The organism is Nocardia sp. NPDC004415 (assembly GCF_053602435.1).
Window position 1 is genome coordinate 1 of record NZ_JBSGDP010000045.1, and the last position, 48,690, is coordinate 48,690.

Sequence of the window (48,690 nt, forward strand, 5' to 3'; positions counted from 1 at the left end):
GCCCGGTCCCATTCCGAACCCGGAAGCTAAGGCCACCTGCGCCGATGGTACTGCACTCGACAGGGTGTGGGAGAGTAGGACACCGCCGGAACATCTTTCGCGATAGGGGACCCAGATCTGGGTCCCCTATCGGCGTTTCCGGGTCTCGAACGGGGCCCGATCTGCCACGCGGACGATGCCCCGTCCTCCGCCCGTGGTTGAATTCTTCAGGCGGGGCACCACGACATCTCCCCGGAGGCGGGGAATCTAGAAAGGGATCGCCGTGTCGGAACACAACGACGGACGGAAGCCTTTCCGCCGGGACGGAGACGCCCGCGGTTTCGGCCGGCGCGGCGAACCGACCGATCGCCCCCGAGGCGGCCACGGAGACAACCGCGGCGCCGGGCGTGGCGAAGGCGGCGGCTTCCGCCGCAACGACGACAATCGCGGCGGCTCCGACCGCGGTGGGTACCAGGGACGCGGCGGCTCGAACGACCGTGGTGGTTTCCGCCGCAGCGATGAGGACCGTCCCCGCGGTGGCGGCTACCAGCGGCGCGACGAAGGCGACCGCGGTGGATACCAGAAGCGCGATGACGAGCGCGGTGGATCCCGCCGTGGCGGCGACGATTCACGCGGCGGCTACCAGGGCCGCGGTGGCTCGGGTGGCGGCTTCCGTCGCGACGACGACCGCTCGCGCGGCAGCTCCGATCGCGGTGGTTTCCGACGCGACGATTCGCGCGGCGGTTCCGACCGTGGCGGTTTCCGGCGCAACGAAGGCGACGATCGTTCGCGCGGGGGCTACCAGCGTCGTGACGAAGGCGACCGTGGCGGGTACCAGAAACGCGACAGTGACCGCGGCGGCTACCAGAAGCGTGACGACGAGCGCGGCGGTTTCCGCCGTGACAGCGGCGACCGCGGCGGCTACCAGGGCCGGGGCGGCTCCGGTGACCGCGGTGGCTTCCGTCGTGACGACGACCGCTCGCGCGGCAGCTCCGATCGCGGCAACTCGGGTCAGGGCGGGTTCCGCCGCGGCGGTGATGATTCGCGCGGTGGTTCGGACCGTGGTGGTTTCCGTCGCAACGAGGGCGATGATCGTTCGCGTGGCGGCTACCAGCGGCGCGACGAAGGCGACCGCGGTGGCTACCAGCGACGCGATGACGAGCGCGGCTACCAGAAGCGCGACAGTGACCGCGGTGGGTACCAGAAGCGCGATGACGAGCGCGGCGGTTTCCGCCGTGACGATTCGCGCGGCGGCTACCAGGGTCGCGGTGGTTCAGGTGATCGCGGTGGCTCGGGTGGCGGGTTCCGTCGTGACGACGACCGCTCGCGTGGCAGCTCCGATCGCGGCAGTTCGGGTCAGGGCGGGTTCCGCCGCGGCGGTGATGATTCGCGCGGTGGTTCGGACCGTGGTGGTTTCCGCCGCAACGAGGGCGACGATCGTTCGCGCGGTGGCTACCAGCGGCGCGACGAAGGCGACCGTGGCGGGTACCGGAATCGCGATGACGAGCGCGGTGGCTACAACAAGCGCGACAGTGACCGCGGTGGGTACCAGAAGCGGGGCGACGATGATCGTTCGCGCGGTGGTTCCGATCGTGGTGGATTCAAGCGCGGCGAGAAGTCCGGCGGGTACCAGCGGCGTGACGAGAACGCGCGCGGCGGGTTCAAGCGTGGCGGTGACGCGGGCCGGACCGAGTACGTCGGTGAGGACGGCGCCCCGCTGAACGGCACCTACCGGGAGAAGCGGCGCGAACGCGAAGGCGATGTGCTCGGCGTGATGTCGAGCGCCGCCGACGAAGACCAGCCCATCACCGGCGAGGCGCCTGCCGCCACCGGCGGGGCCGATGACTCGACCGCGTCCACTGTGCAGTCCGATACCGGCTCCGCGTCGCAGAGCGCGGGCGCAGTGGAGTCGGAGGAAGCTCGCGTCCACCCGGGCTCCGATCGGTCGGACGACGACCGGTCCGCGGCGGCCGATGCCGCTGGACGCTCGGCCGATGATCGCGCTGCCGAGGCCGATGCGGTCGACACCCACGCCGACCACGCGGCCGGCGATACCGCGGACGACCGCGCTGACCGCGTGGCCGATGACAACGCCGGTCGAACTGCGGGTGACCGCATCGCCGGTGACAGCACCGACGACGCGACGGGCGACCACGGCGATCGCGCGGATGACCGACGCAACGCTGCGGTCGGCGACCGTGCCGAGCGGTCGCAGGACGATCGTTCGGACGATTCCCGGAACGCGGCCGCCGACGATGCCGCCGATGAGGACGATCGTGGCACTCGCGGACGCTCGGCGGATGACCGCCGCGGCGGCTCCGACCGTGAATACGATTCCCGCTCCGCCGGTTACGAGCGCGAGGACCGCCGTCGCGGTGGCGAAGGCGCCCGCACCGCGGGTGGCAGGCCGACCGACCGGCGCAACGCGCGCCCGGACGAGCCGGATCTGCCCGAGGACGTGCAGGCCTCGGATCTGGATCCGGCCGTGCGCCGCGATCTGCTGAGCCTGGACAAGAACAACGCCGAGACCGTCGCCCGGCACATGGTGATGGCCGTCGAGCTGCTCGAGGACGACCCGCGCCTGGCGCTGGCCCACGCGCGGGCGGCGCGGCAGCGCGCGGGCCGGATCGCGGTGGTGCGCGAGACCGCCGGTGTGGTGGCCTATCACGCCGAGGAGTGGGCCGAGGCGCTCTCGGAGCTGCGGACCGCGCGACGCATGTCGGGTGGGTCCGGGCTGCTGGCCGTGATGGCCGACTGCGAGCGTGGTCTGGGCCGTCCGGAGCGGGCGATCGAGCTCGGTCGCAGCGAGGAAGCCCAGCGGCTCAGCGGTGACGAGGCCACCGAGCTGCGCATCGTGGTCGCCGGCGCGCGCATGGATCTGGGTCAGTTCGACCAGGCCGTGGTCACCTTGCAGACCCCGGATCTGGACCCCGCTCGCACCGGCTCCGCCGCGGCCCGGTTGTTCTACGCCTACGCCGACGCCCTGGTGGCCGCCGGTCGCACCGAGGACGGCCTGCAGTGGTTCCTCAATGCCGCCGCGGCGGACGAGGACGGCGAGACCGATGCCGAGGAGCGCGCCGCGGAACTCACCGGCGGCGCCTGACCGCACACACGGTCACCGGCCGCAGTTCGGCACCCGGACCATCCGGGCTCCGAACTGCGGCCGGTGCCATATTGCGGGTGGCGCACGAGGCCCGGAACTGCGGCCGGTGCCGCATTCCAGGTGGCGAACGTGTGGTTTCCTTCCGGGGTCTGCACGGCGTGGGCATCGTCTGTGGTGGCGCGGGGGTGAAGTGGGTCACCCCGGGCGACCGAACCTCGCACACCCGGCACCGATCCTCGCGGCATGCTCGATCATGAAGAGGGCGAGGGCGATTCGACGGCGGCGCGAGCCGGAACCTGTCGGTGGCCTCGCCTAGGGTCGCAGACGTACTCGGCCCGGCAGCGACGACGGAGTGAGGGTGTGTGAACCGGCTACGCGATCGATATGACGCTCTGCTGCTCGATCTGGACGGCACGCTGTACCGCGGGCCCGAGGTGATCGACGGTGCGCCCGAAGCGCTCGTCCCGGACGGGAATTCGGCCCAGCGGCTGATCTATGTCACCAACAACGCCTCCCGCTGTCCCGGCCAGGTGGCCGGCCACCTGGTGGAACTGGGCTATCCGGCCACGGCCGACGATGTGGTGACCAGCGCCCAGGCCGCGGCGGGCATGCTGGCACAACGGCTCGAACAGGGTGCCCAGGTGCTCGTGGTGGGCACCGAGGACCTGGCCGCGGAGATCAAGGCGGTGGGACTGATCCCGGTGCGCCGTTGCGGTGACACGCCGCCCGCCGCCGTCGTCCAGGGGCATTCGCCCACGACGGCGTGGCCCGATCTGGCCGAAGCCGCCTACGCGCTGCGCGACGGCGCGCTCTGGATCGCCACCAACGCCGACCGCACCCTGCCCAACGAGCGCGGTCTGGCCCCGGGCAACGGTGCGATGGTCGCCGCCCTGCGCGCCGCCACCGACCGGGAACCGCTGGTCGCGGGCAAACCGTTCGCGCCGCTCATGCGCGACGCGCTGGCCCGCTCGAACGCGCGCGAGCCGCTGGTGGTGGGCGACCGGCTCGACACCGATATCGAAGGCGCCAACGAACTCGGGCTCGACTCGCTGCTGGTGCTCACCGGCGTCAGCACCCTCGACGACGTGTGTACCGCGCCACCGGCCCGGATCCCGGGCTATATCGCCGGATCGCTGGACGCCCTCAATACCGAGCCGCTCCCGGAGCCGGTCGCGCCCGCCGAGGTCGCGGAGCTGTTGCGACAGCACCCCGGCCGGGCCGTACGGGTGCGCGCGGCCGATCCGGAAATCCGATAGCGTTGACCCCACGATGAGTACTCCGAGTTCACCGCCGACCGGCGCGTCGCAGCCACCCCGACCCGGCATCCCCGTGCCGGGCAGTCACCTGGCGGGCCAGGAACCGGCCGACCCGAACCGGATCAGATCCGAGGTCGACGCGCTGCTCGCCGAACTCGGACCCCGGCCCACGTCGGGCCCCGCGGAGAACGTCGAGACCGGGGCCGACATCACCCGCCGCGCGCGCATCCTCGAACAGGCGCACGAGGTGCTGGTGGACGCCCTGGCGACAGTGGACAAGATCTGAGGTGGCCAGGCGAGCGCGTGTGGACGCCGAACTGGTTCGCCGCGGATTGGCGCGATCGCGGGAACACGCGGTCGAACTGATCGGCGCGGGCCGCGTCCTGATAGCCGGAACCGTCGCCGTGAAACCGGCGACGGCCGTGGAGGCCAACACCCCGCTGATCGTGCGGGAGGAACCCGACGAGGTGTCGTGGGCCTCGCGCGGCGCGCACAAACTGCTCGGCGCGCTCGAGGCGTTCGAGCCGCAGGGGGTGAGTGCCGCCGGGAGGCGGTGCCTGGACGCGGGCGCGTCGACCGGCGGGTTCACCGATGTGCTGCTCGAGCGCGGCGCGCGGGAGGTGGCGGCCGTCGACGTGGGCTACGGCCAGCTGATCTGGCGGTTGCAGAACGACGACCGGGTGCAGGTGTACGACCGCACCAACGTCCGCAACATCACCCCCGAGAGCATCGGTGGCACAGTCGATTTGGTGGTGGGCGACCTGTCGTTCATCTCGCTGGGCCTGGTGCTGCCCGCGCTGGCGGCCTGCGCGGCCGACGGCGCCGATCTGCTGCCGATGGTGAAACCGCAGTTCGAGGTCGGCAAGGAACGGGTCGGCGCGGGTGGGGTGGTGCGTGATCCGGCGCTGCGCGCCGAGGTCGTGACCGATGTCGCCGCCGCGGCCGCCGCGCTGGGGCTGCGGACCGAGGGCGTGGTCGCGAGCCCGCTGCCGGGGCCGTCGGGCAATGTGGAGTATTTCCTGTGGCTGCGTAAGGTCGGCCCGTTCGACCACGACGCCGAGCAGGTGGCCGCGCTGGTCGCGAAGGCTGTCGAGGAGGGTCCGCAGTGAGCACGCACGCCGGCGACCGGGAGATCCTGCTCGTCGCCCATCCGGGCCGCGCGGAGATCATCGAGACCGCACACCGGGTGGCCAAGATCTTCGCCGCGGCCGGGATCTGCCTGCGGGTACTGGCCGACGAGGCCGACAGCACCCGCTTCGAGGACGAACCCGCCGGTTATCCGGTGCGGGTGGTGCCGCACAGCCCGTCGGCGGCCCTGGGCTGCGAGATGGTGCTTGCCCTCGGCGGTGACGGCACGTTCCTGCGCGCCGCCGAACTCGGCAGGCCCAGCGGGGTGCCGGTGCTCGGAATCAATCTGGGACGCATCGGATTCCTCACCGAGGCCGAGGCCGAGCATCTCGACGAGGCGCTCGCGCAGGTGGTCGACCGGGACTATCGCATCGAGGACCGGATGACCATCGACGTCACCGTCCGGGTCGAGGACGTGGTGGCCGAACGCGGCTGGGCGCTCAACGAGGCCAGCATCGAGAACGCCCAGCGCATGGGCGTGCTCGAGGTGGTGCTCGAGGTGGACGGCAGACCGGTGTCGTCGTTCGGCTGCGACGGCGTGCTCGTCTCGACACCCACCGGATCCACCGCCTACGCGTTCTCGGCGGGCGGGCCGGTGGTGTGGCCGGAGCTCGAGGCGATGCTGGTGATTCCCAGCAACGCGCACGCGCTGTTCGCGCGACCGCTGGTGATCAGCCCGGAATCGCATATCGCGGTGGAGGCCGTGGCGACCGGGCACGACGCGATCGTGTTCCTCGACGGCAGGCGCACGCTGGGCCTGCCGCGTGGCGGACGGGTCGAAGTGGTGCGTGGCGCCCGGCCGGTGCGCTGGGTGCGGCTGGATTCCGCGCCCTTCGCCGACCGGATGGTGCGCAAGTTCCAGCTGCCGGTGACGGGCTGGCGGGGCAGAAAGGACACCGATGCTGACCGAGATCAGAATTGACGGACTCGGCGTCATCTCGACGGCCACCGCGCAGTTCCACGCGGGACTGACCGTGCTCACCGGTGAGACGGGCGCGGGCAAGACGATGGTGGTCACCAGCCTGCACCTGCTCAGCGGTGCGCGCGCGGATGCGGGCCGGGTGCGCCTGGGCGCGGCCAAAGCGGTGGTCGAGGGCCGGTTCGTGGTCGACGACGTCAACGAGGCGGCCCGCGCCGCGGTGCACGAGGTGCTGGAATCGGCGGCCGCCGAGGCCGACGAGGACGGCAGCGTGATCGCGGTGCGCACCGTCAACAGCGACGGGCGCTCGCGCGCGCACCTGGGCGGTCGTGGCGTGCCCGCGGCGGTGCTCGGGGAGTTCACCTCGCGGCTGCTGACCGTGCACGGCCAGAACGACCAGTTGCGCCTGCAGCGTCCCGAACAGCAGCTGGCCGCGCTGGACCAGTTCGCCGGTGACGGTGTCGCCGGGCTGCTGCGCAAGTACCAGGTGCACCGCCGGACCTGGCTGGACGCGCGCGCCGAACTGCTCGAACGCACCGCGCGCAGCCGCGAACTGGCGCTCGAGGCCGACCGGCTCAAGCATTCGCTCGCCGAGATCGACGGCATCGCGCCCGAACCCGGCGAGGATGAACGTCTCGTCGCCGAGATCCGCAGGCTCAGCGACCTGGACTCGCTGCGGGAAGCGGCGGTCGCCGCGCACGAGGCATTGTCCGGGCCGGGAGACGAACCCGTCGACGGCGGGGGAGTCCTGGACCTGCTCGGTGGCGCCAGGGCCCGGCTGGATTCGGCCGACGACCCCGCGCTGACCGCGCTCGCGCCCCGGCTGGGCGAGGCAATCGCCGTGGTCGTCGACGTGACCACCGAGATCAGCGGCTATCTGTCGGAGCTGCCGTCGGATCCTGGCGCGCTGGACTCGATGCTCACCCGCCAGGCCGAACTGAAATCGCTGACCCGCAAGTACGCGCCCGACATCGACGGCGTGCTCGCCTGGGCCGACGAATCGCGCGCGCGTCTGGACTCGCTCGACGTGTCCGAGGACGCGCTCGCCAAGCTGGCCGGTGAGGTGGAGACCGCCGCGGGCAAGGTGCGCGAGACCGCCCGCAAGCTCAGTGCCGCGCGCGCGAAGGCGGCGGGCAAGCTGGCCACGGCGGTGAGTACCGAGCTGGGTGGGCTGGCGATGGGCAAGGCGCGTCTGGAGGTGCAGGTCCGGCCGATGCCCGCGGGGGCGCAGGATTCCGCGCCGCTCGAGGTCGACGGTGTCGCGCTGCACGCGGGCGCGACCGGCGTCGACGAGGTGGAGTTCCGGCTCTCGGCGCATTCGGGCGCGCAGTCGCTGCCGCTGAGCAAGAGCGCCTCCGGCGGTGAGCTCTCGCGGGTGATGCTGGCGCTGGAGGTGGTGCTGGCCGGGTCCGATCACGGGGCGACGATGGTCTTCGACGAGGTCGACGCCGGTGTCGGTGGCCGGGCGGCGGTGGAGATCGGCAAGCGGCTGGCGCGGCTGGCCCGCACCCATCAGGTGATCGTGGTGACCCACCTGCCGCAGGTGGCGGCCTTCGCCGACACCCATCTCGTCGTCAACAAGTCCGACGACGGAAAAGGCAAGGTGGACAGCGGCGTTCGTACGCTCACCGACGAGGAACGCGTGGTCGAACTGGCCCGGATGCTGGCGGGTCTCGACGACACCGAGACCGGCCGCGCGCACGCGGAGGAACTGCTCGAGACCGCCAGGGCGGAGCGGACTCCGGCCTGAACCGAGGCCGCCCGCGCCTGGGTGCGGGCGGCCCCGAGACTCACTTCAGGGCTTTGCGGACGCCGCCGAGCAGCTGGTTGGTGAGCTGGCGCAGGCCGAACTCGAGCACCGGGGCGGGCACGGGCAGCGACGGCTCGGACTCCATGGTGTAGACCACGCGGGTGCCGCCGGAGCTGGTGTCGGCGAAGGTCACGGTGCCGACGTGGCGCTTGACCGGGGCGCCCTTGACGATCTTGTACTCCATCCGCTCACCGGGAACCAGCGCGGTGATCTCCTCGGTGACCGCGACCTTGCCGAGGCCGAGGGTGTGCTGGGCGCCGACCCCGGTGGCCGGGTCGCCCTGCTTGACCAGCTTCACGTTGACCGGCAGGTACGGGCTGACGCTCTCACGCTCGGTGAAAAGGCGGTAGACGATATCGCGAGGGGCGTCGAAAACCGTCTCGACGGTGCTGCGGGGCATGGATGTCTCCTGTCCGAGATGTCTGTGACCCGCAGCATACGGGTACCTATCGGACGCGTTCCGATCTGGCCGCCATGGCGTCGAAGAACCAGTGGAACTTGGTGTTGTGGAAGGTGGCGAAGCGCCAGGCGCCCTCGCGGCGCACCGCGACATACACGTAGTCCTTGGTGTTGCGCCGGTTGCGCCTGCTCTTGCCTTTGAGCAGCGCGCCCCGGCCGTCGACCACGGCCACCTCGGGGGTCAGGAACCGCAGCCGGGTGATCTCGCCGTCGAGGCGGCTGCCCTTCAGGTACGAGGTGAACAGCGCGGCGTGCGAGGACTCGATGGCGTCGCGGCCGGTGTAGTGGCGGCCGAACCAGGTGACGTACTCGGCGTCCTCGGTGAAGGTCGCGGCGAAGGCGCGGGCGTCGCCCGTGTCCCAGGCGGCGGTGTTGGCGGCGAACAGCGCGCGCACGGCCCGCTCGTCGGCATGGGGTTCGGTCATCGGGGGCTCCCGGAAACTAGGATCGAACAGTCAGAATTCGATTCGGTAAGTATCTGCGTGGGTAATATTCTTACCGAGGAAGATAATTGCGGAAGCCGCGGAAGGTGTCAAGGGATGTCCGGCAAGAGGGGTGAACTCGCGGCCGCGCTGACGGTGGCGGCACAGCGCAGTGCGACGGACGGGGTGATGCTGCATCAGGCCGTCGCCGACAAGCTCGGTCTGCACGTCACCGATCTGCGGTGCCTGAACATGCTGCGCCTGGGCGGTCCGGCCACGGCGGGCGAGCTCGCGGCGCAGACCGCGCTGTCGACCGGCGCGGTGACGAAGATGGTCGATCGGTTGCTGGCGGCGGGCTATGTGCGCCGCGAACACGATGTCGCGGACCGGCGCCGGGTGATCGTGAGTGCGATTCCGGCGAAGATCGACGAGATCGCCCCGCACTACGAGCTGCTCGCGCGCCGTTTCGCGGCCGCGCTCGACGACTACTCCGACGAACAGCTCGAGCTGGTTCTCGACCTGTTCGGGCGGCTGCACGCGACCTCGCTGGAGGTAGCGGCGGCATTGCGCGGGCAGGACTGACTCGGCGCGCCTCCACCACAGGTTGAGGGTTTGCGCCCATCATCGGGCCATGAGGCTGCCGGCGCTGTTGTCGAGGAACACGGAAACGCTGCCCGGTGTCACCGGGATCGCCCGGGTGGATCGCGATACCCGGCGACTGTTGCGGCGGGTCGGTCCGGGGGACGTGGTCGTCCTCGACGAGACCGATCTGGACCGCCACACCGCCGACCGGCTGGTCGAAGCCGGGGTGGTCGCGGTGATCAACACCTCGCCGTCGATCTCGGGACGCTATCCGAACCTGGGTCCGGAAGTGCTGGTGGCCAACGGGATCGTGCTCATGGACACCGTGTCCTCCGATGCCTTCGGCAAGATCAAGGACGGCACCAGGATCCGGATCGACGCCGGAATCGTCTACGCCGACAAGCTGACCAAGAAGGAACCCGAGGTCCTCGTGGAGGGCATCGAGTTCGACGAGTCGGCCATCGCGGACCGGATGATCGAGGCGCGCAACGGCCTGGCCGATCACCTCGACGCCTTCGCGGGCAACACCACCGAGTTCGTCCGCACCGAGAGCGCGCTGCTCATCGACGGTATCGGGGTGCCCGACATCGAGCTCGAGCTACGCGGCAGACATGTCGTGGTGATCGCCGACGGGCCGGGTCATCGTGAGGAGCTACAGCGGCTCAAGCCGTTCATCAAGGAGTACGCGCCGATCCTGATCGGTGTCGGCCGCGGCGCCGACACCCTGCGCACGCTGAAGTACACGCCGGACCTGATCGTCGGCGAGCCCGACGAGATCAGCACCGAGACACTGCGCTGCGGCGCCGAGATGATCCTGCCCGCCGATACCGACGGGCATGCCAGGGGTCTGGAGCGCATCCAGGATCTCGGCATCGGCGCCACCACCTTCCCGTCCTCGGGTTCCCCGGCCGATCTGGCGCTGATGCTGGCCGATCATCACGGCGCCTCGCTGATCGTGCTGGCCGGGGCGCCCGCCTCGCTGGAAGACTTCTTCGACCGCGGCCGTCGCGACAGCAATCCGGCCACCTTCCTGACCCGGCTCAAGGTCGGCGCGAAACTCGTGGATGCCAACGCCGTCGCGACGCTGTACCGGCAGCGTTCCTCCGGGGCCGCGCTGGCGCTGGTGGTGCTGGCCGCGCTGGTGGCGATCGTGGTGGTGATCCTGGCCTCGCACAACGGCTCCCAGGTGCTGGACTGGGCGATCGCGTACTGGGACCGTTTCGTGCTGTGGGTGCGGGGTCTGCGGTGATCTCGCTGCGTCAGCACGCCATCTCGATCGCGGCGATCTTCCTCGCGCTGGCGATCGGGGTGATCCTCGGTTCCCAGACCCTGGCCGCGGACATGCTGTCGGGGTTGCGCTCGGATCGCAGCGACCTGCGTGGGCAGGTGGACGCGCTGACCGCGCGCAACGAGCAGCTCACCGCCCGCCTCGACACCGCCGACAAGTTCGTCGCATCCTCGGCGGACCGCATCCTCGGCGGCACCCTGGCCGACCGCAGCGTCGTGGTGTTCAGCACCCCGGACGCCGATCCCGCCGACATCGACGGCGTGAGCCGCTCGCTCGAGACCGCGGGTGCCGCGGTGACCGGCCGGATCGCGCTCACCGAGGCCTTCACCGACGCGGGGGAGGGCGACCGGATGCGCTCGGCGCTGACGAACATCGTCCCCGCGGGCGCCCAGCTGCAGACCGGCGCCGTCGACCAGGGCAGCATGGCGGGCGATCTGCTCGGCCTGACCCTGCTGCTCGATCCGGCCACGAACCAGCCCCGCAGCACACCGCAGGAACTCGCGTTGGCCCTGGAGACCCTGCGCGGCGGCGGCTTCCTCGCCTACCGCGACACCCCGGTGCGACCCGCGCAACTGGCCGTCGTCGTCACCGGCAATGGTGTTGTTTCCGACACCGGCCAGGGCGCGACTATCGCCCGGTTCACCGGCGCGGTCCGCGCCCGCGCCGCGGGCACCGTCCTGGCGGGCCGGGCGGGCGCCGCCGACAACAACGGCGCCATCGCCTTCGTCCGCGCCCAGGCCCCACTGTCCACCGCGGTCACCACCGTCGACAACGCCGACCGCGAAATCGGCCGCGTGACAACCGCTCTCGCCTTCACCGAACAACTCACCGGCGGCGCGGGCCGCTACGGCACCACCCCGACCGCGACATCGTTCACCCTCGTCGCCATGCCCCGCTGACCCCCGATTCCCCGGTCGAAACGCATCGACTGATCACGCACGGACATGGGTAACTCGCCGGGTACGCCCAGAACTCCGGCACCCCCTCACCGCCGGCCCGACACCCGACACGCCCCCTCGAAAACGGCACGCTGAATTCGCGGGGAGGCGGTACTGCTAGGCTGGAGTTCCGTGGGTCAAACACGGAATCAGGCTCGAAATGCCACCAAGCACATCTTCGTGAGCGGTGGCGTCGCCTCCTCTTTGGGTAAGGGTCTCACCGCCTCCAGCCTCGGTCAGTTGCTGACCGCGCGCGGTATGCGGGTGACGATGCAGAAGCTCGACCCGTATCTGAACGTCGATCCGGGCACCATGAACCCGTTCCAGCACGGTGAGGTCTTCGTCACCGAGGACGGCGCCGAGACCGACCTCGATGTCGGCCACTACGAGCGTTTCCTCGATCGCGACCTGACCAAGGACGCGAACGTGACCACCGGTCAGATCTACTCGACGGTGATCGCCAAGGAGCGCCGCGGTGAGTACCTGGGCGACACGGTTCAGGTGATCCCGCACATCACCGACGAGATCAAGAACCGCATCATGGCGATGCAGGGTCCGGATCTGCAGGGTCATGTGCCGGATGTGGTGATCACCGAGATCGGTGGCACCGTCGGTGACATCGAGTCGCAGCCGTTCCTCGAGGCGGCGCGCCAGATCCGTCACGACGTGGGTCGCGACAATGTGTTCTTCCTGCACGTCTCGCTGGTGCCGTATCTGGCGCCCTCGGGCGAGCTCAAGACCAAGCCGACGCAGCATTCGGTCGCCGCGCTGCGCAATATCGGTATCCAGCCCGACGCGCTGATCCTGCGCTGCGACCGTGAGGTGCCGCAGGGTCTGAAGAACAAGATCGCGCTGATGTGCGACGTCGACGTGGAGGCCTGCATCTCCACCCCCGACGCGCCGTCGATCTACGACATCCCGAAGGTGCTGCACAGCGAGGGCCTCGACGCCTATGTGGTGCGCAAGCTCGGCCTGCCGTTCCGCGATGTGGACTGGGCCGTGTGGGGTGACCTGCTCGATCGGGTGCACTCCCCGCGCGAGACCGTCGAGGTGGCGCTGGTCGGCAAGTACGTCGACCTGCCCGACGCCTACCTGTCGGTGACCGAGGCGCTGCGCGCCGGGGGCTTCGCGCACCGGTCCAAGGTGAACATCCGCTGGGTGCCCTCCGACGAGTGCGAGACCGAAGCCGGTGCGCAGGCCGCGCTGCGGGACGTCGACGCCGTGCTGATCCCCGGCGGGTTCGGCATCCGCGGTATCGAGGGCAAGCTCGGCGCGATCCGCTATGCCCGTCATCGTGGCATCCCGCTGCTGGGTCTGTGCCTGGGTCTGCAGTGTGTGGTGATCGAGGCGGCGCGTTCGGTGGGTATCGAGGACGCCAATTCGGCCGAGTTCGAGCCCGAGACGAAGAACCCGGTCATCTCGACCATGGCCGATCAGGAAGACGTCGTCGCCGGTGAGGCCGATCTGGGCGGCACCATGCGACTGGGCGCCTACCCGGCCACCTTGCAGAAGGGTTCGGTGGTCGCGCAGGCCTACGGTTCCGAGCAGGTCTCCGAGCGGCACCGGCACCGGTTCGAGGTGAACAACGCCTACCGTGACGCCATCGCGAAGAGCGGTCTGGTGTTCTCGGGTACCTCGCCCGACGGGCACCTGGTGGAGTTCGTGGAGTACCCGGCCTCGGTGCACCCGTTCTTCGTCGCCACCCAGGCGCATCCGGAGCTCAAGAGCCGTCCGACCCGCCCGCACCCGCTGTTCGCGGCGCTGATCAACGCGGCATTGAAATACAAACTGGCCGAACGCCTTCCCGTAGACTTTCCCGAGGAAGAGCTCGCGGAGCAGGCCGCGGAACTCTGAGGGAGTCGAGGTCATGAGCGCACCCGGTAGTCACGAGTTCGAGACGGTGTCGAGCCGGGTGCTCTACAGCGGCGCGATCCTGGCCCTGCGCCAGGATCAGGTCGCGATGCCGGGTGGGCGGATCGCCGAGCGCGAGGTCATCGAGCATCACGGCGCCGTCGCGGTGCTCGCCCTCGACGACGAGGGCGAGATCGTGCTGATCCGCCAGTACCGGCATCCGATCGGTACCCGGCTGCTCGAGCTGCCCGCCGGGTTGCTCGACATCGACGGCGAGGACCCGCTCACCGCGGCCAAGCGCGAGCTGGCCGAGGAGACGGGCCTGGCCGCGGCCGAATGGTCGGTGCTGGTGGACGTGGCGCTCTCGCCGGGGTTCACCGACGAGGCGCTGCGGGTGTTCGTCGCGACCGGTCTCACCCCGACCGAACGCCCGGACCCCGAACACGAGGAAGCCGATCTCGAGACGGTGCGGATGCCGGTCGCCGAGGCCGTGCGGGCCGCGCTGGCCGGGGATATCGTGAACGCGACGGCCGTGGCCGGGGTGCTCGCGTACGCGGCGGCGCAGGCGAGCGGGGTGCCGTTGCGCCCGGCCGACGCGCCGTGGCCGGGTCAGCCGAGGGCCTTCCTGCGGCGCAAGGCCGACGAGGCCCGCGCGACAGCGTCCGGCAGCGACGCGTGAGCACGACGTCGGATCGCGGCGCGACAGGGATTCCTGCCGCCGCGACCGACGGGGACCGACCGGGCATCCGCCGTGCTCGCGCGTGAAATCGACGCCTACCTCGACCATCTGACGGTCGAACGCGGCGTCGCCCGCAACACTCTCGGCGCCTATCGCCGGGATCTATCCCGCTACCAGGCTTTTCTCGACCGCCGCGGCATCGCGAACCTGGCCGCGGTGGCGCAGGGTGATGTCGCCGAATTCACCATGGCCCTGCGCTCCGGCGGCGACGAACATCCGCCGCTGGCCGCGGGATCGGTGGCCAGGGCGCTGATCGCGGTGCGTGGCCTGCATCGCTTCGCCGCCGCCGAGGGCATCACCGACACCGATGTGGCGCACGCGGTGAAACCGCCCGCGCCGGGGCGCAGGCTGCCCAAAGCGCTGCCCTACGACCAGGTTCTGCGCCTGCTGGAGGCGGCGGGCGGCGAGGGCGAAGCCGATGGCGGCCCACGCGGACTGCGTGATCGGGCGCTGCTGGAACTGCTGTATTCGACCGGCGCGCGCATCTCGGAGATGGTCGGCCTGGATGTGGACGACATCGACACCGAACAACGGTGCGTCGTGCTGCGCGGCAAGGGCGGCAAACAACGGCTGGTCCCGATCGGCCGACCCGCCCTGGCCGCCGTGGACGCCTACCTGGTGCGTGGCCGCCCGAGCCTGGCCGCGAGCGGAAAGGGTTCGGCCGGAGCGCTTTTCCTCAACGCGCGCGGTGGCCGGTTGTCGCGCCAGAGCGCCTGGCAGGTATTGCAGACCGCGGCCGACCGCGCGGGCATCGGCGCCGCGGTCTCCCCGCACACCCTGCGCCATTCCTTCGCCACCCACCTGCTCGACGGCGGCGCCGACGTGCGGGTGGTGCAGGAACTGCTCGGCCACGCCTCGGTGACCACCACCCAGATCTACACCCTGGTGACGGTGAGCACGCTGCGCGAGGTCTGGGCCACCGCGCACCCGCGCGCGCGGTGAACCCCCGGCGCGGCTCGGCGCGCAGCGGGTATCGTGCGAACACGCCCGGCGTTGCCATGCCGTACCTCACCGGTGCGAGCGGTAGCGTCTACCCCCAGAGCTGGACCGTACGAAAGCGAGTCCGGGCCCGAATCGGTCTCGCTACCCTCGACAGGGGTTACCGGCAGGAATACGTATAAGGAGCAGCGGATCGTGACGACAGCGGAAACACCGTGGGACGGTGGATCGGACGAGGTCGCCGAGATGGGGCCGACCGGGCGCCCGCTGCGACTGGTGCCCGAGCCGCCACGGGTGCAGCGTCACGGTGACGCACTCGTGGTGGCCATGTGCAACCAGAAGGGCGGGGTCGGCAAGACCACCTCGACCATCAATCTCGGTGCGGCACTGGCCGAATACGGCCGCCGGGTGCTGCTGGTCGATCTGGATCCGCAGGGTGCGCTCTCGGCCGGTCTCGGCGTGGCCCACCACGATCTCGATCTCACCGTGCACAACCTGCTCATCGGCGGCAAGGCCAAGGTCGACGACGTGCTGCAGACCACCAAGGTCAACGGCATGGATCTCTTACCCAGCAACATCGACCTGTCCGCGGCCGAGATCCAGCTGGTCAACGAGGTCGGCCGCGAACAGTCGCTGGGCCGGGCACTGGCGTCGGTGCGCGACCGCTACGACTACATCCTCATCGACTGCCAGCCCTCGCTGGGCCTGCTCACCGTCAACGCGCTGGCCTGCTCCGACGGCGTCATCATTCCGATGGAATGCGAGTACTTCTCGCTGCGCGGCCTCGCGCTGCTCAACGACACCGTGGAGAAGGTGCGCGACCGGCTCAACCCGCGGCTGAGCCTCTACGGCATCGTGGTCACGATGTTCGATGCGCGCCTGCTGCATTCGCGCCAGGTGATGTCGCGCGTGGTCGAGGTGTTCGGCGACCTGGTCTACGACACCGCCATCTCGCGCACCGTGCGCTTCCCCGATGCCAGCGTCGCCGGCGAACCCATCACCACGTGGTCGCCGAAATCCGCGGGCGCGGAATCCTATCGGGCCATGGCACGTGAAGTCATCCACCGGTCGGGCCGGTGATCGACGCTTCACCCGCGGTACCCGCAGTACCCGAAGACCCTGCCCCGACCGGCTTTCACCTCCGGTTGAAGAACTTCGAGGGGCCGTTCGATCTTCTGCTCACGCTGATCAGTTCGCGCAAACTCGATGTCACCGAAGTGGCGCTGCACCAGGTCACCGACGAATTCATCGCCTACACCAAGGCACTCACGGCCGAGCTGGCCGAGAACACCAAACTGCGCGCGGACAAGATTCTCGACCAGACCACCGAGTTCCTGGTGGTCGCGGCGACCCTGCTCGACCTGAAGGCCGCCCGGCTGCTGCCCTCGGGGGAGATGACCGACGCCGACGATCTGGAACTGCTCGACGCGCGCGACCTGCTGTTCGCCCGGCTGCTGCAATACCGCGCGTTCAAGCAGGTCGCCGAGCTGCTGGGTGAACTCGAGGCCGCCGCCCTGCGCCGCTACCCGCGCTCGGTGGCGCTCGAGGAACAGTTCGAGGGCCTGCTGCCCGAGGTGACCCTCGGCGTGGACATCGCCGCCTTCGCCGAGATCGCGGCGGCCGCCTTCCGGCCCCGCCCGGTCGCCGAGGTCGGGCTCGGGCATCTGCACATGCACACCATCTCGGTGGCCGAACAGGCCGAACTGGTGCTGGCGCTGCTCAAGGAACGCGGACCGGGCGGCTGGACCACCTTCGCCGAGATCGTCGCCGACTGCACGGTCCCGGTCGAGATCGTCGCCCGCTTCCTGGCCCTGCTCGAGCTCTACCGTGGCAAGACCATCGCCTTCGACCAGCCCGACCCGCTCGGCCCGCTGGCCGTGAGCTGGCTCGGCGAGCTCGATCCCGACGCCGAGGCGGCGGCGCTGACCTTCGAGGAGGATTACGGATGACGGAGACAGTGGTGGAATTCACCTCCGAGCCGCTCGACGACGCCGAACTGCGCGCGGCGCTCGAGGCCATGCTGCTCGTCGTCGACGCGCCCGCCCCGGCAGAACAGCTGGCAGCGGCCCTGGACGACAGCACCGAGCGGGTGGAGGCGGTGCTGCGCGAGATGTCGGCCGAGCTGTCCGCGCGCGGCAGCGGGATCGACCTGCGTTTCGTCGGTGACGGGTGGCGCTTCTATACTCGACAGCAGTACGCGCCCTATGTCGAGCGTGTGCTGCTCGACGGGGCCCGGACGAAACTGACCCGGGCCGCCTTGGAAACCTTGGCGGTGGTGGCCTACCGCCAGCCGGTGACCCGCACCAGGGTCAGCGCGGTCCGCGGGGTGAACGTCGACGGAGTGATGCGCACGCTGCTGGCCAGGGGCTTGATCGCGGAAGCGGGTCAGGACCCGGAGACCAACGGCACGCTCTACCGCACCACCGAGTTGTTCCTCGAACGGATCGGGCTCGCCTCCCTGGGCGACCTGCCCCCGCTGGCGCCGCTGCTTCCCGGCGTCGATCTGATCGACGAGATCAGCGAGAGCCTGGAGACCGATCCCCGGTTCACCAGGCTGAAGAAACCCGCCGAGTCCGACATGGACCTCGGCACCGACGATTGACAGGACAGATGAATAATTCCGCTCGCCGAGATGGCACACCGGATCGAAGAAAACGCAGCGACCAGCCCCGAAGTGGCGCGAACCGGACCGCGGGAACCCGCGGCGGCAGTGCGCGCACCGGGCAGGCGGGCTCCCGTGGGGAGGCCCCCGGCCGCCGCGGCACCGGCGCCGGTGGCTTCCAGCGCGGTGACAATCCTCGCCGTGGCGCGACCGGCGGCTACCAGCGTGACGAGTCCGGCGGCCGCCGTGGCGGGTCCACCGGTGGCTACCAGCGTGACGACGCCGACCGCGGCGGCTACCCCCGCACCGGTGGCGCCGGTCAGCGTGGCGGCGCACCCCGCGCAGGCGGGACCGCCAGGCCCGCCACCGCGCAGGCGCAGACCGCCCGCAAGAAGTCGGCGAAGCCGCAGCGCAAGGTGGTCGCGCCGACCATCCTGAACAACGCCAAGCCGGCCCGGCACCAGCACGCCGAGAACGCCGAGGGCCCGAAGAAGCTGCCCTGGGGCGAGGGCGAACGCCTGCAGAAGGTGCTCGCCAAGGCCGGTGTCGCCTCGCGCCGCGCGGCCGAGGAGATGATCGCCGCCGGGCGCGTCGAGGTCGACGGCCGGATCGTGCGCGAGCAGGGTCTGCGCGTGGACCCGCAGAACGCGGTCGTGCGCGTCGACGGCACCCGCGTCGTCGTGCGCGACGAACTGGTGCACCTGGTGCTGAACAAGCCCAAGGGCTGGCAGTCCACCATGTCCGACGATCTCGGCCGTCCGTGTGTGGGCGATATCGTGGCCGAGCGCATCGCCGCCGGTCAGCGCCTGTTCCACGTCGGCCGCCTCGACGCCGACACCGAGGGCCTGCTGCTGCTCACCAACGACGGTGAGATGGCGCACCGGCTGATGCACCCGTCCTTCGAGGTGCCCAAGACCTACCTGGCCACCGTCAACGGCGAGGTGAACTACCGCCTGGTCAACAAGCGCCTGCGCGACGGTGTGGAGCTCGAGGACGGCCCGGCCAAGGTCGACAAGTTCGTCCTGCTCGAGGCCCACGAGGGCCGGTCGCTGGTCAAGCTCGTGCTGCACGAGGGCCGCAAGCACATCGTGCGTAGGCTGCTCGACGAGGTCGGCCACCCGGTGGTCCGCCTGGTGCGCACGCATCTGGGCCCGGTCGCGCTGGGTGATCAGCGTCCCGGCACGCTGCGGGTGCTCGGCCGCGACGAGATCGGCAAACTCTACGAGGCGGTGCAGCTGTGAACGGAGTGGATCTGCCGGTGGAACTCACCGGCGGCCGGATGACCGGTGACGGCACGCTCGTGGTCGCCATGGACGGCCCCTCGGGCACCGGCAAGTCGAGCGTTTCGCGCCGGCTGGCCGCGCGCCTGAACGCCCGCTACCTCGACACCGGCGCCATGTACCGGGTCGCCACCCTCTGCGTGCTGCGCGCGGGTGTCGACCTGACCGACCCGGTGGCGATCGCCGACACGGTGGCCGCGCTGCCGTTGTCGATCGGCACCGATCCCAGCCACGAGGTCATCGAGCTCGACGGCGAGGACGTCTCGGCCGAGATCCGCGGCGACGCGGTGACCAAGGCCGTCTCGGCGGTCTCGGCGGTGGCGCAGGTGCGTGAGCAACTCGTCGCCCTGCAGCGCGAGATCGCCGCGGTGGCCGGACGGGTCGTGGTCGAGGGCCGCGACATCGGCACCGTGGTGCTCACCGGCGCCGACGCCAAGATCTATCTCACCGCCTCCGCGGAGGCGCGCGCCCAGCGGCGCAATGCCCAGAACATCCGCGAGGGCCGCGGCGACGACTACGCGGCCGTGCTGGCCGACGTGCAGCGCCGCGACACCCTCGACTCCACCCGCACGGTGTCGCCGCTGCGCCCCGCCGCCGACGCGGTGCTCGTCGACACCAGCGACCTGACGATGGATCAGACCATCGACGAGCTCTACCGCGTGGTGGCCCAGCAGCTTTCGGCCACGACAGGAAGGTCGCGATGATCGACGAAGAGGTACTGGCCGGAGACGGCGTCTGGAGCGACGAAACCGACTGGGAGATCGCCGATCTCGAAGGCGAGCACGAGGACGGCGAACAGCTCGCCATGCCGACCGTCGCCGTCGTCGGCCGCCCGAACGTGGGCAAGTCGACCCTGGTGAACCGCATCCTCGGCCGCCGTGAGGCCGTCGTGGAGGACATCCCCGGCGTCACCCGCGACCGCATCTCCTACGAGGCCAGCTGGGCCGGGCGCCGTTTCCTGGTGCAGGACACCGGCGGCTGGGAGCCCGACGCCAAGGGCCTGCAGCAGCATGTGGCCCGCCAGGCCGAGGTCGCCATGGAGACCGCCGACGCGATCCTGCTGGTGGTCGACGCGACCGTCGGCGCCACCGCGACCGACGAGGCCGCGGTGCGCAAGCTGCGCCGCTCCAAGATCCCGGTGATCCTGGTGGCCAACAAGGTCGACGACCAGAAGGTCGAACTCGAGGCGGCCAGCCTGTGGTCGCTGGGTCTGGGTGAGCCGCGCATGGTCTCGGCCTCGCACGGCCGCGGCACCGGCGACCTGCTCGACGATGTGCTCAACGCGCTGCCGGAGACCCCGCGCGAGGGGACCGGCGTGGCCGGCCCGCGGCGGGTGGCGCTGGTCGGCAAGCCCAATGTCGGCAAGTCCAGCCTGCTCAACAAGCTCTCGGGCGACGAGCGTTCGGTGGTCCACGATGTCGCGGGGACCACGGTCGACCCGGTCGACTCGCTGGTCGAGCTCGGCGGCAAGGTGTGGAAGTTCGTCGACACCGCCGGTCTGCGCCGCAAGGTGTCCAACGCCTCGGGGACCGAGTTCTACGCCTCGCTGCGCACCAAGTCGGCGCTGGAGGCCTCCGAGGTCGCGATCATGCTGATCGACGCGTCGGTGCCGATCACCGAGCAGGACCTGCGGGTGATCAGCCTGGTCGCCGAGTCCGGCCGGGCGCTGGTGCTGGCGTTCAACAAGTGGGATCTGGTCGACGAGGACCGCCGCTACATCCTGGAACGCGAGATCGATCGCGATCTGGTGCGGGTGCCGTGGGCCCAGCGGGTCAACATCTCCGCCCACACCGGCCGCGCGGTGCAGAAGCTGGTGCCGCAGATGGAGACCGCGCTCGAGTCCTGGGACAAGCGCGTCTCCACCGGCCGTCTGAACACCTGGCTCAAGGAAGTCATCGCGGCCACCCCGCCGCCGATGCGCGGTGGCCGCCAGCCCCGCGTCCTGTTCGCCACCCAGGCAGGCACCCGTCCGCCGACGTTCGTGCTGTTCACCACTGGTTTCCTCGAGGCGGGCTACCGCCGCTTCCTGGAGCGCCGCCTGCGCGAGGAGTTCGGTTTCGACGGTTCGCCGGTGCGCATCTCGGTGCGCGTGCGCGAGAAGAAGGAACGCAAGAAGTAGCGCGGGAAGCACTTCCGCCGAGAGCCCGGGCCGTCACGCCCGGGCTCTCGGCGTTCTCGGCGGCTACCCGCCGCTCGCGCGCAGGGCACCGACCATGCTCTTCAGTGCCCGCAACGCGTCCGCCTGCTCGGCCTCGCTCATCGCGGCCAGCATGCGCCGCTCGACGGACCGCACCGCCGCCGACGCCTGCTCGAGACTCCGCCGCCCGCTCGGTGTGAGCCGGGTCGGCAGTGCCTTGCCCACCGGCGCCTCGGCGGGCTGGGTCACGAAGCCGTCGCGTTCCAGGGCCTGGAGCAGCACGTTCATGGTCTGCCGCGTCACGAACGCGCCGCGTGCCAGCCCGTCACCGGCCCCGACTTCATCTCGCTCCAAGCGCGCGACCTCGCCGCCTCGCAGGCGTTCTACGAGCACTACCTCGGTCTCGTCCGCGCGCGGACCGGTCCGCCACACGCCGTCGTCTTCGAGACGAAGCCCATCGCCTTCGCGCTGCGCGACCTCGTGCCCGGCGCCGATCTCGATTCCGCCGCCCAGCCCGGCATCGGTGCCGCGATCTGGCTGCACGCCACCGATGTCCAGGTCATCCACGACGCTCTCGCCGCCGACGGGCACGCCATCGTCACCGAGCCCATCGACGGCCCCTTCGGCCGCACATTCACCTTCGCCGATCCCGACGGCTACCGGATCACCCTGCACGACCGTGCCTGAGCGGCCGTGGCTCAGCCGATCATCACGCGGTCGAGCAGGTGGTCGACCAGCTCGGTCGCGCGCTCGGTCATGCCCTGGTCGGTGAGCATGCCCTGGGCCAGTCCGGCGACGGCCAGCAGGATCACCTCGGCGTCGGCGCGCAGGGTCGCCTCGTCGGCGTCGGGGCCGCGCAGGGTGCGCAGCTGGGCCGCGACCGCGTCGATGATGTAGGTCGGCGTCGCGGCGGTGTCCGCCGATTCGAGGTGTGGGCCGGTGAGGGTCGCCGCGTGGAAGATGCCCAGGATCATCGTGTTCTCGCGGCGGGGTGCGTCGAGCGGCAGCAATCCGAGCAGCACCGTGCGGACGATGTCGCGCGGGCCCGCGCCGGGCCCGAGCTCGCCGAGCGCCTGATGCAACCGGGCGCCGGCATCGGTGACGACCGCGCGATGGGTGGCCAGCAGGAACTCGCGCTTGGTGCCGAAGTAGTACTGCACCGACCGCACCGAGACCCCGGCCTCGGCGGCGACGGACTGGAAGGTCGCCGCGTCGAGGCCGCCCCGGGCGATGACCCGCCGGGCCGCGCCGGTGATGGCGGCGCGCCGTTCTTCGTGATCGGCCAAGCGTGGCACCGCTGTCTCCTTGCTGTCCCGTCCGTCGAGGCCTTCATGGTACGCCCATATCACTGATGTGGTACGGTCATATCACCAACGAGATTCAGGGGTGGTCATGGCCAAGCTCGGACGATTCAAGAACGACAAGGCGCGCGAGGAGTACTTCCGCACCTACCGCGCACTCGAAAAGGAGATGCCGGTCCCGTCGACCGCGGTCGACATCCCCACGTCCTTCGGCAGCACCCGGGTGCGCACCGCGGGGGCGGGCACCGGGATTCCGATCGTGCTGCTGCACTCGCTGGGCGGCAACAGTCTGGCCTGGAACCATGTCATCGAGGACATCGCGCGCGAGCACGTCGTCCACATGCCCGAGATGATCGGCACGCCCGGCCTCAGCGTGCAGACCGCCCCGATCGACGAGTCCGGGTTCGGTACGTGGCTGGGCGAGGTGCTCGACGGGCTCGGTGCCGAGCGGGTGCACCTGGTCGGCTATTCGCAGGGCGCCTGGCAGGCGATGGTCACTGCCACCACCCAGCAGCGCAGGCTGGCCAGCCTGACCGCCATCGAGCCGAGCGGCACCCTGACCAAGATCAAGTGGAGCCTGCTGTGGACGATGATCCGGGTCGGCGCGCGCCCGACCGACAAAAACCTGCGCGCGATGAACGCCCGGCTCAACCCCGGAGTCACCCTCAGCGACGCGGAATTCGACGGCGTCAAATCGGCCCTGGGTTTCCACCCCGCCATCGGCTATCCGAAGCTGTTCACCGACGAGCGCCTGGCCACCATCACGACCCCCACCCTGGTGATGCTCGGCGCCGAATCGCTGGTGGTCGACCCGGTCCTGGCCGAACAGCGCCTGCGCGAGAACCTGCCCCACTGTGAGGTGGTGGTCTTCCCGGGCGAGGGCCACGGCCTGTTCCACGCGATCCCGGAGGCCATCGTCCCCCGCATCCTCGACTTCGCCGCCCGCTACGAACCGACCGACGCCCGTCGCGGCGAGTGAGGCCGGTCCTGTCGCCGAGGTGACGGCGTTCAGTCCTCGGTGCCCTCGACGCGCCAGCGGGTCGTCACCGCGCGCACGCACGCGGAGTCGGTGAGGGCGTCGACGGTGTCGGACAGGGCGGACTCGGGGGCGCGGTGGGTCAGGACGATGAGGTGGGCGTCGGTGTCGTGGAGTTGCTGACGGAGGCGGGCGATGCCGACGCCGTGGGCGGCGAAGACCGCGGCGACCTGGGCCAGGGCGCCGGCATGGTCGGTGACGTGCAGGTTCAGGTAGTAGCGGGTGGGGCAGTCGCCGAGCGGGGCGAGGGGGAGTTCGGCGTAGGTCGAGGCGCGCGGGGCGCGGGCACCGTCGACGCGGTTGCGCGCGGCGGTGACCAGGTCGCCCAGCAGCGCCGAGGCCGTCGCTGTGACGTCGGTACCGCCGGAGAACATCAGCGGACCGGCGCCCTCGGCGGTCACCGACACCGCGCCGACCGCCGGGTCCAGCGGGGCGAGCGGATGCTCGGCGGGCAGCAGGGCGGGACCGACGCGCACCGAGATCCTTTCCTTGCCACCGTGTTCGGGTCCCGGCGCCTCGCTGACCAGCGCGCAGACCGTGAGCAGGCGCAGGGTCAGCCCCAGCGATCCGGCCGCCGCGAGATCGTGCGCCGAGGGCGCGCCGAACGGCTCGCGGTGCACGTCACCGGGCTCCACCCGGGTGTGGAAGGCCAAGGTGGCCAGGATGGCGGCCTGGGCCACGGTGCGGTCGGCGTCGTGTCCGGGGAACACCGCGAGCAGTTCGCGCACCCGGTCACCGGAGAGCGACTGGGTCAGCGGGCGGACCACCGGCACACCACCGGCGACCGCCGCCTCGAAATGCAGGTCACCGCCGTGGGTTTCGACGGCCGTCGCCAGCAGGTGCCCGTGGGTGGCGACCAGTGCCGCGTCGGCCGTGATCACCGTGCGGCCCGCGCGCAGTGCGTCGAGCACCGGGGCGAGCGCGTCGGCGGAGTCGCTCGTGTCGATCACCAGATCGGGATCCGCCGCGTCGAGGACCAGCGCCGTTCCGACGCGGGCCCGCAGGTCGGTGCCGGTGTCGCGGATGATCCGGAGGACTTCGGCGGCCAGTGGGCCCGCGCCGAGGACAGTGACATCGAGTTGTGTAGCCATGGATTTCGCCTAACCGCCGAGAGTTGCCGAGCCGGGGGACCGCCCGCCGGCACGCGCTACCCCCGGCTGCCAGTATCACGGCCGAATCGATTCGGCGGCAGTCGTTTTCGTCCACCAATCTCCCCGATGTGCCCGGTTTGCCTGGATACTCGGAAGGGTCACCCGCGGATCGCACGCGGGCGAGCAGGGGAAGGACGACGCCAATGGCCTTGGTGGTACAGAAATTCGGTGGCTCGTCGGTCGCCACGGCGGAGCGGATCCGCCGGGTCGCCGAGCGGATCGTGGAGACCAAGAAGCAGGGCAACGACGTGGTCGTGGTGTGCTCGGCGATGGGCGACACCACCGACGAGCTGCTGGATCTGGCGGGGCAGGTGGCCCCGGCCCCGCCGCCGCGGGAGATGGACATGCTGCTCACCTCCGGCGAGCGCATCTCGAATGCCCTGGTGGCCATGGCCATTCACGCACTCGGCGCCGACGCGCGGTCGCTGACCGGCTCGCAGGCCGGCGTCATCACCACCGGCGCGCACGGTAACGCCAAGATCATCGAGGTCGACCCGGGCCGGGTGCGGCGCGCTCTCGACGACGGCGAGATCGTGCTGGTGGCCGGGTTCCAGGGCGTCAGCCAGGACAGCCGCGACGTGACGACGCTGGGTCGCGGCGGTTCCGACACCACCGCCGTCGCCCTGGCCGCGGCGCTGCACGCCGATGTCTGCGAGATCTACACCGATGTCGACGGCGTGTTCACCGCCGACCCGCGCATCGTCGCCGACGCCCAGAAACTCGACCAGATCTCCTACGAGGAGATGCTGGAGATGGCGGCCTGCGGGTCCAAGGTGCTGATGCTGCGCTGCGTGGAATACGCGCGCCGCTACCACGTTCCGGTGCACGTGCGCTCGTCCTACACCGACGGCATCGGCACCACGGTGTTCGGCTCGATGGCCGACATCCCGGCCGAGCAGGCGGTGCTCACCGGCATCGCGCACGACCGCGCCGAAGCCAAGATCACCGTGGTCGGCCTGCCCGACGAACCGGGCTACGCGGCCAGGGTGTTCCGCGCGGTCGCCGACGCCGAGATCGGCATCGACATGGTGGTGCAGAACACCGGCACCGGCCGCACCGACATCACCTTCACCCTGCCCGCCGCCGACGGCGACCGCGCCGTCGCGCTGCTGCGCTCGCGCCGCGCCGAGATCGGCTTCGCCGATGTGCGCTACGACGACCGGGTGGGCAAGGTGTCGCTGATCGGCGCGGGCATGAAGAACCATCCCGGCGTGACGGCGACCTTCTGCGAGGCGCTGGCCGCGGCGGGCATCAACCTCGATCTCATCGCGACCTCGCAGATCCGCATCTCGGTGCTGGTCCGCGACACCGACCTCGACGACGCGGTCCAGGTGCTGCACCGCGCCTTCGACCTGGGCGGACCCGAGGTGGCGGTCGTGCACGGCGGCACCGGACGCTGAACCGGGCATAATCGATCGGTCGGCGCCACCTCGACGGTCGGAGGACACGTGAGCACTCGGCTGACCTCGTACACCCGGGCGGGACTCGAGTTCGACGTGGTCGACTCGGGCCCGCTCGACGGTCCCGTCGTCGTTGCCCTGCACGGTTTTCCGCAGACCGCCACCTCCCTCACGGAGCTGAGCGGCCTGCTCGCCGACCGCGGCTACCGCACCCTCGCGCCGAACCAGCGCGGCTACTCACCCGGCGCCCGCCCGCGCGGACGGCGGGCCTATCGCGTGCCCGAACTGGTCGACGACGTGGCCGCGCTGATCGAGGCGATCGATCGCGGCCCGGTGCACCTGGTCGGCCACGACTGGGGTGCGATGGTCGCGTGGGCGGTGGCAGCGGCCCGGCCCGAGCTGGTCAGCTCGCTGGTCACGATCTCGGTGCCGCATCCCGGCGCGTTCCTGCGGTCGCTGGTGAGCAGCGACCAGCTGCTCCGCTCGTACTACATCGGCCTGTTCCAGCTGCCCGTGCTGCCCGAGTACCTGCTGCGCACCCGGCCCACGCTGCTGGACCGGGTGCTGTCCTCGACCGGGATGCCGCCCGAGGCGAAGGCGCGGGTGCGCACCGAGATCGTCGACGGCGGCGCGCTCACCGGCGGCCTGAACTGGTATCGCGGGCTGCCGTTCGGGGGCCTGGGTGGCCGGGCCGGCCGGGTGCGGGCGCCGGTGACCCACGTGTGGAGCTCCGGTGACACCGCGCTCACCCGCCGCGGCGCCGAACTGGCCGCGGACTACGTGCGCGGTGACTACCGGCTGGTGGTGCTCGACGGCGCCTCGCACTGGCTGCCCGACGAACACCCGGCCGAGCTGGCCGGGATCATCGCCGAACGGATCGAATCCACCCGCCGGTGACCGTCGCGGTGCCGGTCAGGGATGGACCAGCGGACGCCACGCCGCGGTGGCCGGGATGAGCGGCGCGTGGCCGGGGGCGGCCCGCGCCGCCAGCCGTTCGACGATGCGCGCGCGTACCCCGCACCACTCGTCGTGCAGGATCGAATAGAACGCGGTATCGCGCACCGCGCCGTCGAGCCCGCGCGAATGTGCCCGGCGCACACCGTCACACACGGCACCGAGACGTTCGATCGCCGCGCGGGACCGCTGATTGCGGGCGTCGGCGCGCAGGCTCACCCGGCGCACACCCCAGCCGTCGAAGGCGTGGGTGAGCAGCAGCAGCTTGGATTCGAGATTCACCTGGCCGCCGCGCACCGCGGGCACCAGCCAGGTGTTGCCGATCTCGACGGCGTCGGGGATCGCGCCGCCGGGCAGCGCGGTCACCGGCTCGGCCGACAACGGCCAGGTCAGCGGGCCCTGCCAGTAGTCGAGGCGGGTGAAGCGGGTCGCGCCGACCACGCAGTCGTCGGCGGTGGTGCGGATCGCGAAAGCCAGCGCGGTGCCTGCCAGTTGCGCGGCTTCGGCCTGGAAGACATAGGTGCGCGCCTCCTGTTCACCGTGCGGGACGATGGTGAACCCGGCTTGTCCGTCGAGCGCGGCCGCCGCGGCGACCAAGCCGGGAACATGGTGGGGTGCAAGCGGTTCCAGCCGTACGATGCGGCCATCGAGGATAACGGGTGCGGGCATGGTGTCCGGCGTCCTTCGTCTGATGAGGGTCGCCGAATCACGAGGCGTGGATCTCACGCGGCACGTGATTGCGGCGAAGCGACACGAACGATCCAGCGGCATCGAAAAAAGCAAGATGGACGATAGCCCACCGTGCCGCGTTCGCCCACACGAACGCACAAGATGTCGTGACCGGAAAATTTCCCGGTTTCCCCGACCCGGACGAAACGCCTACCGTTTGTCGGCGATCGCCGCGACGATGAGTTCCTCCCACACCGACAGGTCCCGGTCGGCCGAGCCGATCTGCGGGGCGGCGCCGTCGGCCGGGCCGTGCTGGCGCCAGCGCGCCGCGGCCACCACACCGGGCTCCTGCAGGACGAGCTCGCCGAACAGGGCCTCGATCTCGGCATCGGTGCGCCAGCGGCCGCGCCCGAAGGTCGACTGCAGCTTGCTCTCGGCCTCGATGGTCTCGGCGTTGTCACCGGAGCGGAAGTGCGAGATGAACACGCTGCTGCCCGTCGGGATCTGCTCGGCCCAGTACCGCACGACGGCGTGCGGGTCCTCGTCGTCGTTGAGGTGGTGCAGGATCGCGCTGAAGATCACGCCGATCGGCTTGTCGAAGTCGATCAGCCGCGCGACCTCGGGATGCTCGCGGATCTCGGTGGAATCGCGGACGTCGGCGTGGATGACGGTGGTGTTGGCGTCGGTGGCCAGCAGCGCGCGACCGTGCGCGAGCACGATCGGGTCGTTGTCGATGTAGACCACTTTCGCGTCCGGGTTCACCCGCTGCGCGACCTGGTGCACATTGTCGGCGGTGGGCAGGCCGGAGCCGAAGTCGAGGAACTGGGTGAGCCCGGCGGCTGCCATCTCGCGCACTGCGCGGGTCAGCGCCTGGCGGTTGGTGAAGGCGATCGCGACCGAACCGGGCAGGTTCAGCTTGAAGTGATCGCCGACCGCGCGGTCGACCTCGTAGTTGTCCTTGCCGCCGAGGAGATAGTCGTAGACCCGGGCGATGCTCGGCGTCGACTGGTCGATCACATTCGCGCTGTCGCTCATCGTCGAGGACCTCTCCTGTTGTGCTGGTACATGATGTCGCCCATCGTAGGAGAACTTCGGCGTGTCGGCAGGGTTTCGGTGCGCGGCCGGAGGCGAAATCGGTTCGGGGCGTATCGGTTCCGGTGCGGTCGGGTGGTGGGGACGGCCGCTGTTCCGGTCGGTTCGATGGTGTGGGTCACGGCGGTGGCAACCTCGTGGCAGGTGGTGTTCGCGCACGTCGAAGCCGTAACGGTTCGATAAATCACACGGCTGACAGTAGTTTGAGCAAACGTCCAGTTGTTCTGCTGTTTCGCCAGTTCCGTGACCGGTTCACTGGCCGTGCCGGGTTCGTTACCCGTTCGTGTCGCACATCAGTTCTATGTGATGCAGATCACACTGGGGTGTCTTTCGTCCGGTTCGGGTGGCACGCTCGTAATTGCTGAACGTTAACCGTTTGTGATCATCGCCACGGTCGGTGTGGACCTTGCGTCACGAACGCACCACCAGGGGATCCGGCAGTGATCACCCGCCGGCCGTGTCGAAACGGCCTTCCGGAAGGGGCCACATGGTTATGAGCAGCATGTACTTCGAGTCCGACAGCAACCTGCCGGTTACCGGCCGTGATCGTCGCGTCACCGCCGCCGACTCGCCCCTCGCCCCGCTCGCGATGCCGGGATTGATCCTCGGCATGACCCTGCTCGGCCTCGGCATCATCGCCGCGGTGCGCCTGGGCGACTGGACGGGCGACTACGGCGTGCCGCTGGTCGTGCTGGCCTATGTCTTCTATATGGCCGCCGCCGCGCGCCTGGTGCAGTGGAGTGCGTTCACCGTCTGGGCGCTGCGTCACCGGTGAGGCCAGGCCGCCTCAGCCGTCGTGCAGGATGCGCGCGGCGGCCGCGAGCCCGTCGGCCGAGCCCACCACGATCAGCACATCGCCCGCGGTGATCAGGAATTCCGGTCCCGGCGAGGCGAGTACCGCGCCGGTGCGCATCGCGGCGACGATCGAGGCCTTGGTGCGGGTGCGCAGCCGGGTCTCGCCGAGCGTGCGCCCGTCGTAGGGCGACCCGGCGCCCACCGGGAACTGCCGGGTGTGCACGCCGTCGAACTCGCGATGCTCGGCCTCGAGCCGGGCCACCACCTGTGGGGCGCCCAGCAGGCTCGCCAGGGCCGACGCCTCGTCGGCGGTGAGCGCTACCTGATCGGTGACCTCCGGATTGCCCGGCCTGCCGACGAGCAGCTCGACGGTGCCGTCGCGCCGCTCGACCACGCCGATCCGGCGCCCGCCCTTGCGCGCCGTGAAATCCTTGCGTACCCCCACGCCGGGCAGTGGCGTCACGTCGATCTGCACACCGTCCACTGTAACCGGACAAAAGGGACGGACGCTGGTCACAGTTCGACGGCGGGCGCGCTCCGTTTGCCGGGAAGACGATGCCAGGAATGTGCTGCGGCGGAAAGCTGACCACGACGGGCGAAGAGCCGGGCGGAAAAGGAGACGACATGCGGGCGTTGACTGTGGTGCCGAATCAGGCCGGATCGCTGCGGGTGCAGGAGGTTCCCGATCCCGTACCCGGGCCGGGCGAGCTGCTCGTCGACGGAGTGTCACTGGGGATCTGCGGTACCGACCGCGAGATCGCGAGCGGCCTCTACGGCTGGGCCCCACCGGGCCGCGAGCGGCTGGTGCTCGGGCACGAATCGCTGGGCAGGGTGCGCAGCGCGCCGGACGGAAGTGGTTTCGCCCCGGGCGATCTCGTGGTCGGGATCGTGCGGCGCCCGGACCCGGTGCCGTGCGGCGCGTGCGCGCGCGGCGAGTTCGACATGTGCCGCAACGGCCGCTACGTCGAGCGCGGGATCAAGGAGATCGACGGCTACGGCTCGACCGCGTGGGTGGTCCGGGCCGACTACACGGTGAAACTCGATCCGGCGCTGACCGAGGTCGGCGTGCTGATGGAACCGACCACGGTGGTCGCCAAGGCGTGGGACCAGATCGAGCGGATCAACCAGCGCGCCTGGTTCGAACCGAAATCGGTGCTGGTCACCGGTGCCGGGCCGATCGGCCTGCTGGCCGCGCTGCTCGGCGCCCAGCGCGGGCTGGACGTGCACGTGCTCGACCGCACCGACGAGGGGCCCAAGCCCGGCCTGGTCGCCGATCTGGGCGCCACCTTCCACACCGGCTCGGCCGCGGCGGTGGCCGACGAGATCCAGCCGGACGTGGTCGTCGAGGCGACCGGGGCGCCCGCGGTGGCGTTGCAGGCCATGGCGGTGAACAACCCGGGTGTGCTGGTCTGCCTGACCGGCGTCTCCTCGCCGGGCAGCGACACCGAGGTCGACGTCGGCGGCCTGAACCGCAATATCGTGCTGGACAACGCGCTGGTCTTCGGCTCGGTCAACGCCAACCGGCACCACTACGAACTCGCCGCCGACGCCCTGGCGAAGGCCGACGCCTCCTGGCTGACCCGGCTGATCACCCGGCGACTGCCGCTCGAGCGCGCGCTCGAGGCCTTCGATCCGGGTGATCACGCCGACATCAAGGTCGTGGTCGACCTCTGAACTCAGTCCTGCGGCGGATCGACGAAGATGTCGTACTCGAGTTCACCCGCGCCGCCGTAGCCCGACAGGTCGGTGATGCCCTCGGCGCGCAGCACGTCGACATCGAGGTAGGTGTTGCCGGTGGTCGTCCGCGCGTCCTTGCCCAGGATGGCCACGGCGGCGTCGGCGACGATCTGCGGGGTGCGGGCCTTGGCGATGGCGTCGTCACCGCCGAGCAGGTTCTGCACCGCCGCGGTCGCGATCAGCGTCTCGGGCCACAGGCAGTTGGCGGCCACGCCGTGCTCGGCGTACTCGGCCGCCCAGCCCAGCGTCAGCAGGGACATGCCGTACTTGGCGAGCATGTAGGCCGGGGCCTGGCCGAGCCACTTCTGGCTGAGGTTCAGCGGCGGGGACAGGCTCAGGATGTGCGCGTTGTCGCTCTCGCGCAGGTGCGGCAGACAGGTCGAGGAGAGCAGATAGGTGCCGCGCAGCTGGATCTGCTGCATGAGGTCGAAGCGTTTGATCGGCAGCTCCTCGGTCGGGGCCAGCGCGATCGCCGAGGCGTTGTTGACGCAGTAGTCGATGCCGCCGAAACGCTCCACCGCCTTGGCCACGGCGTTGCGCACCGAGTCCTCGTCGCGCACGTCGCCCACCACCGCCAGCGCCTGGCCACCGGCCGCCTCGATCTCGGCGGCGGCGGTGTGGATGGTGCCGGGCAGGCGCGGATCGGGGACGTCGGTCTTGGCGAGCAGCACGATATTGGCGCCCTGGCGCGCGGCGGCGACGGCGATCGCCAGGCCGATACCGCGGCTGCCACCGGACATGATCATCGTGCGCCCGGCCAGCGGGAACGGGGCTGTCATGGGGACTCCTTGTCGTGGACGAGGCCGCGAGGCGGCTGCTACGCGGTGACGTTACAGATGCGAAACGGCTGTGGCAAGACTGAAATATGTACACTCGAGGCGTGAAAAGCGCTGTGACCGGCTCCGACGTCGCCATCCGTCCGGTGACTGCGCGCTCGGCCCTGGTCCGCATCCTCATCGCCGCCGAGTCCCCGACGCTGAGCTCCCGCGAGATCTGCGCCGTCACCACCGCCCTGGGCTACCCCGAGACCACCATCCGCGTGGCGGTCTCGCGGATGGTGGCCTCGGGCGAACTGCTGCGGGATCGCCGCGCCTACACCCTCGTGCCCGCGCTGCGTGCGCGGCGCAGCGAACTCGATCCGCCGCGCACCCGGCCGTGGACGGGGGAGTGGGACCAGGTCGTGGTCACCGCGAGCGGCCGCCCCGCCGCCGACCGGGCGGCGCTGCGGGCCGCGCTGCTGTCCGCGCGCCTGGCCGAACTGCGCGAGGGCGTCTGGATGCGCCCGGCCAATCTCGATCGCCCCTGGCCCGGCGCCTTCGACGACGCCCTGTTCCGGCTGCGGACCCACGCGGTCGATGACCCGGTGGAGCTCGCGCACCGCCTCTGGCCGCTGGGCGCCTGGGCCGAGCGCGCCACGGACATCCTGGCCGCCACCGAAACCTCTGATCCCACCGCGAGATTCGCCGCGGTCTGCGCGGGGCTCGACCATCTCACCACCGACCCGGTGCTGCCTGCCGAACTGCTGCCCGCCGGCTGGCCCGCCGACCGGCTCCGGGCGGCGACCACCGCCTACCTCGCGTGGTTCCGCACGCTCGCCCCGGCGGACGTCGACCGCTGAAAAGCCCAGGCTTCGGCACACATCCACGGTAACTCCTGTGCGCCTCCCTCGGTGCGCGACGATCAGCGCCTACGATGGGGGAGCCGTGCGACGTGGCGGCGCCGCATGGTGCGTGGGGAAGGACCCGCCCCGACAGTTGGGGCGGGTCGCACACACCGGCAGCAGTGGACGTCACGCGACGGTGCGCGATCGGTTTCCGGTTCCGGATGCCGCGCAACGGAATTCGTGCGCGGCATCGCCGGGGCCGCCGGTCACGGCGAGGTCGCCGGGGGCCCGCCGATTCCGAGCATCCGGAGAGCCAGCTCCGCGTAGTCGGTCGCGATCTGTTCCGGGGTGGCCGCCCCGCCGAGCCGAAACCATTGCGGCAGTGCGGTGCACATGGTGGCGATCGCCCGTCCGGCGGCGCGCGCCCGCGCGGTGTCCAGGCCCGCCTCGGTGAGGGCCGCGTCGATGTCGGCGTCGAGCCGGTGCTGGATGGCGTTGCGCGAGGCGGTGATCCGGCGCCGGTTGTCCGGGGTCAGGCTGCGCATCTCGCTGGCGCCGATGAAGGCCAGCTCGCGGCGATGGGTGTGGAACAGCGCGAGCGCCTCCACCACGCGCGTCACCCGGTCGCGCCCGGTCCCGGCCTCCCGGCGGGCCGCGTCCACCCGGCGGTGCAACTCGTCCATGGTCAGGTCGAGCGCGCGCACCAGCAGATCCTGTTTGTCGCGGTAGTGGTGATACACGCCGGGCACGCTCATGCCCGCGCGCCGCGCGATCGTGCGCATGGTGGCGCCGTGGTAGCCGGTCTCGACGAAGGCGGCGATGGCGGCGGCCAGCACCGGATCGATGTCCAGCGGCGGGAACGCCCGCCAGGAGTGCGGCGGGTGCTCGACAGCGGCCACGCGGGGCGGCGCCTGTTCCGGGAGTTCGCCGAGCAGGGTGGAGGCCGCGACGCCGAGTGTCTCGGCCAGCACGAGCAGGCGAGCGGCCGAGACGCCGGTCTTGCCGTTCTCCACGGCGCTCAGCGTCGCCGGGCTCACGCCGACGCGCTGGGCGGCCTCGCGCAGCGACAGGCCGGCGGCGGCGCGGGCCCGGCGGACCCGCGCACCCAGCGCCTGCTGTTCCGAAGTCTTCACTTGTTCAGAATAGCTGAACAAGTGCGCGCCGATCGAAACCGGCATTGACACAGATAGTGACCACATGTCAGGGTCGATATCGTTAGTTGCCGAGCGTTCGTTCGGCACCCGAGGTCGAGGAGTTGGTCCGTGGCGATCGATCTGTCCCATCCCGCCGAGGTGCGGCGCCTGGCCGAGGCCACCCGCGCCTTCGTCCGCGAGCAGGTGCTCCCGCTCGACGACGCGCACGACGGTGACATCACCGCCGCCGGTGGCGAGAAGCTCCGGATCGAACTGCAGCAGGCCGCCCGCGACGCCGGTGTCTTCGCCCCGCACGCGCCCGTGGAATACGGCGGTCAGGGGCTCGGCATGTCCGATCGCGCACCGATCTTCGAGGAGGCGGGCTACTCGCTGTTCGGCCCGACGGCACTGAATATCGCCGCCCCCGACGAGGGCAATGTCCACATGCTCGCCCACATCGCCGACCCGGAGCAGAAGCAGCAGTACCTCGCGCCGCTGGCCCGCGGCGAGGTGCGCTCGGCCTTCGCCATGACCGAGCCCGCGCCCGGCGCCGGGTCCGACCCGTCCGCCCTGCGCACCCGCGCCGTCCGCGCCGACGGTGGCTGGCGGATCACCGGCCACAAGATGTTCATCACCGGTGCCGACGGCGCCGGCTTCTTCATCATCATGGCCCGCACCTCCGGCGAACCCGGGCAGCGCGGCGGCGCCACCATGTTCCTCACCCCCGCCGCCGCCCCCGGCCTGCGCGTCGGCAGGCACATCGACACCCTGGACCGTTCCATGCTCGGCGGCCACTGCGAGGTGTTCTTCGATGACCTGTTCGTTCCCGATTCGGCGGTGCTGGGCGAGGTCGACCGCGGTTTCGACTACGCCCAGGTGCGCCTCGGCCCCGCCAGGATGACCCATGTCATGCGCTGGCTCGGCGCCGCTCGCCGCGGCCACGATGTCGCGGTGGCCCGGGTGGCCGAGCGTGAGGGGTTCGGTTCGCGGCTGGGCGATCTCGGGATGATCCAGCAGATGATCGCCGACAACGAGATCGAGATCGCCGCCACCCGCGCCCTGCTCACCCGCGCCTGCTGGGAACTCGACAACGGCGAGACCGCCGCCAACTCGACCTCCATCGCGAAAACCTTTGCCGCCGAGGCGATCTTCCGGATCATCGACCGCAGCATGCAGATGTGCGGCGGTCTCGGTGTCGCCGCCGATCTGCCGCTGGCCCGGCTCTCGCGCGAGGTGCGCCCCTTCCGGATCTACGACGGGCCCTCCGAGGTGCACCGCTGGGCCATCGCCAAGCGCGTGGTCGGCGCGGCCAAGCGAGCGCAGCGGGACAGCGAATGAGCCTGCCCGGCATGGAGATCGCCGCCCTCGAGCGGTTCCTGCGCGACCAGGGTGTGCCGGTGCGCGGTGCGCTGCGGGTGGAGCTGATCAGCGGCGGCCGCTCGAACCTCACCTTCGCCGCCGCCGACGACGTGTCGCGCTGGGTGGTCCGGCGGCCCCCGGTCGCGGGTCTCACCCCGTCCGCGCACGACATGGCCCGCGAGTACACCGTCACCAGCGCCCTGCGTGATTCGGCCGTGCCGGTGGCGCGCACCGTCGCCTTCGACGCCGACGGGAGCGCCCTGGGCGCCCCGATGACGGTGGTCGAATTCGTCGACGGCACCGTCGTGCGCGATCAGGACGACCTCGCCGCCTTCACCGACGACCAGGTCACCACGGCCACCACCGCGCTGGTCCGGGTCCTGGCCGACCTGCACGCGGTCGACCCCGCCGCCGTCGGCTTGGCGGAGTTCGGGCGTCCGGCGGGTTTCGTCGAACGCCAGGTGAGGTTGTGGGCGTCGCAGTGGGACCGGGTCAAGACCAGGGACCTGCCCGATGTCGCCACCCTGCACTCGGCGCTGGTCGACGCCGTCCCCGGCCGGTCGAGCGCCTCGATCGTGCACGGCGACTTCCGGATCGACAACACGATTCTCGACACCGCCGACCCGGGACATGTTCGCGCCGTGGTGGATTGGGAACTGTCCACCCTCGGTGACCCGCTCACCGATGTCGCCCTGATGTGCGTCTACCGATCCCCGATCTTCGATCTGGTCCTCGGTTCGCGCGCGGCCTGGACCAGCGACCGCCTACCCACTCCCGACGCGCTGGCCCAGACCTACGCCACCGCCGCGGGCCGCGATCTCGACGACTGGGGCTTCTACCTGGCCCTGGCCAACTTCAAACTCGGCATCATCGGCGAGGGCATCACCCACCGGGCCCGCCAGGGCTCCGACGCCGGCGCGGCCGCCGACCGCGCCGCCGAGGCCACCCCCGAATTCATGGCCGCCGGCCTGCGCGCACTGCGAGGACAACGATGACCACCACCCGTTCCGCCCTGATCAGCGGCGCCTCCCGCGGCATCGGCCTCGGCATCGCGCACCGCCTCGCCCAGCAGGGCTACGCCCTCACCATCACCGCCCGCGACGCGGCCCGCCTCGACGCCGTCGCCACCGACCTCCGCGCGGCAGGTGCTCCCGAAGTGGTGCCGGTCGCCGCCGACATGGCCGACGAGGACGCCATCGACCGGGTCGTGGCCATCCACGGCGACCACCACGACACCCTGTCGGCGCTGATCCTCAACGCCGGTGTCGGCACCGCGGGCCCGCTGGCCGACGCCTCCCTGCGCCGCTTCGACAAGACGATCGCCGTCAATGTGCGCGCCCCGCTCCAGCTGATCCAGACCGCGCTGCCGCTGCTGCGGGCCGGTGCCGCGGCCGAACCGGCACGCGGGGCCAAGGTCATCGCGCTGTCCTCGATCACCGGTGTCTACGCCGAAGCCGGGCTGGCTGTCTACGGCGCGGCCAAGGCGGCCCTCATCTCCCTGCTGGCCACCTTCAACGCCGAGGAATCCGGCAACGGCATCACTGCCACCGCGCTGGCACCCGGCTATGTCGACACCGAGATGAGCGCCTGGATCCACGACCGCATCCCGCCGGAACGCATGCTCGCCGTCGACGACATCGTCGAACTGGCCGACGCGCTGCTGCGCCTGTCCTCGCGCGCGGTCGTCCCCGAGATCGTGCTCTCACGCGCCGGGGCCGACGCCTATCACGCCTGACGCGGCCCGGTGCGGCTCAGCTCGCGCGGCGCTGCGGCTCGCCGCGGTAGCGGGTGTAGCCGCCGTCGATCTTCAGCAGCTTCCACAGCGGCCTGGTCACCGGGTTCAGGAACCCGAGTTCGTCGGCGAGTGTGCGCATGTCACCGAAGAACCCGCTGAGGATCTGCCGGGAGGCCGGGCTGCGCCAGAACGCGTCCTTGAACACCGCGTCGGGGATGTCGAACTTGCGGGCGAAGGACTTCGACGGTTTCACCAGTTCGTCGGCCAGCCAGCGCATCGCGATCGGGAACGCCACCGCGCACGCCGCCGTGCTCACCGGGTTCATCCGCGCCACGTGCGCGCGCAGGAACTCGTTGGCGAAGGAGATGTGGCGCGCTTCCTCGGCGATGTGGATCTCCATGATCCGCCGCAGCGTCGGCTGGGTCGCGCTGCCCGAACGCAGCAATGCCTTCTGGTAGTGGTCGATCGGTTCCTCGCCGCCGAGGATGCCGATGAACAGGATGACCCAGAAGTAGCCGCCCGCCACCCCGATGAACGGCGAGGCCAGCCGGAACAGCGGCCGCATGCCGGGCACATCGTCACCGATGCGGTTCACCAGCTCCTGGAACATCTGGATGTGGTTGCACTCCTCGGTCATCTCGTGGAGGCAGTACCGGAATTCGGGGGAGCCGTTGGGCAGCGCCATGGCGTACTGCATCATCCCGCGGATCAGGATGGACTCGAACGCGAGACCGACCTTGGCGGCATTGGCCTGGCGCCAGCGCCCGATCTCGACGCGCTGCTCGAGCGGCAGGTTCTGATACCAGCTCGTCGCGCCGAGCGGGTCGAGTTCGGGTGAGAGGACCCAGCGCGGGTCGTCCCGGTCGATCGTCAGTTCCGGTGCGTCCCAGTCGATATCGAGATACGGATCGAACCGCCGGTGGACCGATCCCTCCGACAGGGTGAGCAGGGTGTCCGCGTACTCCGATGCCTGTGTCGTGGTCTTCGAGAACGTCATTGTTTCTCTCCAATGTCACCGGGATGGCCGAGGTACCGGCACATTCCCCATGTAACTGTAACGCACTGTCGCACTTATTTCCAGGGGGTTCAGTCTGCCCGGGGGATTCGTCCGTCGACATCGGTGAAGCCGTGCTCGACCGCGAGGTCGGCCACCTTCCACGCCTTGCCCGCCCGGCTCGCGCGATCCGGGTCCGCGGCCAGGGCCACCACGGCCCGGCCGGGGAAACGGGGGGTTTCGGCGGCGCCGAGATCGAAGGTGCCTTCGCCGGGCAGGGTGACCAGGCGCCGTCCCTGATCGTCGGCGGGCACGAGCTGGAGCAGTTCGGTGTCGACGATGCCCGGCCAGATCGAGACCGCCGTCGCGCCCGTGCCGTCGAGCTCGTGGGCCAGATCGGCGGTGAGCCGGTCCAGGGCGGTCTTGCCGACGCCGTAGACCGCGTTGTGCATATAGCGCTGCGCGCCCGGGGACGACACATTGACGATCAACCCCGCCGACTCGATCAGCGCGGGCGCCGCGAAAACGCTGGCCACATAGTGTGATCGCACGCCCACGTCGAAGGTCTCGTCCCACGCCTTCGGCGGCACGTCCCAGAACTTGCGCCCGAGCCAGCGGGCCGCGGCGGGGGAGTTGTAGACATTGTTGACCAGCACATCGAGCCTGCTCTGCTCGGCGCCGACCTGTGCGAACAGCTGCTCGACCGCCGCGTCGTCGCGATGATCGCAGACCACCGCCACCCCGCGCCCGCCGAGTTCGGTGATCTCGGCGGCGGTGTCGTGCACAGTGCCGGGCAGCCGGCCCGGCGCGGAGGTGCGCCCGGTGACGTAGACCGTCGCCCCGGCCGCGCCGAGTTCCAGGGCGATGCCCTTGCCGATGCCGCGGCTGGCTCCGGTCACCACCGCGACGCGCCCGGCCAGAATCTGGGGTGTTCCGCTCATGACCTCCGGACACTACCGTGAAATAAGAACACGTTCTAGAAATTGGAGATGGTAGTGGAGCAGACCCATCGATTCCTCGACACCGACGGCGCCCGGATGCACCTCACCGAGCAGGGCAGCGGCTTCCCCGTCGTGTTCTGTCACGGCTTCCCGCACACCGGCTTCATCTGGCATCGCCAGCTGAGCGCCGTGTCCGCGGCCGGATTCCACGCCATCGCCCCCGACCTGCGTGGCTACGGCCGCACCGAGGCCCCCGCCGACGTCGCCGCCTACACCAACGCGGCCGTGATCGGCGACCTGCTGACCCTGCTCGACGACATCGGCGCGGAGCGGGCCGTGTTCGTCGGCCTGGATTTCGGCGCCCAGCTGGTGTGGGAGCTCGCCCTGCGTGCCCCCGACCGCGTCGCCGCCGCGATCGTGCTCAACAATCCGTTCTCGCCCCGCCCGCCCCGCGCGCCGTCCGAATACTGGACCAAGGCCGCGCAACGGCACTTCCTGCACCTGGCCTATTTCCAGGAGCCGGGCGTCGCCGATGCCGAATTGGCCGCGCGAACACGGGAATTCCTCGCCCGCGTCTACTTCTCGCTCTCCGGCGACTACCACTACCTCGACACCTGGAAGAACCCGCCCGGCCTCGGCTACCTCGACGTGCTGCCCCAGGCCCCCGCACTGCCGTGGCCGTGGCTCAGCGACGCCGAATTCGACACCCTGGCCACCGAATTCGAGCGCACCGGTTTCACCGGCGGCCTGAACTGGTATCGCAATCTGGACCGGAACTGGGAACTCACCGAGCCCTTCGCCGGTGCCACCGTGCGGGTCCCCACCTATTTCCTCTACGGCGAGAACGATCCCGACATGGAGGGCTTCAGCGGCCGCGACCCCCTGGCCACCCTGCGCGCGTCGGTCACCGATCTGCGTGCGGTGGTGCGGGTCCCGGGTGCCGGGCACCTGGTCCAGCTCGAGCGGACCGACGCGGTGGACGACTTCCTGCTCACCGCGCTGCGCGAGGTCACGGTGTCTGCCCGGTCGTAGGGCTACCAGTGCATCGGGGTCGGCACGAACGGCGGCACCTGCTCGGGTGTCACCGCCGAGACGACCAGCACGCCCGCGCCGACGAAGTTCGCCACCGCGCGGTCGATGTGGTCGGCCGAGGTCACGATGACCGCGTCCCTGGCGCCGATCTCGCGCAGGATCATCGCGGTGAACTGCGCGTTCTGGATCGTCGAGTCGGCCTGCGGTTCGCGATGGATGCGCTCGGCGGCGATCCCGTGCTCGACCAGCCAGGCCGTCATCGCGTCGGCCTCGGTGATGCCGTTGTGCGGATTGCCGCCGGTCACCACGATCGGCGACAACGGGGCGAGCACCGCCTGGACGTAGCCGGCGGTGAGCCGGTCGATCAGTTCCGGGCGCATGCCGCCGTCGGGCAGCAGTCCGTAGCCGAGGATGACGATCGCCGTCTCGGGACCGCGCACCCCGAGCGGTGCGACGGCGGCGGCCGGCCCCGGGCCGATCAGCGCGAGTGGCGTGCCGAACACCGCCGAGGTGGCGATCACCGCCCCGGCGACGGCACAGGGCAGGCGCCGGGCGAACGAGCGAAAGTGGACAAATGGGGCGAACATGGAGACTCCCGAATATTCCGGTGATGTCGCCACAGAATCCGCTGTCGCGGCCGGGAATTCGTCGACCATTCGCTGTTCCTGGACAATTCACACGCGGATCACGAGGGTTTGGTGGTGCGCGGAAACGTCGCTGTTGCGCGACCCAGCGGCAGCCCTCCGCGATTGGGACGAACCCCGCCGGACCTCCGTCGATGCCGGTAGCGGCCGGTTCGTCTCTGTTTCTCCAAAGACCGGACCGGTCGTTATGTGACTGGCGACAATATCGCGGGGAATGGTTGCCCGGGGCGTCCGGAACACCGATGGTGGATACGTGGGATTTGTAGTCCCATGCATCGGAACGAGCCGTGTGGATTCGACATCGGAGTCAGAATGAACAGCTTGCTCGACAATCATCGTGGATGGGTCGCCGATATCTTCGCCGACGGATTGCGCGGCCACAGCGACACTCCCGACCCGCGGGCCACCGTGGCGGTCGACGCGAAGCCGCTCTCCCCCCGCGACCGGCGCCCCCGCGACGAGAAGGATGTGATCGGCTGGCGCGCGCTGTGCACCTGCGGCGCCTGGCAGGGCCGCACCTGGCTCCGCGCCGGCCACGCCGACGACCACTCCCCGCTCGACCGCGTCCTGCACTGCCCCGGCGGCCGCCTGGCCCCCGATCTCACCCGCCTGGTCGTCGCCGAATGGGACTACCACCGCCTGGAGATGCAGGCCCTGCTCCCTGTCCACCTGGCCTTCCAGGACTCCGCCTCCGCCCAGCAGCGCCTGGTCGAGGCCGTACGCTTCGTCCGCGCCTCCGGCGCCTCCTGGGACGCCGTCGGCCGGGTGATCGGCGCCGAGTCCGCCGAAGCCGCCGAACGCACCTTCCGCCCCTGGCTGACCCCCGCCTTCGCCGACGGCGTCACAGCCGATCTGCCCTAGATGGCTAATTCCCAGGGGTGATGTCCGACGACAGACGGTCTTGTAGGCGCGGGGGCGCGTGATCGACCGGGGATCTGGTCAGGTGTAGACACCGCGCCCGTACTCGTCGGGCGGCGATGTGAAGTCGTCGGGCCGCTCGATGCGCAGTCGCTCATAACGCCGCTGGAACTCGTCGAGAGCTGCGGGAATACCGCAGCCAAGCCCGGTGCGGATACCGATGATCGCGGGGACGATCCGGGCGGCCACGATGTCGTCGTCAACTCCTGCGGCCTTGTCGCTCATCAAAGCAGTATGGCAAGTGGGCACGCATGCCGCACGTGGACAAACGAGTCGGCTACTGTGCGGCGGCGGGGCGTCTCGCGCCTCGCCGGGATGGCCGCCTCGGATGGCCGAAATCAATTGATCGACAATGCATGTCGGATCAGTAGCATAAAGCGAAGATGTTTGATGATCGTTGTGTGACGAACGAAATCACCTCACGCGCATGTTCCACGGTGTGTGGGTCATCGACTCAACCCCGGTCGAATGCGGCAGATCGATGGAGACTGTGCGGCGGTCGGACATGGCCGGATGTGGGGTTTGCCGCCGTGTCGTTCGAGGTCGAGTTGCCCTTTCAAGGTCTGGTTGATCGATTCGACGGTTTGACGTAGCGGCTTGAACAGTCGCGCGAGCCAGCGTCGCCGTCCGCGTACTGCAACGACTCTTCGCCCTCACCGCCGCGATCTGGCACAACGACAAATCGGCGCCCATCCACCGATCACCCACCGCCTACGATCACTGATCCTGGGGATTAGTCATCTGGGAACCGCTCTACTCTGGAAGGAAACCCGCCCCGGAGGGAAGTTTCCGTGATCGGTGTTCTCCGTGCCCTGACGGCCGCGCTGCTGGCCGTCACGGCGGCCTCCTGCGCCCAGGACCAGCAGCGGGACGCATCCGCCACCCCGATCGCCTCCTCGGTCGCGCCGAGCAGGCCCGGCGGCACCCCCGACCTGGGTGCCCCCGAAGAAGTGGCGCAGGGCATCGATGTCCCCTGGGGCCTGGCCTTCCTCTCCGACGGCACCGCACTGGTCGCCGAACGCGACTCCGGACGAATCCTGCGCGTGACACCCGGCCGCGCACCCGAACTGTTCCACGAGGTCCCCGGCGTCGTCGCCCGCGGCGAAGGCGGCCTACTCGGCCTGGCCGTCGCGCCCGGCGAATCCGGTACGGTCTACGCCTATTTCACCGCCGAGAACGACAACCGCATCCTGCGTTTGCGCCCTGGTCAGCCGGGCGAGATCGTCTACACCGGAATCGCGAAGGCGGGCAACCACAACGGCGGCCGCATCGCCTTCGGCCCCGACGGCATGCTCTACGTCGGCACCGGCGACGCCGGCGACAGCGCCCTGTCCCAGGACCCCGCGAGCCCCAACGGCAAGATCTTGCGCCTGACCCCCGACGGCGCCCCCGCCCCGGGCAATCCGACCCCGGGCTCCCCGGTCCTGAGCCTGGGCCACCGCAATGTCCAGGGCCTGGCCTGGGATCGCGCCGGCCGCCTGTTCGCCGCCGAATTCGGCCAGAACCGCCTCGACGAACTCAACCTCGTCGAACCCGGCCGCAACTACGGCTGGCCCACCGTCGAAGGCCCCGGCGGCAGCGACCGCGGCTTCACCGACCCCGTGCTCACCTGGCCGACCTCGGCGGCGTCCCCCTCCGGTATCGCCATCGCGGGCGACACCCTCTACCTCGCCGCCCTGCGCGGCGAAAGACTCTGGACCACAACGCTGTCCGACGGCACCGCCACCACCCCGCGACCGGTGTTCGACGACACCTACGGCCGCCTGCGCACCGTAGCCGTGGCCCCCGACGGCGCCCTCTGGCTCACCACCTCCAACACCGACGGCCGCGGCGACCCACGCACCGGCGACGACCGCGTCCTGCGTTTCCCGGCACGCTGATCGCGCGCGGCGGATCTGTCGGCCCCCGCCGCTACTCTGCTCGAATGGTCGATTCCGATGCGGCGGTGCGCCGGCTGACCCGCGAGGCGGGAAACCTCCTGCAGCCCTACGGTTTCCACGGCGACGACACCCGCTGGGTGCACCTCGCCCCCGAAGGTGTCGCCACCATCCGCCGCACCCGCGTGCAACGCACCTGGACCGACGGCCGCCAGGTCCTCACCTTCGGCCTCGAACTCACCGCCACCCCCCGCGCCTGGTGGGAACACTGCACCCACCGCGACACCGCACTCGGCCTCCCACCCACCCCCCTCGACCAGGCCACCGGCCCCGGCCTACTCGACACCATCGGCCTCCCCACCGACCTCACCACCCCCTGGACCCTGCGCACCGACCCCACCCACCCCGGCCGCCACGCCCACCCCGCCGACCTGGCCGCCATCCGCGCCGACCTCCCCCGCCGCGTCCACGCCTACGCCCGCCGAGCCCTCCGTCTCCTCGACCCCACCCACCACGCCCGAGAACTCCAATCCACCCACCCCGAAGCCACCGAGCCCATCGCCGTCCTCCTCGCCGCCGAGGTGTCCGGTGCGTCGAGTTCCCCGGCGTCGTGATGCGCCTCGTCGAACATTTGCCGATCGACCCCACCGAGTCCTTCCGCGCCTCAGTCGAAGGCCGGTATGTCGCCCCTCTCGAGGTCGTCGAAGCGCTCGCGTGCGCGCTCGATGGTGGCCATGTTCTGTGATGCCCAGGCCAGCAGCACATCGATGGGCGGACGCAGGGATTTGCCGAGTGGGGTGATCCGGTACCGGACCGCGACCGGGCGGGTGGAGATCACCTCCCGCTCCACCACACCGTTGCGTTCCAGCCGCCGCAGCGTCGCGGTGAGCGACTTCTGGGTCACCTGGGGGATGGCCCGGCGCAGTTCGTTGAAGCGGCAGGGCCGTTCGCAGAGTTCGTTGAGGATGCTGAGCGACCACTTGTCGAGGATCTGGTCGAGCAACTCGCGGTGGTGCGCGTCGATTCCGACTTCGTCGGCGTGGTGCGGGCCGTTGACCGGCGGGGAGGTATCCATGGCGAAACCTGGTCTCGTTGAAGTGGCCTTCTGCTACTAGGTAGCTTCACGATACCTAGACAGAGGAGCCCGATCCCATGACTGTTCAGTACCTCAGCCCCGAGGGCATGCTCGCGCCGGTCCCCTACCACCACGTCGCCGTGGGCACCGGGACCAGGCATGTCCATGTCAGCGGCCAGATCTCCCGTCGCGGTGACGGGACCCCGGTAGCGACCGGCGATCTCACCGGCCAGGTCGCGCAGGCACTGCGCAACACCGCCGTCGGACTGGCCGGTGCGGGCGCGACCTTCGCCGATGTGCTCCGCCTGACCTTCTACGTGACGCACTGGACCCCGGACAAGATCGGCGATTTCATGGCGGGCGTGGAGTCCGTCGCCGCCGAGATCGGCCTGCGGCTGCCACTTCCACCGGCCTCGCTCATCGGTGTCGACTACCTTTTCGAACCCGATGTACTCGTCGAGGTCGAGGCCACCGCACTGCTGGACTGACCGAACCCGGCCGGGACCGGGTCAGTGTGGCTCGGTCGTGCCGGGCGCGGCCGGAGGTTCGAGGATGCGGATGGTCAGCGCGGCGGCCAGGGTGCGACCTTCGCGGGGTTGGGTGGGATCGAGCCCGGTGAGCTCGGTGATCCGGCTGAGCCGGTAGGTGAAGGTGTTGGGATGGATATGGAGTTCGCGGGCTGCGGCTTGCCGGTCGGCGCCGTGCTGCAGGTGCGCTTGCAGAGTGTTCATCAGGTGAGGGTGTTCGGCCAGCGGCTCGAGTAGCTGGATCAGGCGCTGCTTGGCCCGGCCCGGTCGGGTGATCTGGAGTTCGAGCAGCAGGTCGTCGAGCCGGTAGCAGCCCGACGGGCGCTCACGGAGCCGGGGGAACAGGGCCAACTCGCGGGCGTCGGCGACCGCGGAGGGGATATCGGCCGGCGCCACCTCGGGGAGCAGGCCGAGGAAGAGCTCGCAGTCCAGGGTGTCGGCGAGCCGCTCGGCCAACCGGTCGAAGCGGTCCGCGGCGATCGTCTCCGCGCTGTCGGGGACCAGTGCCGTGCCGGTGACGCCGTCGAATTGCAGCAGCGCCGGTGCGGAGCCGAGCTCGTCGATACTGCGGGCGATGACCCGTTCCCGGCGCCGGGCCACGAGCTCCGGCATCGTCGACGGCACCCCGGCGTTCGGCCCGAGATCGATCGCGAGCACGGTGTAGGTGGCGGCGAGGGTGAGTTCCGCGCGGGTGGCCAGGTGCCGGGTCGGCGCTCCGGTCAGCAACGCCGCCAGCAGTTCGCGGCGGATCTCCTGGGCGCTGCCGAACATTTCCTGCTCGACGAGACCGTAGGTCTCGAGGGCGACGACGCCGACGTGCCCGGTCACCTCGAGCAGTCGCCGCCCGATATCGGCCAGTTCCGAACGTTGCTCGGGGGTGACGGCCAGCTCCTCCGCTTCCGCCAGGACGGCCCGCGCCGCGATCTGCACGAGTTCCAGCAGGGTCGCGGCGGGCATGCGTTGCTCTGCGTGCCGCTCGGCCAACGGCACGACCACTCGTGCCACCTCGCCGCGGCCGGGCTCCTTCGTGGTGGCCGTCAGGTCGAGGAGCAGCCGCGCACAGGCATCGACGGTGCGCGTGTACTCGGCATCGCCCACGCTGTGCCGCACCCGCCGACTCACCGCTGCCCGCTGCCGGGCCAGCAACACCGGTAACGACAGCGGCTGGTGACTGTCGTCGTTCACAGTCACCACTCTATTCCGGGCCCGCCGGCGCCGGGCTCAGGGCATCGGGGCGCGCGTGGACCACCACGGCGCCGTGGCCGCCTCGGTCAACCCGGTCGCCTCGTTCAGGAATTCGAAGAGCGCGCGCTCCCGCCGCGGATCATAGGACTCGGCCGACGACCCGACGATGCGGTCGATCTCGACATAGGAGCCACGAAGCCCGGCAGCGTCGAGCCGATCCGTCCCCGTGGCGATCGCGGCGAGTCGCTGCCCCGAGCGCTTCGGCGTCGACACTCCCGGCACCACCCGCATCGCGGGCAGCAGATACTTCCAGCCGAAGCGCTCGATAGCACTGCGATCCCTGGCCAGCCCGGTCCCCGGCATCATCCCCGGGTCGTAGGTGATGGCGTCGATGGAATCCGGTGCACGCCGGGCGAGTTCGTGCACCCAGTACAGCGTGGCGAGTTTGCTGGTGGCGTAGGCCCGGATGCCGTCGCCGGCGCGGGGCCGGGCGAGTATCTCCGGGTCTTCCCACCTGGGCGCCGGAACCATCCCATAGGACCGGCGGAACTTCCCGTAGTGCGTGCCCGACCCTACGGCGACAAGGCGCGTCGGCCCGGAGAGGACCTCACTGAGCAGGCCCACCAGCAGATGCGGCCCGAGAAGATTCGTCGCGAAGGTCGCCTCGTAACCGTCGACCGTGGCCGTACCGGTCGAGCCCGTCTGGATCCCCGCGTTGAGCACCACACTCCGAATCGGCGGGATCGCCTCGGTAGCAACGAGTTCCCGGATCTCCCTCGCCGCCGATCGCACACTCGCGAGATCGGACTGATCACACACCACAGACCGGAACTCAGCCGAATCACCCAGTAGCCCAAGCAATTCGACCGAGCGCTCCCGCGTTCGCGTGGTGGTGAGCACCGTCCACCCCGAAGACCCGGCGAGCCGATGCGCTACCTCGAGACCCAGCCCCGACGTAGCTCCGGTCAGCAATATCGTGGCAGCACCTGTCACGGTCGACACTTGATCCACCTTCCGATTGTCGGCCCAACACGACTGGATGCCGACTGGTCCGAAGATAATCGAATTCCGCCCCGTCGGCATCAGCTCCCGAATGGATACCGGTCGTCCGGTTCATATTCGAAACTCCGATGACAATTCCCGTCCGAATATTTCGACCCACTCGGACTATCCGGGGGCGTTCGAATCAGACATCTCGTTCGCTCGAAAACATCACAAACCCAATGCGACCGGTCGTAGACTGCCCCGCACACAGCAGCCGACCCCGAGGCCCCGCATGACTCAGCCGCAACAACCGCGACCCGGAATGCGACCGCCGGCGACGGCGCAGCAACCGACACCCGACCGCCCGGCACAGCTGATCCCGCAGTGGATCGTCGTCGTGATCGCGGGTGGCCTGCTGGTCACCTACATGGCGGCGAACAACTACGCCGGTGCCGAAGTTGTCGTCCTGGCGATCATTCTCGGAATCGGCGCGCTCATCGTCTTGGTGATCCGGGCCCTGGTCCGGCTCGGCGACAAACGCCCGGCTCCGATTGTGATCAACACCGTTTCCGCCCAAGAGCCCCTAACGGGTTCGGTCATGTAGCGGTGAGACTCGCTGTCGTGCAGGATGTTTCGTCGTGGCAGCACCCTGGGTCGTAGATGACGAGTTGTGGGCGGCTATCGAACCGCTACTGCCGGTGAAACCAGCAGGAACACCGGGCCCGGCCCAGCACGACCCGAGGCTGGTGTTCCAGGGCATCCTGTTCGTGCTGTTCACCGGGATCGGGTGGGAAGACCTTCCCCAGGAACTCGGATTCGGGTCGGGGATGACGTGCTGGCGCAGGCTGCGGGACTGGCAAGCCGCCGGAGTGTTCGAGGCGATACACCAAGCGGTCCTCGACCGCAGTAACGCCGCCGGGTTGATCGACTTCGACCGGGTCATGATCGACGGCTCGCACGTACGGGCCAAAAGGGGGGCGCCGCGACCGGACCCAGCCCGGTAGACCGCGCCAAGACCGGTTCCAAACACCACCTGCTGACCTGCGGAAACGGGTTCCCGCTCGTCGTCGAGCTGTCCGCGGCCAATATCAACGACCACCTGATGCTCGCGCCCGT

The 48,690-nt window shown here is 70.3% G+C and carries 51 protein-coding genes, 1 rRNA gene and 2 pseudogenes; 37 read left to right on the forward strand and 17 right to left on the reverse strand.

Annotated features, from left to right (window positions below; genetic code table 11):
• From rrf to recN, 7 genes are all read left to right on the forward strand, one after another.
• Positions 1-91: ribosomal RNA gene (gene rrf, locus ACWEMY_RS20360) — 5S ribosomal RNA — on the forward strand; the annotation flags it as partial.
• Between the two features lie 2,004 nt (positions 92-2,095).
• Entirely contained in the window at positions 2,096-3,082 is a 987-nt protein-coding gene (locus ACWEMY_RS20365) for a hypothetical protein (RefSeq protein ID WP_452391312.1), read from the forward strand.
• A 362-nt stretch (positions 3,083-3,444) separates the two neighbouring features.
• Complete coding sequence (locus ACWEMY_RS20370; RefSeq protein WP_452391276.1) at positions 3,445-4,338, forward strand: HAD-IIA family hydrolase; 894 nt, start codon at positions 3,445-3,447, stop codon at positions 4,336-4,338.
• 13 nt (positions 4,339-4,351) lie between these two features.
• Positions 4,352-4,624: a hypothetical protein gene (locus ACWEMY_RS20375; RefSeq protein WP_375925722.1), complete on the forward strand. Its 273-nt coding sequence runs from the start codon at positions 4,352-4,354 to the stop codon at positions 4,622-4,624.
• A 1-nt stretch (position 4,625) separates the two neighbouring features.
• On the forward strand, positions 4,626-5,447 hold the full coding sequence (locus ACWEMY_RS20380) for a TlyA family RNA methyltransferase (RefSeq protein ID WP_452391277.1): 822 nt from the start codon (positions 4,626-4,628) through the stop codon (positions 5,445-5,447).
• A complete protein-coding gene (locus ACWEMY_RS20385; protein WP_375925727.1) occupies positions 5,444-6,388 on the forward strand; it encodes an NAD kinase in 945 nt (314 codons plus the stop codon). Before ACWEMY_RS20380 ends, ACWEMY_RS20385 begins: the two co-directional genes overlap by 4 nt.
• Positions 6,366-8,135, forward strand: coding sequence for a DNA repair protein RecN (recN, locus tag ACWEMY_RS20390; protein WP_375925729.1), 1,770 nt, complete (start codon positions 6,366-6,368; stop codon positions 8,133-8,135). Before ACWEMY_RS20385 ends, recN begins: the two co-directional genes overlap by 23 nt.
• 40 nt (positions 8,136-8,175) lie before the next feature.
• On the opposite strand, the gene ACWEMY_RS20395 is transcribed toward recN, so the two are convergent.
• Together ACWEMY_RS20395 and ACWEMY_RS20400 are read right to left on the reverse strand one after the other, a co-directional pair.
• Positions 8,176-8,595: an SRPBCC family protein gene (locus ACWEMY_RS20395; protein ID WP_375925732.1), complete on the reverse strand. Its 420-nt coding sequence runs from the start codon at positions 8,593-8,595 to the stop codon at positions 8,176-8,178.
• A 46-nt stretch (positions 8,596-8,641) separates the two neighbouring features.
• The gene (locus ACWEMY_RS20400; protein ID WP_452391278.1) at positions 8,642-9,079 is read right to left on the reverse strand and encodes an SgcJ/EcaC family oxidoreductase; all 438 of its coding nucleotides are present in this window, start codon (positions 9,077-9,079) and stop codon (positions 8,642-8,644) included.
• A 114-nt stretch (positions 9,080-9,193) separates the two neighbouring features.
• On the opposite strand from ACWEMY_RS20400, the gene ACWEMY_RS20405 reads away from it, so the two are divergent.
• From ACWEMY_RS20405 to der, 12 genes are all read left to right on the forward strand, one after another.
• A complete protein-coding gene (locus ACWEMY_RS20405) occupies positions 9,194-9,658 on the forward strand; it encodes a MarR family winged helix-turn-helix transcriptional regulator (RefSeq protein WP_452391279.1) in 465 nt (154 codons plus the stop codon).
• Positions 9,659-9,707: 49 nt separating this feature from the next.
• Positions 9,708-10,907, forward strand: a complete 1,200-nt coding sequence (steA, locus tag ACWEMY_RS20410) for a putative cytokinetic ring protein SteA (protein WP_452391280.1) — start codon at positions 9,708-9,710, stop codon at positions 10,905-10,907.
• Positions 10,904-11,845 carry a copper transporter gene (locus tag ACWEMY_RS20415; protein WP_452391313.1) on the forward strand — a complete coding sequence of 314 codons (942 nt, stop codon included), beginning with the start codon at positions 10,904-10,906 and terminating at the stop codon, positions 11,843-11,845. The genes steA and ACWEMY_RS20415 overlap by 4 nt, the downstream gene beginning before the upstream one ends.
• A gap of 171 nt (positions 11,846-12,016) precedes the next feature.
• Positions 12,017-13,738: a CTP synthase gene (locus tag ACWEMY_RS20420; protein ID WP_375925744.1), complete on the forward strand. Its 1,722-nt coding sequence runs from the start codon at positions 12,017-12,019 to the stop codon at positions 13,736-13,738.
• A gap of 13 nt (positions 13,739-13,751) precedes the next feature.
• Positions 13,752-14,414 carry an NUDIX domain-containing protein gene (locus tag ACWEMY_RS20425; RefSeq protein WP_452391281.1) on the forward strand — a complete coding sequence of 221 codons (663 nt, stop codon included), beginning with the start codon at positions 13,752-13,754 and terminating at the stop codon, positions 14,412-14,414.
• A gap of 72 nt (positions 14,415-14,486) precedes the next feature.
• Entirely contained in the window at positions 14,487-15,416 is a 930-nt protein-coding gene (xerD, locus tag ACWEMY_RS20430; RefSeq protein WP_452391282.1) for a site-specific tyrosine recombinase XerD, read from the forward strand.
• A gap of 243 nt (positions 15,417-15,659) precedes the next feature.
• Positions 15,660-16,493 carry a ParA family protein gene (locus tag ACWEMY_RS20435; RefSeq protein ID WP_452391314.1) on the forward strand — a complete coding sequence of 278 codons (834 nt, stop codon included), beginning with the start codon at positions 15,660-15,662 and terminating at the stop codon, positions 16,491-16,493.
• The gene (locus ACWEMY_RS20440; protein ID WP_375925753.1) at positions 16,490-17,362 is read left to right on the forward strand and encodes a segregation and condensation protein A; all 873 of its coding nucleotides are present in this window, start codon (positions 16,490-16,492) and stop codon (positions 17,360-17,362) included. Before ACWEMY_RS20435 ends, ACWEMY_RS20440 begins: the two co-directional genes overlap by 4 nt.
• The gene (gene scpB / locus ACWEMY_RS20445; RefSeq protein ID WP_452391283.1) at positions 17,359-18,015 is read left to right on the forward strand and encodes an SMC-Scp complex subunit ScpB; all 657 of its coding nucleotides are present in this window, start codon (positions 17,359-17,361) and stop codon (positions 18,013-18,015) included. Before ACWEMY_RS20440 ends, scpB begins: the two co-directional genes overlap by 4 nt.
• Positions 18,016-18,023: 8 nt before the next feature.
• A complete protein-coding gene (locus ACWEMY_RS20450; RefSeq protein WP_452391284.1) occupies positions 18,024-19,256 on the forward strand; it encodes a pseudouridine synthase in 1,233 nt (410 codons plus the stop codon).
• A gap of 38 nt (positions 19,257-19,294) precedes the next feature.
• Positions 19,295-19,999 carry a (d)CMP kinase gene (gene cmk, locus ACWEMY_RS20455; protein WP_375935097.1) on the forward strand — a complete coding sequence of 235 codons (705 nt, stop codon included), beginning with the start codon at positions 19,295-19,297 and terminating at the stop codon, positions 19,997-19,999.
• Positions 19,996-21,414, forward strand: coding sequence for a ribosome biogenesis GTPase Der (gene der / locus ACWEMY_RS20460; protein ID WP_375925761.1), 1,419 nt, complete (start codon positions 19,996-19,998; stop codon positions 21,412-21,414). The genes cmk and der overlap by 4 nt, the downstream gene beginning before the upstream one ends.
• Before the next feature lie 63 nt (positions 21,415-21,477).
• On the opposite strand, the pseudogene ACWEMY_RS20465 reads toward der, so the two are convergent.
• Positions 21,478-21,753 (reverse strand): annotated as a pseudogene (locus ACWEMY_RS20465) (MarR family winged helix-turn-helix transcriptional regulator); the annotation flags it as partial.
• Between ACWEMY_RS20465 and ACWEMY_RS20470 the strand changes: the two are divergent.
• On the forward strand, positions 21,724-22,119 hold the full coding sequence (locus ACWEMY_RS20470; RefSeq protein WP_452391315.1) for a VOC family protein: 396 nt from the start codon (positions 21,724-21,726) through the stop codon (positions 22,117-22,119). The pseudogene ACWEMY_RS20465 and the gene ACWEMY_RS20470 sit on opposite strands and share 30 nt — an antisense overlap.
• 11 nt (positions 22,120-22,130) lie before the next feature.
• Here the strand turns inward: ACWEMY_RS20470 and ACWEMY_RS20475 are convergent, their stop codons facing one another.
• Entirely contained in the window at positions 22,131-22,727 is a 597-nt protein-coding gene (locus ACWEMY_RS20475; RefSeq protein ID WP_452391285.1) for a TetR/AcrR family transcriptional regulator, read from the reverse strand.
• 97 nt (positions 22,728-22,824) lie between these two features.
• Between ACWEMY_RS20475 and ACWEMY_RS20480 the strand changes: the two genes are divergently transcribed.
• Positions 22,825-23,712: an alpha/beta fold hydrolase gene (locus tag ACWEMY_RS20480; RefSeq protein WP_452391286.1), complete on the forward strand. Its 888-nt coding sequence runs from the start codon at positions 22,825-22,827 to the stop codon at positions 23,710-23,712.
• A 29-nt stretch (positions 23,713-23,741) separates the two neighbouring features.
• Here the strand turns inward: ACWEMY_RS20480 and ACWEMY_RS20485 are convergent, their stop codons facing one another.
• Positions 23,742-24,860: a homoserine dehydrogenase gene (locus tag ACWEMY_RS20485; protein ID WP_452391287.1), complete on the reverse strand. Its 1,119-nt coding sequence runs from the start codon at positions 24,858-24,860 to the stop codon at positions 23,742-23,744.
• A gap of 203 nt (positions 24,861-25,063) precedes the next feature.
• Between ACWEMY_RS20485 and ACWEMY_RS20490 the strand changes: the two genes are divergently transcribed.
• Positions 25,064-26,320, forward strand: coding sequence for an aspartate kinase (locus tag ACWEMY_RS20490; RefSeq protein WP_452391288.1), 1,257 nt, complete (start codon positions 25,064-25,066; stop codon positions 26,318-26,320).
• A gap of 48 nt (positions 26,321-26,368) precedes the next feature.
• Entirely contained in the window at positions 26,369-27,217 is an 849-nt protein-coding gene (locus tag ACWEMY_RS20495; RefSeq protein WP_452391289.1) for an alpha/beta fold hydrolase, read from the forward strand.
• A gap of 15 nt (positions 27,218-27,232) precedes the next feature.
• Here ACWEMY_RS20495 and ACWEMY_RS20500 read toward each other — a convergent pair whose 3' ends face one another.
• Both ACWEMY_RS20500 and ACWEMY_RS20505 read right to left on the reverse strand, forming a co-directional pair.
• Positions 27,233-27,943, reverse strand: coding sequence for a GNAT family N-acetyltransferase (locus ACWEMY_RS20500; protein WP_452391290.1), 711 nt, complete (start codon positions 27,941-27,943; stop codon positions 27,233-27,235).
• Between the two features lie 210 nt (positions 27,944-28,153).
• Complete coding sequence (locus ACWEMY_RS20505) at positions 28,154-28,978, reverse strand: SAM-dependent methyltransferase (RefSeq protein ID WP_452391291.1); 825 nt, start codon at positions 28,976-28,978, stop codon at positions 28,154-28,156.
• Positions 28,979-29,528: 550 nt separating this feature from the next.
• Between ACWEMY_RS20505 and ACWEMY_RS20510 the strand changes: the two genes are divergently transcribed.
• The gene (locus ACWEMY_RS20510; RefSeq protein WP_375925790.1) at positions 29,529-29,810 is read left to right on the forward strand and encodes a hypothetical protein; all 282 of its coding nucleotides are present in this window, start codon (positions 29,529-29,531) and stop codon (positions 29,808-29,810) included.
• Positions 29,811-29,822: 12 nt separating this feature from the next.
• Here the strand turns inward: ACWEMY_RS20510 and ACWEMY_RS20515 are convergent, their stop codons facing one another.
• Positions 29,823-30,305: a cation:proton antiporter regulatory subunit gene (locus tag ACWEMY_RS20515; protein WP_375925793.1), complete on the reverse strand. Its 483-nt coding sequence runs from the start codon at positions 30,303-30,305 to the stop codon at positions 29,823-29,825.
• Between the two features lie 149 nt (positions 30,306-30,454).
• Here ACWEMY_RS20515 and ACWEMY_RS20520 point away from each other — a divergent pair, with 149 nt between their 5' ends.
• Entirely contained in the window at positions 30,455-31,504 is a 1,050-nt protein-coding gene (locus ACWEMY_RS20520) for a glucose 1-dehydrogenase (protein ID WP_452391292.1), read from the forward strand.
• Positions 31,505-31,506: 2 nt separating this feature from the next.
• On the opposite strand, the gene ACWEMY_RS20525 is transcribed toward ACWEMY_RS20520, so the two are convergent.
• Positions 31,507-32,346, reverse strand: a complete 840-nt coding sequence (locus tag ACWEMY_RS20525; RefSeq protein ID WP_452391293.1) for an SDR family oxidoreductase — start codon at positions 32,344-32,346, stop codon at positions 31,507-31,509.
• 101 nt (positions 32,347-32,447) lie between these two features.
• On the opposite strand from ACWEMY_RS20525, the gene ACWEMY_RS20530 reads away from it, so the two are divergent.
• A complete protein-coding gene (locus tag ACWEMY_RS20530) occupies positions 32,448-33,185 on the forward strand; it encodes a PaaX domain-containing protein, C- domain protein (protein ID WP_375925801.1) in 738 nt (245 codons plus the stop codon).
• A 251-nt stretch (positions 33,186-33,436) separates the two neighbouring features.
• Here ACWEMY_RS20530 and ACWEMY_RS20535 read toward each other — a convergent pair whose 3' ends face one another.
• Positions 33,437-34,303 (reverse strand): TetR family transcriptional regulator, encoded by an 867-nt coding sequence (locus ACWEMY_RS20535; RefSeq protein ID WP_452391294.1) that lies wholly within the window; start codon positions 34,301-34,303, stop codon positions 33,437-33,439.
• Between the two features lie 129 nt (positions 34,304-34,432).
• Here ACWEMY_RS20535 and ACWEMY_RS20540 point away from each other — a divergent pair, with 129 nt between their 5' ends.
• From ACWEMY_RS20540 to ACWEMY_RS20550, 3 genes are read left to right on the forward strand one after another with little or no spacing between them, the layout of a single operon-like run.
• Positions 34,433-35,641 (forward strand): acyl-CoA dehydrogenase family protein, encoded by a 1,209-nt coding sequence (locus ACWEMY_RS20540; RefSeq protein WP_452391295.1) that lies wholly within the window; start codon positions 34,433-34,435, stop codon positions 35,639-35,641.
• A complete protein-coding gene (locus ACWEMY_RS20545; protein ID WP_452391296.1) occupies positions 35,638-36,657 on the forward strand; it encodes a phosphotransferase family protein in 1,020 nt (339 codons plus the stop codon). The genes ACWEMY_RS20540 and ACWEMY_RS20545 overlap by 4 nt, the downstream gene beginning before the upstream one ends.
• On the forward strand, positions 36,654-37,397 hold the full coding sequence (locus tag ACWEMY_RS20550) for an SDR family NAD(P)-dependent oxidoreductase (RefSeq protein WP_452391297.1): 744 nt from the start codon (positions 36,654-36,656) through the stop codon (positions 37,395-37,397). Before ACWEMY_RS20545 ends, ACWEMY_RS20550 begins: the two co-directional genes overlap by 4 nt.
• Before the next feature lie 16 nt (positions 37,398-37,413).
• Here the strand turns inward: ACWEMY_RS20550 and ACWEMY_RS20555 are convergent, their stop codons facing one another.
• Together ACWEMY_RS20555 and ACWEMY_RS20560 are read right to left on the reverse strand one after the other, a co-directional pair.
• The gene (locus ACWEMY_RS20555) at positions 37,414-38,394 is read right to left on the reverse strand and encodes an AurF N-oxygenase family protein (protein WP_452391298.1); all 981 of its coding nucleotides are present in this window, start codon (positions 38,392-38,394) and stop codon (positions 37,414-37,416) included.
• Positions 38,395-38,483: 89 nt separating this feature from the next.
• The gene (locus tag ACWEMY_RS20560) at positions 38,484-39,332 is read right to left on the reverse strand and encodes an SDR family NAD(P)-dependent oxidoreductase (RefSeq protein ID WP_452391299.1); all 849 of its coding nucleotides are present in this window, start codon (positions 39,330-39,332) and stop codon (positions 38,484-38,486) included.
• Between the two features lie 48 nt (positions 39,333-39,380).
• Here ACWEMY_RS20560 and ACWEMY_RS20565 point away from each other — a divergent pair, with 48 nt between their 5' ends.
• Positions 39,381-40,364 carry an alpha/beta fold hydrolase gene (locus ACWEMY_RS20565; RefSeq protein ID WP_452391300.1) on the forward strand — a complete coding sequence of 328 codons (984 nt, stop codon included), beginning with the start codon at positions 39,381-39,383 and terminating at the stop codon, positions 40,362-40,364.
• A 2-nt stretch (positions 40,365-40,366) separates the two neighbouring features.
• On the opposite strand, the gene ACWEMY_RS20570 is transcribed toward ACWEMY_RS20565, so the two are convergent.
• A complete protein-coding gene (locus ACWEMY_RS20570) occupies positions 40,367-40,951 on the reverse strand; it encodes a YdcF family protein (protein WP_452391301.1) in 585 nt (194 codons plus the stop codon).
• Positions 40,952-41,320: 369 nt separating this feature from the next.
• Here ACWEMY_RS20570 and ACWEMY_RS20575 point away from each other — a divergent pair, with 369 nt between their 5' ends.
• Positions 41,321-41,869 (forward strand): hypothetical protein, encoded by a 549-nt coding sequence (locus tag ACWEMY_RS20575; RefSeq protein WP_452391302.1) that lies wholly within the window; start codon positions 41,321-41,323, stop codon positions 41,867-41,869.
• A gap of 78 nt (positions 41,870-41,947) precedes the next feature.
• Here the strand turns inward: ACWEMY_RS20575 and ACWEMY_RS20580 are convergent, their stop codons facing one another.
• The gene (locus tag ACWEMY_RS20580) at positions 41,948-42,151 is read right to left on the reverse strand and encodes a hypothetical protein (protein WP_452391303.1); all 204 of its coding nucleotides are present in this window, start codon (positions 42,149-42,151) and stop codon (positions 41,948-41,950) included.
• Between the two features lie 388 nt (positions 42,152-42,539).
• Here ACWEMY_RS20580 and ACWEMY_RS20585 point away from each other — a divergent pair.
• The 3 genes and pseudogenes from ACWEMY_RS20585 to ACWEMY_RS20595 all read left to right on the forward strand — a co-directional run.
• A pseudogene (locus ACWEMY_RS20585) lies at positions 42,540-42,650 on the forward strand (IS982 family transposase); the annotation flags it as partial.
• A gap of 67 nt (positions 42,651-42,717) precedes the next feature.
• The gene (locus ACWEMY_RS20590; RefSeq protein WP_452391304.1) at positions 42,718-43,806 is read left to right on the forward strand and encodes a PQQ-dependent sugar dehydrogenase; all 1,089 of its coding nucleotides are present in this window, start codon (positions 42,718-42,720) and stop codon (positions 43,804-43,806) included.
• 44 nt (positions 43,807-43,850) lie between these two features.
• On the forward strand, positions 43,851-44,417 hold the full coding sequence (locus ACWEMY_RS20595) for a hypothetical protein (protein WP_452391305.1): 567 nt from the start codon (positions 43,851-43,853) through the stop codon (positions 44,415-44,417).
• 50 nt (positions 44,418-44,467) lie between these two features.
• On the opposite strand, the gene ACWEMY_RS20600 is transcribed toward ACWEMY_RS20595, so the two are convergent.
• The gene (locus ACWEMY_RS20600) at positions 44,468-44,878 is read right to left on the reverse strand and encodes a winged helix-turn-helix transcriptional regulator (RefSeq protein ID WP_452391306.1); all 411 of its coding nucleotides are present in this window, start codon (positions 44,876-44,878) and stop codon (positions 44,468-44,470) included.
• A gap of 77 nt (positions 44,879-44,955) precedes the next feature.
• Between ACWEMY_RS20600 and ACWEMY_RS20605 the strand changes: the two genes are divergently transcribed.
• Positions 44,956-45,366 carry a RidA family protein gene (locus tag ACWEMY_RS20605; protein WP_452391307.1) on the forward strand — a complete coding sequence of 137 codons (411 nt, stop codon included), beginning with the start codon at positions 44,956-44,958 and terminating at the stop codon, positions 45,364-45,366.
• Between the two features lie 21 nt (positions 45,367-45,387).
• Here the strand turns inward: ACWEMY_RS20605 and ACWEMY_RS20610 are convergent, their stop codons facing one another.
• On the reverse strand, positions 45,388-46,590 hold the full coding sequence (locus tag ACWEMY_RS20610) for a PucR family transcriptional regulator (RefSeq protein WP_452391308.1): 1,203 nt from the start codon (positions 46,588-46,590) through the stop codon (positions 45,388-45,390).
• Between the two features lie 36 nt (positions 46,591-46,626).
• Positions 46,627-47,673: an SDR family NAD(P)-dependent oxidoreductase gene (locus ACWEMY_RS20615; protein ID WP_452391309.1), complete on the reverse strand. Its 1,047-nt coding sequence runs from the start codon at positions 47,671-47,673 to the stop codon at positions 46,627-46,629.
• Positions 47,674-47,896: 223 nt separating this feature from the next.
• Here ACWEMY_RS20615 and ACWEMY_RS20620 point away from each other — a divergent pair, with 223 nt between their 5' ends.
• On the forward strand, positions 47,897-48,178 hold the full coding sequence (locus ACWEMY_RS20620; protein WP_452391310.1) for a hypothetical protein: 282 nt from the start codon (positions 47,897-47,899) through the stop codon (positions 48,176-48,178).
• Between the two features lie 34 nt (positions 48,179-48,212).
• The gene (locus tag ACWEMY_RS20625; protein ID WP_452391311.1) at positions 48,213-48,578 is read left to right on the forward strand and encodes a transposase; all 366 of its coding nucleotides are present in this window, start codon (positions 48,213-48,215) and stop codon (positions 48,576-48,578) included.
• Positions 48,579-48,690 lie beyond the last annotated feature (112 nt).

Bases quoted from the DNA above. Each gene is read 5' to 3' on its own strand.
- ACWEMY_RS20395 (WP_375925732.1), bottom strand. From the start codon at position 8,595: ATGCCCCGCAGCACCGTCGAGACGGTTTTCGACGCCCCTCGCGATATC.
- ACWEMY_RS20480 (WP_452391286.1), top strand. From the start codon at position 22,825: ATGGCCAAGCTCGGACGATTCAAGAACGACAAGGCGCGCGAGGAGTAC.
- ACWEMY_RS20595 (WP_452391305.1), top strand. From the start codon at position 43,851: ATGGTCGATTCCGATGCGGCGGTGCGCCGGCTGACCCGCGAGGCGGGA.
- ACWEMY_RS20375 (WP_375925722.1), top strand. From the start codon at position 4,352: ATGAGTACTCCGAGTTCACCGCCGACCGGCGCGTCGCAGCCACCCCGA.
- ACWEMY_RS20425 (WP_452391281.1), top strand. From the start codon at position 13,752: ATGAGCGCACCCGGTAGTCACGAGTTCGAGACGGTGTCGAGCCGGGTG.
- ACWEMY_RS20510 (WP_375925790.1), top strand. From the start codon at position 29,529: ATGAGCAGCATGTACTTCGAGTCCGACAGCAACCTGCCGGTTACCGGC.
- ACWEMY_RS20615 (WP_452391309.1), bottom strand. From the start codon at position 47,673: ATGCCGACGGGGCGGAATTCGATTATCTTCGGACCAGTCGGCATCCAG.
- steA (WP_452391280.1), top strand. From the start codon at position 9,708: ATGAGGCTGCCGGCGCTGTTGTCGAGGAACACGGAAACGCTGCCCGGT.
- ACWEMY_RS20580 (WP_452391303.1), bottom strand. From the start codon at position 42,151: ATGAGCGACAAGGCCGCAGGAGTTGACGACGACATCGTGGCCGCCCGG.
- ACWEMY_RS20400 (WP_452391278.1), bottom strand. From the start codon at position 9,079: ATGACCGAACCCCATGCCGACGAGCGGGCCGTGCGCGCGCTGTTCGCC.
- recN (WP_375925729.1), top strand. From the start codon at position 6,366: ATGCTGACCGAGATCAGAATTGACGGACTCGGCGTCATCTCGACGGCC.
- ACWEMY_RS20405 (WP_452391279.1), top strand. From the start codon at position 9,194: ATGTCCGGCAAGAGGGGTGAACTCGCGGCCGCGCTGACGGTGGCGGCA.
- scpB (WP_452391283.1), top strand. From the start codon at position 17,359: ATGACGGAGACAGTGGTGGAATTCACCTCCGAGCCGCTCGACGACGCC.
- ACWEMY_RS20605 (WP_452391307.1), top strand. From the start codon at position 44,956: ATGACTGTTCAGTACCTCAGCCCCGAGGGCATGCTCGCGCCGGTCCCC.
- ACWEMY_RS20490 (WP_452391288.1), top strand. From the start codon at position 25,064: ATGGCCTTGGTGGTACAGAAATTCGGTGGCTCGTCGGTCGCCACGGCG.
- ACWEMY_RS20520 (WP_452391292.1), top strand. From the start codon at position 30,455: ATGCGGGCGTTGACTGTGGTGCCGAATCAGGCCGGATCGCTGCGGGTG.
- ACWEMY_RS20505 (WP_452391291.1), bottom strand. From the start codon at position 28,978: ATGAGCGACAGCGCGAATGTGATCGACCAGTCGACGCCGAGCATCGCC.
- ACWEMY_RS20560 (WP_452391299.1), bottom strand. From the start codon at position 39,332: ATGAGCGGAACACCCCAGATTCTGGCCGGGCGCGTCGCGGTGGTGACC.
- ACWEMY_RS20500 (WP_452391290.1), bottom strand. From the start codon at position 27,943: ATGCCCGCACCCGTTATCCTCGATGGCCGCATCGTACGGCTGGAACCG.
- ACWEMY_RS20620 (WP_452391310.1), top strand. From the start codon at position 47,897: ATGCGACCGCCGGCGACGGCGCAGCAACCGACACCCGACCGCCCGGCA.
- ACWEMY_RS20550 (WP_452391297.1), top strand. From the start codon at position 36,654: ATGACCACCACCCGTTCCGCCCTGATCAGCGGCGCCTCCCGCGGCATC.
- ACWEMY_RS20570 (WP_452391301.1), bottom strand. From the start codon at position 40,951: ATGTTCGCCCCATTTGTCCACTTTCGCTCGTTCGCCCGGCGCCTGCCC.
- ACWEMY_RS20545 (WP_452391296.1), top strand. From the start codon at position 35,638: ATGAGCCTGCCCGGCATGGAGATCGCCGCCCTCGAGCGGTTCCTGCGC.
- ACWEMY_RS20600 (WP_452391306.1), bottom strand. From the start codon at position 44,878: ATGGATACCTCCCCGCCGGTCAACGGCCCGCACCACGCCGACGAAGTC.
- ACWEMY_RS20525 (WP_452391293.1), bottom strand. From the start codon at position 32,346: ATGACAGCCCCGTTCCCGCTGGCCGGGCGCACGATGATCATGTCCGGT.
- ACWEMY_RS20450 (WP_452391284.1), top strand. From the start codon at position 18,024: ATGAATAATTCCGCTCGCCGAGATGGCACACCGGATCGAAGAAAACGC.
- ACWEMY_RS20555 (WP_452391298.1), bottom strand. From the start codon at position 38,394: ATGACGTTCTCGAAGACCACGACACAGGCATCGGAGTACGCGGACACC.
- ACWEMY_RS20485 (WP_452391287.1), bottom strand. From the start codon at position 24,860: ATGGCTACACAACTCGATGTCACTGTCCTCGGCGCGGGCCCACTGGCC.
- cmk (WP_375935097.1), top strand. From the start codon at position 19,295: ATGACCGGTGACGGCACGCTCGTGGTCGCCATGGACGGCCCCTCGGGC.
- ACWEMY_RS20435 (WP_452391314.1), top strand. From the start codon at position 15,660: ATGGGGCCGACCGGGCGCCCGCTGCGACTGGTGCCCGAGCCGCCACGG.
- der (WP_375925761.1), top strand. From the start codon at position 19,996: ATGATCGACGAAGAGGTACTGGCCGGAGACGGCGTCTGGAGCGACGAA.
- ACWEMY_RS20575 (WP_452391302.1), top strand. From the start codon at position 41,321: ATGAACAGCTTGCTCGACAATCATCGTGGATGGGTCGCCGATATCTTC.
- ACWEMY_RS20565 (WP_452391300.1), top strand. From the start codon at position 39,381: ATGGTAGTGGAGCAGACCCATCGATTCCTCGACACCGACGGCGCCCGG.